Annotated in this window: 50 protein-coding genes, 1 tRNA gene, 1 pseudogene and 1 riboswitch (1 of these 53 cut by a window edge); of the genes and pseudogenes, 23 read left to right on the plus strand and 29 right to left on the minus strand. The window is 71.3% G+C overall.

Annotation, left to right across the window (positions count from 1 at the left end; all coding sequences use genetic code 11):
- The 13 genes from OG538_RS10980 to OG538_RS11040 all read right to left on the minus strand — a co-directional run.
- Positions 1-222, minus strand: the 5' end (the start) of a protein-coding gene (locus tag OG538_RS10980; protein ID WP_406092518.1) for a protein-tyrosine-phosphatase. It extends 420 nt beyond the left edge of the window; only the first 222 of its 642 coding nucleotides appear in the window; its start codon is at positions 220-222; its stop codon lies beyond the left edge, outside the window.
- Complete coding sequence (locus OG538_RS10985) at positions 219-866, minus strand: L-threonylcarbamoyladenylate synthase (protein WP_266782896.1); 648 nt, start codon at positions 864-866, stop codon at positions 219-221. Before OG538_RS10985 ends, OG538_RS10980 begins: the two co-directional genes overlap by 4 nt.
- Positions 867-930: 64 nt before the next feature.
- The gene (gene prmC, locus OG538_RS10990; protein WP_148020732.1) at positions 931-1776 is read right to left on the minus strand and encodes a peptide chain release factor N(5)-glutamine methyltransferase; all 846 of its coding nucleotides are present in this window, start codon (positions 1774-1776) and stop codon (positions 931-933) included.
- 50 nt (positions 1777-1826) lie between these two features.
- Positions 1827-2903 carry a peptide chain release factor 1 gene (gene prfA / locus OG538_RS10995; RefSeq protein WP_406092521.1) on the minus strand — a complete coding sequence of 359 codons (1077 nt, stop codon included), beginning with the start codon at positions 2901-2903 and terminating at the stop codon, positions 1827-1829.
- Between the two features lie 150 nt (positions 2904-3053).
- Positions 3054-3278 (minus strand): 50S ribosomal protein L31, encoded by a 225-nt coding sequence (gene rpmE / locus OG538_RS11000; RefSeq protein ID WP_136328765.1) that lies wholly within the window; start codon positions 3276-3278, stop codon positions 3054-3056.
- Between the two features lie 164 nt (positions 3279-3442).
- On the minus strand, positions 3443-4543 hold the full coding sequence (locus tag OG538_RS11005) for an LCP family protein (protein ID WP_406092523.1): 1101 nt from the start codon (positions 4541-4543) through the stop codon (positions 3443-3445).
- A gap of 356 nt (positions 4544-4899) precedes the next feature.
- Entirely contained in the window at positions 4900-6969 is a 2070-nt protein-coding gene (gene rho, locus OG538_RS11010) for a transcription termination factor Rho (protein ID WP_406092524.1), read from the minus strand.
- 387 nt (positions 6970-7356) lie between these two features.
- Positions 7357-8274: a homoserine kinase gene (gene thrB, locus OG538_RS11015; RefSeq protein WP_406092526.1), complete on the minus strand. Its 918-nt coding sequence runs from the start codon at positions 8272-8274 to the stop codon at positions 7357-7359.
- 450 nt (positions 8275-8724) lie between these two features.
- Positions 8725-9795, minus strand: coding sequence for a threonine synthase (gene thrC / locus OG538_RS11020; RefSeq protein ID WP_406092528.1), 1071 nt, complete (start codon positions 9793-9795; stop codon positions 8725-8727).
- A 6-nt stretch (positions 9796-9801) separates the two neighbouring features.
- Positions 9802-11133 (minus strand): homoserine dehydrogenase, encoded by a 1332-nt coding sequence (locus OG538_RS11025; protein ID WP_406092530.1) that lies wholly within the window; start codon positions 11131-11133, stop codon positions 9802-9804.
- 125 nt (positions 11134-11258) lie between these two features.
- Positions 11259-12650, minus strand: a complete 1392-nt coding sequence (lysA, locus tag OG538_RS11030; protein WP_406092532.1) for a diaminopimelate decarboxylase — start codon at positions 12648-12650, stop codon at positions 11259-11261.
- Positions 12651-12676: 26 nt separating this feature from the next.
- Complete coding sequence (gene nrtL / locus OG538_RS11035) at positions 12677-13768, minus strand: ArgS-related anticodon-binding protein NrtL (RefSeq protein ID WP_406092533.1); 1092 nt, start codon at positions 13766-13768, stop codon at positions 12677-12679.
- 55 nt (positions 13769-13823) lie between these two features.
- Complete coding sequence (locus tag OG538_RS11040) at positions 13824-14237, minus strand: response regulator (protein ID WP_406092535.1); 414 nt, start codon at positions 14235-14237, stop codon at positions 13824-13826.
- Positions 14238-14464: 227 nt separating this feature from the next.
- On the opposite strand from OG538_RS11040, the gene OG538_RS11045 reads away from it, so the two are divergent.
- A tRNA-Arg gene (locus OG538_RS11045) sits at positions 14465-14536 on the plus strand.
- A gap of 338 nt (positions 14537-14874) precedes the next feature.
- On the opposite strand, the gene glyA is transcribed toward OG538_RS11045, so the two are convergent.
- From glyA to OG538_RS11075, 6 genes and pseudogenes are all read right to left on the minus strand, one after another.
- Entirely contained in the window at positions 14875-16170 is a 1296-nt protein-coding gene (gene glyA / locus OG538_RS11050; protein ID WP_406092537.1) for a serine hydroxymethyltransferase, read from the minus strand.
- Positions 16171-16207: 37 nt separating this feature from the next.
- Positions 16208-16331, minus strand: a riboswitch (ZMP/ZTP riboswitch).
- A 78-nt stretch (positions 16332-16409) separates the two neighbouring features.
- A complete protein-coding gene (locus OG538_RS11055) occupies positions 16410-17156 on the minus strand; it encodes a hypothetical protein (RefSeq protein ID WP_406100453.1) in 747 nt (248 codons plus the stop codon).
- 35 nt (positions 17157-17191) lie between these two features.
- Positions 17192-17404 (minus strand): annotated as a pseudogene (locus OG538_RS11060) (trypco2 family protein); the annotation flags it as partial.
- Between the two features lie 145 nt (positions 17405-17549).
- A complete protein-coding gene (locus OG538_RS11065) occupies positions 17550-18230 on the minus strand; it encodes a RibD family protein (RefSeq protein ID WP_406092539.1) in 681 nt (226 codons plus the stop codon).
- A gap of 11 nt (positions 18231-18241) precedes the next feature.
- Positions 18242-18640, minus strand: a complete 399-nt coding sequence (locus tag OG538_RS11070) for a 6-pyruvoyl trahydropterin synthase family protein (protein ID WP_406092540.1) — start codon at positions 18638-18640, stop codon at positions 18242-18244.
- Between the two features lie 88 nt (positions 18641-18728).
- Positions 18729-19688 (minus strand): zinc-binding alcohol dehydrogenase, encoded by a 960-nt coding sequence (locus OG538_RS11075; RefSeq protein WP_406100063.1) that lies wholly within the window; start codon positions 19686-19688, stop codon positions 18729-18731.
- Between the two features lie 441 nt (positions 19689-20129).
- Between OG538_RS11075 and OG538_RS11080 the strand changes: the two genes are divergently transcribed.
- From OG538_RS11080 to OG538_RS11130, 11 genes are all read left to right on the plus strand, one after another.
- Positions 20130-22040: a protease pro-enzyme activation domain-containing protein gene (locus OG538_RS11080; RefSeq protein WP_406100065.1), complete on the plus strand. Its 1911-nt coding sequence runs from the start codon at positions 20130-20132 to the stop codon at positions 22038-22040.
- A 208-nt stretch (positions 22041-22248) separates the two neighbouring features.
- Positions 22249-22731, plus strand: a complete 483-nt coding sequence (locus tag OG538_RS11085) for a DUF5959 family protein (RefSeq protein ID WP_406092542.1) — start codon at positions 22249-22251, stop codon at positions 22729-22731.
- A 207-nt stretch (positions 22732-22938) separates the two neighbouring features.
- Complete coding sequence (locus OG538_RS11090; RefSeq protein WP_406092544.1) at positions 22939-23943, plus strand: Ku protein; 1005 nt, start codon at positions 22939-22941, stop codon at positions 23941-23943.
- 74 nt (positions 23944-24017) lie between these two features.
- Complete coding sequence (gene ligD, locus OG538_RS11095; protein WP_406092546.1) at positions 24018-24914, plus strand: non-homologous end-joining DNA ligase; 897 nt, start codon at positions 24018-24020, stop codon at positions 24912-24914.
- Positions 24915-25059: 145 nt separating this feature from the next.
- Positions 25060-27186: a HEAT repeat domain-containing protein gene (locus OG538_RS11100; protein WP_406092548.1), complete on the plus strand. Its 2127-nt coding sequence runs from the start codon at positions 25060-25062 to the stop codon at positions 27184-27186.
- Positions 27183-27518, plus strand: coding sequence for a zinc-ribbon domain-containing protein (locus OG538_RS11105; RefSeq protein ID WP_406092550.1), 336 nt, complete (start codon positions 27183-27185; stop codon positions 27516-27518). The genes OG538_RS11100 and OG538_RS11105 overlap by 4 nt, the downstream gene beginning before the upstream one ends.
- Positions 27519-27690: 172 nt before the next feature.
- Entirely contained in the window at positions 27691-28494 is an 804-nt protein-coding gene (locus tag OG538_RS11110) for a hypothetical protein (protein ID WP_406092552.1), read from the plus strand.
- Complete coding sequence (locus tag OG538_RS11115; protein WP_406092554.1) at positions 28491-29834, plus strand: ATP-binding protein; 1344 nt, start codon at positions 28491-28493, stop codon at positions 29832-29834. The genes OG538_RS11110 and OG538_RS11115 overlap by 4 nt, the downstream gene beginning before the upstream one ends.
- A gap of 92 nt (positions 29835-29926) precedes the next feature.
- Positions 29927-31306 carry an FtsW/RodA/SpoVE family cell cycle protein gene (locus tag OG538_RS11120; RefSeq protein ID WP_406092556.1) on the plus strand — a complete coding sequence of 460 codons (1380 nt, stop codon included), beginning with the start codon at positions 29927-29929 and terminating at the stop codon, positions 31304-31306.
- Positions 31307-31340: 34 nt separating this feature from the next.
- On the plus strand, positions 31341-32798 hold the full coding sequence (locus OG538_RS11125; RefSeq protein ID WP_406092558.1) for a peptidoglycan D,D-transpeptidase FtsI family protein: 1458 nt from the start codon (positions 31341-31343) through the stop codon (positions 32796-32798).
- Positions 32799-32928: 130 nt separating this feature from the next.
- Positions 32929-33966, plus strand: coding sequence for an amidase family protein (locus tag OG538_RS11130; protein WP_406100067.1), 1038 nt, complete (start codon positions 32929-32931; stop codon positions 33964-33966).
- A 28-nt stretch (positions 33967-33994) separates the two neighbouring features.
- Here the strand turns inward: OG538_RS11130 and OG538_RS11135 are convergent, their stop codons facing one another.
- Together OG538_RS11135 and OG538_RS11140 are read right to left on the minus strand one after the other, a co-directional pair.
- Positions 33995-34858 (minus strand): hypothetical protein, encoded by an 864-nt coding sequence (locus tag OG538_RS11135; protein ID WP_406092560.1) that lies wholly within the window; start codon positions 34856-34858, stop codon positions 33995-33997.
- A gap of 61 nt (positions 34859-34919) precedes the next feature.
- A complete protein-coding gene (locus tag OG538_RS11140) occupies positions 34920-35810 on the minus strand; it encodes an ADP-ribosylglycohydrolase family protein (RefSeq protein WP_406092561.1) in 891 nt (296 codons plus the stop codon).
- Positions 35811-35896: 86 nt separating this feature from the next.
- Between OG538_RS11140 and OG538_RS11145 the strand changes: the two genes are divergently transcribed.
- Genes OG538_RS11145 through OG538_RS11155 form a run of 3 tightly spaced genes read left to right on the plus strand, consistent with a single transcriptional unit; the run spans position 35897 to position 37380 of the window.
- A complete protein-coding gene (locus OG538_RS11145) occupies positions 35897-36433 on the plus strand; it encodes a GNAT family N-acetyltransferase (RefSeq protein WP_406092563.1) in 537 nt (178 codons plus the stop codon).
- Between the two features lie 12 nt (positions 36434-36445).
- Entirely contained in the window at positions 36446-36847 is a 402-nt protein-coding gene (locus tag OG538_RS11150) for a VOC family protein (RefSeq protein WP_406092565.1), read from the plus strand.
- A 32-nt stretch (positions 36848-36879) separates the two neighbouring features.
- Positions 36880-37380 carry a DUF664 domain-containing protein gene (locus OG538_RS11155; RefSeq protein WP_406100069.1) on the plus strand — a complete coding sequence of 167 codons (501 nt, stop codon included), beginning with the start codon at positions 36880-36882 and terminating at the stop codon, positions 37378-37380.
- Positions 37381-37498: 118 nt separating this feature from the next.
- Here OG538_RS11155 and OG538_RS11160 read toward each other — a convergent pair whose 3' ends face one another.
- Positions 37499-38617, minus strand: a complete 1119-nt coding sequence (locus OG538_RS11160) for a ferritin-like domain-containing protein (RefSeq protein ID WP_406092567.1) — start codon at positions 38615-38617, stop codon at positions 37499-37501.
- A 179-nt stretch (positions 38618-38796) separates the two neighbouring features.
- Between OG538_RS11160 and OG538_RS11165 the strand changes: the two genes are divergently transcribed.
- The 5 genes from OG538_RS11165 to OG538_RS11185 all read left to right on the plus strand — a co-directional run bounded on the left by OG538_RS11165 (position 38797) and on the right by OG538_RS11185 (position 44954).
- A complete protein-coding gene (locus OG538_RS11165) occupies positions 38797-39732 on the plus strand; it encodes a diiron oxygenase (RefSeq protein ID WP_406092569.1) in 936 nt (311 codons plus the stop codon).
- Positions 39733-39967: 235 nt separating this feature from the next.
- Positions 39968-40720 (plus strand): TetR/AcrR family transcriptional regulator, encoded by a 753-nt coding sequence (locus tag OG538_RS11170; RefSeq protein ID WP_406092571.1) that lies wholly within the window; start codon positions 39968-39970, stop codon positions 40718-40720.
- Between the two features lie 17 nt (positions 40721-40737).
- On the plus strand, positions 40738-41004 hold the full coding sequence (locus tag OG538_RS11175; RefSeq protein ID WP_406092573.1) for a hypothetical protein: 267 nt from the start codon (positions 40738-40740) through the stop codon (positions 41002-41004).
- An 85-nt stretch (positions 41005-41089) separates the two neighbouring features.
- Entirely contained in the window at positions 41090-43618 is a 2529-nt protein-coding gene (locus tag OG538_RS11180; protein ID WP_406092575.1) for a PQQ-binding-like beta-propeller repeat protein, read from the plus strand.
- A gap of 154 nt (positions 43619-43772) precedes the next feature.
- A complete protein-coding gene (locus tag OG538_RS11185) occupies positions 43773-44954 on the plus strand; it encodes a C40 family peptidase (protein ID WP_406092576.1) in 1182 nt (393 codons plus the stop codon).
- Between the two features lie 90 nt (positions 44955-45044).
- Here OG538_RS11185 and OG538_RS11190 read toward each other — a convergent pair whose 3' ends face one another.
- The 5 genes from OG538_RS11190 to OG538_RS11210 are packed head-to-tail and all read right to left on the minus strand — an operon-like array spanning position 45045 to position 50819.
- A complete protein-coding gene (locus tag OG538_RS11190) occupies positions 45045-46286 on the minus strand; it encodes a styrene monooxygenase/indole monooxygenase family protein (RefSeq protein WP_406092578.1) in 1242 nt (413 codons plus the stop codon).
- 22 nt (positions 46287-46308) lie between these two features.
- Positions 46309-46959: a GTP-binding protein gene (locus OG538_RS11195; protein WP_406092580.1), complete on the minus strand. Its 651-nt coding sequence runs from the start codon at positions 46957-46959 to the stop codon at positions 46309-46311.
- A complete protein-coding gene (locus tag OG538_RS11200; protein WP_328896329.1) occupies positions 46940-47356 on the minus strand; it encodes a DUF742 domain-containing protein in 417 nt (138 codons plus the stop codon). Before OG538_RS11200 ends, OG538_RS11195 begins: the two co-directional genes overlap by 20 nt.
- Positions 47353-47832: a roadblock/LC7 domain-containing protein gene (locus tag OG538_RS11205; protein WP_406092582.1), complete on the minus strand. Its 480-nt coding sequence runs from the start codon at positions 47830-47832 to the stop codon at positions 47353-47355. The genes OG538_RS11200 and OG538_RS11205 overlap by 4 nt, the downstream gene beginning before the upstream one ends.
- Positions 47829-50819 (minus strand): nitrate- and nitrite sensing domain-containing protein, encoded by a 2991-nt coding sequence (locus OG538_RS11210; protein WP_406092584.1) that lies wholly within the window; start codon positions 50817-50819, stop codon positions 47829-47831. Before OG538_RS11210 ends, OG538_RS11205 begins: the two co-directional genes overlap by 4 nt.
- A 364-nt stretch (positions 50820-51183) precedes the next feature.
- On the opposite strand from OG538_RS11210, the gene OG538_RS11215 reads away from it, so the two are divergent.
- Complete coding sequence (locus tag OG538_RS11215; RefSeq protein ID WP_406092586.1) at positions 51184-51969, plus strand: hypothetical protein; 786 nt, start codon at positions 51184-51186, stop codon at positions 51967-51969.
- 25 nt (positions 51970-51994) lie between these two features.
- Here OG538_RS11215 and OG538_RS11220 read toward each other — a convergent pair whose 3' ends face one another.
- Positions 51995-52492, minus strand: coding sequence for a MarR family winged helix-turn-helix transcriptional regulator (locus OG538_RS11220; RefSeq protein ID WP_406092587.1), 498 nt, complete (start codon positions 52490-52492; stop codon positions 51995-51997).
- A gap of 225 nt (positions 52493-52717) precedes the next feature.
- Between OG538_RS11220 and OG538_RS11225 the strand changes: the two genes are divergently transcribed.
- Both OG538_RS11225 and OG538_RS11230 read left to right on the plus strand, forming a co-directional pair.
- Positions 52718-53563, plus strand: coding sequence for a lysozyme (locus tag OG538_RS11225; protein ID WP_406092589.1), 846 nt, complete (start codon positions 52718-52720; stop codon positions 53561-53563).
- A gap of 281 nt (positions 53564-53844) precedes the next feature.
- Positions 53845-54525: a polysaccharide deacetylase family protein gene (locus OG538_RS11230; protein WP_406100071.1), complete on the plus strand. Its 681-nt coding sequence runs from the start codon at positions 53845-53847 to the stop codon at positions 54523-54525.
- 102 nt (positions 54526-54627) lie between these two features.
- Here the strand turns inward: OG538_RS11230 and lon are convergent, their stop codons facing one another.
- Positions 54628-57048: an endopeptidase La gene (gene lon, locus OG538_RS11235; protein ID WP_406092591.1), complete on the minus strand. Its 2421-nt coding sequence runs from the start codon at positions 57046-57048 to the stop codon at positions 54628-54630.
- Positions 57049-57134: the final 86 nt, after the last annotated feature.

Consider the following 57134-nt stretch of genomic DNA (forward strand, 5'->3'; position numbering starts at 1 on the left):
GACCACCTCCGCGTTGGCCTCCATCGGGGCTCCCTCGTGCCCCCAGGTGCCCGCGCTCTCCACGATCAGCCCGCCCAGGAGCGGGTCGCCCAGACGGTCCACGAGGGCATGCCGCGTCAGCCGCTCGGTGATCGGTGAGCGGCAGACGTTGCCGGTGCTGACGTGGAGGATGCGGAAGGTGTCGGTCTGCCCCGCTATGCCACGCCCCTCAGGGGCGGTCAATTGGCCACCTCGAGGTCGGGTACCACCTTGCGCAGCTCCTCCGCGGAGAGCGCACCGGCGCGCAGCAGGACCGGCACCTTGCCGGTGACGTCGACGATCGAGGACGGCACGATGCCCGGGGTCGGACCGCCGTCCAGGTACACGGACACGGAGTCGCCGAGCATCTCCTGGGCGGCGTCGCAGTCCTCGGGCGAGGGGTGACCGGTGAGGTTGGCGCTGGAGACGGCCATCGGGCCGACCTCCGTGAGGAGCTCGATGGCGACCGGGTGCAGCGGCATCCGGATGGCGACCGTGCCGCGGGTGTCACCGAGGTCCCACTGGAGCGACGGCTGGTGCTTGGCGACCAGCGTCAGCGCGCCCGGCCAGAACGCGTCGACGAGCTCCCACGCCTGCTCCGAGAAGTCGGTGACCAGGCCGTGCAGGGTGTTCGGCGAACCGATGAGGACGGGGGTCGGCATGTTGCGGCCACGGCCCTTGGCGGCCAGCAGGTCGACGACGCCCTCGGAACTGAAGGCGTCCGCACCGATCCCGTACACGGTGTCGGTGGGCAGCACGACCAGTTCGCCGCGGCGGACGGCGGACGCGGCCTCGCGCAGACCCGTCGTGCGATCCGTGGCGTCGTTGCAGTCGTATCGCCGTGCCATCAGCCGGCCTCCTCAAGCATGTACGGGTAGGGCTGGAACGGGTCGTGCCTGTGGTTGCCGCCGGTCACGGCATGGCCTTGCGGGCCGTGGCGAACCGGGGACGCCTGTTCAGGTCGGGGTGGTCGGCCGCGTCGGCCCAGCCCCGCTCCTCGGTGAAGATCCACGGCACCTGGCCGCCCTGGGTGTCGGCGTGCTCGATGACGACGAGGCCGCCGGGACGCAGCAGACGGTGGGCGGTGCGCTCGATGCCGCGGATGGTGTCGAGGCCGTCCTCGCCCGAGAAGAGAGCCATCTCGGGGTCGTGGTCACGGGCCTCGGGGGCCACGTACTCCCATTCGGTGAGCGGGATGTACGGCGGGTTGGAGATGACCAGGTCGACCTGGCCGTCGAGCTCGGGAAGGGCCGTCAGGGCGTCTCCGCGGTGCACGGTGACCCTGGACTCCTCGGCGTTCTTCCTGGTCCATTTGAGGGCGTCCTCGGACAGCTCCACGGCGTGCACGCGCGAGCGCGGCACCTCCTGGGCCATGGCGAGGGCGATGGCGCCCGATCCGGTGCACAGGTCGACGATCAGCGGCTCGACGACGTCCATCGCACGGACGGCGTCTATCGCCCAGCCGACGACCGACTCGGTCTCCGGCCTGGGCACGAAGACGCCGGGGCCCACCTGGAGCTCCAGGTAGCGGAAGAAGGCACGGCCGGTGATGTGCTGGAGCGGTTCGCGGGCCTCGCGCCGGGCGATGGTCTCCCAGTAGCGGGCGTCGAAGTCGGCGTCCGGCACGTTGTGCAGCTCGCCCCGCTTGACGCCGTGCACGAACGCGGCGAGTTCCTCCGCGTCGAATCGCGGTGAAGGGACACCGGCGTCGGCCAGCCGCTGGGTGGCCTGGGCCACCTCGGCGAGCAGCAGGTTCATCGCGGTTCTCCGTACGGGTTACGAGCGGGGCGGGGCGGTGGGATCAGGGCCTACGCGGCGGCGAGCTTGGCTGCGGAGTCGGCGTCGACACAGGCCTGGATCACAGCGTCCAGGTCCCCGTCGAGCACCTGGTCCAAGTTGTACGCCTTGAAGCCGACGCGGTGGTCCGAGATCCGGTTTTCCGGGAAGTTGTACGTACGGATCTTCTCGGACCGGTCGACCGTCCGCACCTGGCTGCGCCGGACGTCCGACGCTTCCTGCTCTGCGGCTTCCTGGGCGGCGGCGAGAAGCCGTGAGCGCAGGATACGCATGGCCTGCTCCTTGTTCTGGAGCTGGCTCTTCTCGTTCTGGCAGGAGGCGACGACACCGGTGGGCAGGTGCGTGATGCGGACCGCGGAGTCCGTGGTGTTGACGGACTGGCCGCCGGGGCCGGAGGAGCGGTACACGTCGATCCGCAGGTCGTTGGCGTGGATCTCGACGTCGACCTCCTCGGCCTCGGGCGTGACGAGCACACCGGCGGCGGAGGTGTGGATGCGGCCCTGGGACTCGGTGGAGGGCACGCGCTGCACGCGGTGCACGCCGCCCTCGTACTTCATGCGTGCCCAGACGCCCTGGCCGGGTTCGGTGGCCCCGTTGCCGCCCTTGGTCTTCACGGCGACCTGGACGTCCTTGTAGCCGCCGAGCTCGGACTCGGTGGAGTCGATGATCTCGGTCTTCCAGCCGACGCGCTCGGCGTAACGCAGGTACATGCGCAGCAGGTCGCCGGCGAACAGGGCGGACTCGTCGCCGCCCGCGCCCGCCTTGATCTCCAGGAGCACGTCCTTGTCGTCGCTGGGGTCACGGGGCACGAGCAGGAGGCGGAGCTTCTCGGTGAGCTCCTCGCGCTCCTTCTCCAGATCCTTGACCTCGGCGGCGAAGTCGGGGTCGGTGGCGGCGAACTCGCGGGCGGTCTCGATGTCGTCGCCGGTCTGCTTCCAGGAGCGGTACGTGGCGACGATCGGAGTCAGCTCGGCGTAGCGCTTGTTGAGCTTGCGCGCGTTGGCCTGGTCGGCGTGGACCGACGGGTCTGCGAGCTTCTTCTCGAGATCGGACTGTTCGCCGATCAGTTCCTCGACCGCCTCGAACATCTTCGGGCTCCTGGTTTCTTCGATCGTCGTGCCGGCCGGCCGGCGGGTGCCTGCCGGGCGGGATACGGGGATGCCGTCGTCCCGGCCGGAAAAAAACGCCGGTCCCGGCGCCCCCGGGAAGAGGGCGCCAAGGACCGGCGCAGTGGCTCGCTACTTGCTGGCGGAGCCGGCGGCCTTGCCGAAGCGGGCCTCGAAGCGGGCCACGCGGCCACCGGTGTCGAGGATCTTCTGCTTGCCCGTGTAGAACGGGTGGCACTCGGAGCAGACGTCGGCACGGATGGCGCCGCTGTCCAGGGTCGACCGGGTGGTGAACGACGCGCCACAGGTGCAGCTGACCTGCGTCTCGACGTACTGGGGGTGAATGTCGCGCTTCAAGGGTGTCTCCTAGGTTCGGGAGGGCGCCGGGTCGTACGCACGGATTGCGCGTCCGTGAACCGGGGCCGACGTACCAGTCTGCCAGGACTGGCCGTATCTCCCAAAACGGGGGTTGGCCGCCCGCTATTCCCGGGGCGCTCGCTCCAGGGCCATCCGGCCCGTGATCACTGAACGATCCGCCCCGCGTCGCCCTTGTCCCCCGCCGACTTCTCGGTGGCGGATGCGGGGATCGGCCGGTCGTCGCGGAGCGCGGTCCACACCTGCCGTCCCGCTTCCTCCAGCGGGACCACGCGGTTCGGGTCGGCCGGGTCGTACTGGACGGGCAGGGTCACCATGTGGACTTCGTTCGAGCCGAGCCCCTTGAGGCCGCTCGCGAAGCCCGCGAGCTTCTTGACCGAGCCCAGGTCGGAGTCGGTGGTGATGGCCTTGGTCGCGGTGTCCGCGATGCCGTACAGCTTGGTGCCGTTGAGGATGCCCACGCTCTTGGCCTGTTCCATCAGCGCCTTGATGAAGGCCTGCTGAAGCTGGATGCGGCCGAGGTCGCTGCCGTCGCCGACGCTCTTGCGGGTACGGACGAGACCGAGCGACTCCTCACCGTTCAGGGTGTGGGTTCCGGGTTCGAGGTTCAGATGACTCTTGGAGTCGTGGATCGCCTGCCCGGTGGTGATCTCGACTCCGCCGAGCTTGTCGACCAGCTTCTTGAAACCGGTGAAGTCGACCTCGATGTAGTGGTCCATGCGGATACCGGACATCGACTCGACGGTCTTGACCGCGCAGGCCGGTCCGCCGACCTCGTACGCCGTGTTGAACATCGCGCGCTGCTGCCCCGCGACGGGCTGTCCGCTCTCGTCGCCCGTGCACTCGGGCCGGGTGACGAGGGTGTCGCGCGGGATGGAGACGACACTGGCCGTCTTGTGGCCCTTGTTGACGTGTACGACCATCGCGGTGTCCGAACGGGCGCCGCCCTGGTCCTCGCCGTACTGCGAGTTCGCACCGGAGCGGGAGTCGGAACCGAGCACGAGGATGTCCTCGGAGCCGTTGTCGACGTTGTCGGGACGGTCCTTGCCGAGGGCGTTGTTGATGTCGACGGCCTTGAGATTGCCGTTGAGGTGGAAGTACGCGTAGCCGAGCCCGGATCCGCCGAGGACGACGATGCCGGCCAGACCCCACACGGCCATGACGGTGGCCCTGCGGCGGCGGGACGGCTTCCTCCGGCGTTTGCCGGTGGCCCGTATTCGGTTGCTGCTCCCGCTCTGCTCGCTCATCCGTCTCCTCGTTCCTCGGCTGCTCCCGGCTACCCCCTGCAATGGTGTGCGGGCCCTGTATGCCGCTTTGTCGTCGTTGGTGTCGCTCGTGGTGTTGCTCTTGGTTACGACGCGGCGGCGACAAGAAGGGTTGCACAGGGCCCTGTGGCCTCCGGGTAAGGCCGGGGCCGCTCCGAGGAACGTGGGAACAGCCGGCGGCCCGGCGCTCACCTGCGGTTTCTTGCCCGGTACAGGCAGCGGTTCGGCGCTGTGCGGCGGAGCCGCCGTGTGGCGAAGGTCTCGGGCCGGAAACGGCACAGGGCCGCCCCGGCACCGAAGTGCGGGGGGCGGCCCTGTGCAGTGCCGGCGGGCGCGAACTAGTCGTTGTTGCCCGGTGCCGGCGTCGTCTTCTGGATCTGGAGCAGGAACTCCGCGTTGGACTGGGTCTTCTTCATCCGGTCCAGGAGGAGCTCGATCGCCTGCTGCTGGTCCAGCGCGTGGAGCACCCGGCGCAGCTTCCAGGTAATCGCCAACTCGTCGCTGCCGAGCAGGATTTCTTCCTTACGGGTGCTGGACGCGTCGACGTCCACCGCCGGGAAGATGCGCTTGTCGGAGAGCTTGCGGTCGAGCTTGAGCTCCATGTTGCCGGTGCCCTTGAACTCCTCGAAGATCACCTCGTCCATGCGCGAGCCGGTCTCGACGAGCGCGGTGGCCAGGATGGTCAGCGAACCGCCGTCCTCGATGTTGCGCGCCGCACCGAAGAATCGCTTCGGCGGGTACAGCGCGGTCGAGTCGACACCACCGGACAGGATGCGTCCGGAGGCCGGGGCGGCGAGGTTGTACGCGCGTCCCAGACGGGTGATCGAGTCCAGCAGGACGACGACGTCGTGACCCAGCTCGACGAGACGCTTGGCGCGCTCGATGGCCAGCTCGGCGACGGTGGTGTGGTCCTCGGCGGGACGGTCGAAGGTCGAGGAGATGACCTCGCCCTTCACCGACCGCTGCATGTCGGTGACCTCTTCCGGACGCTCGTCGACCAGGACGACCATCAGGTGGCACTCGGGGCTGTTGACCGTGATCGCGTTGGCGATCGCCTGGAGGATCATGGTCTTACCGGTCTTCGGCGGGGCCACGATCAGGCCTCGCTGGCCCTTGCCGATGGGGGCGACCAGGTCGATGATCCGCGTCGTCAGGACGTTGGAGTCGGTCTCCAGGCGGAGCCGGTCCTGCGGGTAGAGCGGCGTCAGCTTCTGGAACTCGGGGCGGCCACGGCCGGTCTCCGGCGCCATGCCGTTGACCGAGTCGAGGCGGACCAGCGCGTTGAACTTCTCGCGGCGCTCGCCGTCCTTGGGCTGGCGCACGGCACCGGTGACGTGGTCACCCTTGCGCAGGCCGTTCTTGCGGACCTGGGCGAGCGAGACGTACACGTCGTTCGGGCCCGGCAGGTAACCGGAGGTCCGGATGAACGCGTAGTTGTCGAGGATGTCCAGGATGCCCGCGACCGGGATCAGGACGTCGTCGTCGGTGACCGGCGGCGCGTCGCTCGCGAAGTCGTCGCGGCCGCGACGGCCCCGGCGGTCGCGGTAGCGGCCCCGGCGGCCACGACGGCCGCCCTCGTCGTCGAAGCCGTCGTCCTGCGGTCCGCCGCCGCCCTGCTGGCCCTGGCCCTGGCCGCCCTGGCCCTGGCCGCCTTGACCGCCACCCTGGCGCCGGCTCTGACCACTCTGGCCGCCACCCTGGCCGCCGCCCTGGTCGTCGCCCTTGCCGCGACGGTCGCGCTGACGCTCACGGCGCTCGCCGCGTTCGCCCCGCTCACCGCGCTGGCCGCGGTCCTGGCGGTCGCCACGACGGCCCTCGGCGTTGTCCGCCGCGGCTTCGGCCTTGGACTCGGAGCGGTCCTCGGCGGGTGCCTCGTGCTTCGGCTCGTCCTGCGTGCGGTCCTTGGCCTGAGCCTTGGTGTCCGTCTTGGTGTCCGGGCTGCCCGCCTGCGCCGTCGCACGGCGCCGACGACGCTCGCCCGTGGGCTGGTCGTCGCTGGCCGGCTGGCCGGGGATGTCGATCTGCTGCTGGGCCGCGGCCTTCTCGGCGGGTGCGGCGGCCGGGGTCTCGTCCCCGGCGCCGGTGCGCGCCTTGGAGGTGGCCCGGCGCTTCGGCTTGGTCTCCGCCTCTTCGGCGGGGGCCGCGGCGGCCTTGGCCTTGGGCGCGGAGGAGCCGCCGGCCTGGGTCTCCTTGATGACCTCGATCAGCTGGCTCTTGCGCATCCGCGCAGTGCCCTTGATACCGAGGCCGGACGCGACCTGCTGCAGCTCGGCCAGGACCATGCCGTCAAGGCCGGTGCCGGAGCGGCGGCGCCGTGCGGTGGTGCCAGTGGCAGCACCTTCGGCGGGCGCGGCGCTGTCGACGCTCTTGTCGGCAGTCACGCCCATCAGATCGGTGGTGTCGCTCACGAAGGGTCCTTCCCTGGAGCGGACGTCGGCCTTCTGGCTCGGCGACCGGTTGTGCTGTCCGACTGCGGTCTTCGGTGCGGACCGTGCCGGGGCGGTGGTCCGCCGGATAGGTACGGCGGAGAGGTGAACGTGTGCATGGGCCCGGCGCGAGCATCCCCCTGCTCGGCCCACTCCTGGACAAGCGAGGGGTGTCGTGCCGGTTCCGGAGCGTGCTCGAAACTGCTCAGGCAGGCTGCTCAGGCAGTTGGGGAGGCTCCCGGAAGAAATGGTGGTCCCGGAAAGGGACACGAAGCAACGCGCCACATAGACGTCGATTGCAGACTTGAGGTTAACACTACCGGCACCAACAAACATTCCCCCTCTCACTCACCGGCAATCACTTCTCGGCTACGGGGCGAGCGGCAGCACGCTCGCACCCTGGGCGTCGAGAGCGAGCCGGTTGGCCGCCCATCCCTCGCCCGCCAGCCGTGCGACCTTGTCGGCCGCACCGTCCTCGGCCAGCGCGAGCACCGTCGGGCCGGCGCCGGAGATGACCGCGGGAACGCCGTCGGCGCGCAGCCGGTTCACGAGTTCCACGCTCTGCGGCATCGCCGGTGCGCGGTACTCCTGGTGGAGCCGGTCCTCGGTGGCCGTGAGCAGCAGCTCGGGGCGCTTGGTCAGGGCCTCGACGAGGAGCGCGGCGCGGCCGGCGTTGAAGGCGGCGTCGACGTGCGGGACGGTCCGCGGCAGCAGTCCGCGGGCGGTCTCGGTGAGCACCGGCTTGCCGGGAACGAAAACCACCGGAACGATGGAATCCGCGGGATCCATCCTGATGGCGCGGGCGGATCCGCCGTCCATCCAGGCGAGCGTGAATCCGCCAAGCAGGCAGGCCGCGACGTTGTCCGGGTGGCCCTCGATCTCGGTGGCGAGCTCCAGCAGGGCTGCGTCGTCGAGCCGGGCGTCACCGCCGGTCGTGACGGCGCGGGCTGCGACGATGCCGGCGCAGATGGCGGCGGAGGAGGAGCCGAGGCCGCGGCCGTGCGGGATGCGGTTGGCGCACACGATCTCCAGGCCGCGGGGCTGTCCGCCGAGCAGGTCGAAGGCCGTGCGCAGCGATCGTACGAGCAGGTGCTTCTCGTCGCGGGGCAGCGTGTCCGCGCCCTCGCCGGCGATGTCGATGTGCAGTCCGGAGTCGGCGACCCGGACGACTACGTCGTCGTACAGGCCCAGCGACAGGCCGAAGGCGTCGAAACCCGGGCCCAGGTTGGCGCTGGTTGCGGGGACGCGCACCCGGACGGCGGCGGCTCGGAAGGCGGGACCGGCCATCGCTCTGACGACTCTCCTTGTGAGGCGGCGGGGAATTCGAGGAGCTGCGGGATACTTCGGGGCTCTTCGCGGCTCTTCGGGTTCTGCTCTGTGCGGCTCTTCGGGTTCTGCTCGGGGATTTCGCGGTCTGCGGTTCTACGGGGCTCTTCGCGGCCAGTGCGGCGGCAGGTGGGGCCTGCCCCCGGGAACAGCCGACGGCCGCAACGGCCCGAGCACCCCGGCATACGCGGCGGGGCGGTTTGGGTTGGGTACAGCTTATCGAAGGAAGGTTCTGTCGCGACATAGGGCGCACAGGAGGCGCACGATGCGTGTCGCACGCCTCGGATGCGCTCTCCACCCCGAAAAGAGGCGTTCGAGCCGTCTCGCTGACGAACCGTCGCCCCGGCCGTCCCCGGGGCCCGTACGGGCCCCGGGGCGGGAAGCGGTGACGTGACCGCCGTGCGGCGGGTGTTACACGAGGCCCAGCTTCTCGGCGGCGGTGACCGCGTCGACCGGGACGGTGACCGGCTGGGGTGCGCCGGCGACGGCCCAGTCCGGGTCCTTGAGTCCGTTGCCGGTGACCGTGCAGACGATCTTCTGGCCGGGGTCGACCTTGCCCTCTTCGGCGGCCTTGAGCAGACCGGCGACCGAGGCGGCCGACGCGGGCTCCACGAAGACGCCCTCCTGGGAGGCCAACAGCCGGTACGCCGCGAGGATCTGACGGTCCGTGACCTCGTCGATGAAGCCGCCCGACTCGTCCCGTGCGGCGAGCGCGTACTGCCAGGAGGCCGGGTTGCCGATCCGGATCGCGGTGGCGATGGTCGACGGGTCCTTGACGATCTCGCCGCGCACGATGGGCGCGGAACCGGAGGCCTGGAAGCCCCACATCCGCGGCTTGTGCGTGGACAGACCGTCCCCGGCGTACTCCGTGTACCCCTTCCAGTACGCGGTGATGTTGCCCGCGTTGCCGACCGGGAGGACGTGGATGTCCGGGGCGTCGCCGAGCGCGTCGACGATCTCGAAGGCTGCGGTCTTCTGGCCCTCGATGCGGACCGGGTTGACCGAATTGACCAGCGCCACGGGGTAGTTGTCCGAGAGCGAGCGGGCCAGCGTCAGGCAGTCGTCGAAGTTGCCGTCGACCTGGAGGATCTTGGCGCCGTGGACGAGCGCCTGGCCCATCTTGCCGAGCGCGATCTTTCCCTGCGGCACGAGGACGGCGCAGACCATTCCGGCCCGCACCGCGTACGCGGCAGCGGACGCGGAGGTGTTGCCGGTGGAGGCGCAGATGACGGCCTGCGCACCCTCCTCCTTGGCCCGGGTGATGGCCATGGTCATGCCGCGGTCCTTGAAGGACCCGGTGGGGTTGGCGCCCTCGACCTTGAGGTGCACCTCGCAGCCCGTGCGCTCGGAGAGGACCTGAGCGGGAACGAGCGGCGTGCCGCCCTCACGGAGCGTGACGACGGACGTCGTGCTCGTGACCGGGAGACGGTCCCGGTACTCCTCGATGATGCCGCGCCACTGGTGGGTGCCCTTGGTGGTCATGGGTCCTTACTCCCCTTCAACACGCATGATGCTGGCGACACCGCGCACGGTGTCGAGCTTGCGCAGCGCCTCGACGGTCCCGGAGAGGGCGGCGTCGGGCGCGCGGTGGGTGACGACGACGAGCGAAGCCTCGCCGCCGTCCTGTTCGATGCCGGCGTCGTCGCCGCTGCTCGAATTCCGGCTCTGCTGGCGGACCGTATCGATCGATACGCCCTGTTCGGCGAAGACCGTCGCGACCTGGGCGAGTACGCCAGGCTTGTCGGCCACGTCGAGACTGATGTGGTAGCGCGTGACGACGTCGCCCATGGGGCTCACCGGCAGACGCGTGTACGCGGACTCTCCGGGGCCGGGGGCCTCGTTGAGTTTGTTGCGGCAGACCGCGACGAGGTCGCCGAGGACCGCGGAGGCGGTCGGTGCGCCACCGGCACCGGGGCCGTAGAACATCAGCTGTCCGGCCGCCTCGGCCTCGACGAACACCGCGTTGTACGCCTCGCGGACGGAGGCCAGCGGATGGCTGAGCGGGATCATCGCGGGGTGCACCCGGGCCGTGACCGACTGCCCGTCGGCGGCGCGCTCGCAGATCGCGAGGAGCTTGACGGTGCAGCCCATGCGACGGGCCGAGGCGATGTCGGCGGCCGTGACCTCGGTGATGCCCTCACGGTGCACGTCACCGATCTTCACCCGGGTGTGGAAGGCGATTCCGGCGAGGATCGCGGCCTTGGCCGCGGCGTCGAAGCCCTCGACGTCGGCGGTCGGGTCGGCCTCGGCGTACCCGAGGGCGGTGGCCTCGTCGAGTGCCTCGGAGTAGCCCGCGCCGCTCGTGTCCATCTTGTCGAGGATGAAGTTCGTGGTGCCGTTGACGATGCCCAGGACCCGGTTGACCTTGTCACCGGCGAGGGACTCGCGCAGCGGCCGTACGAGCGGGATGGCGCCGGCCACGGCGGCCTCGTAGTAGAGGTCCCGGCCGTGCTGCTCGGCGGCGGCGTGCAGAGCGGCGCCGTCCTCGGCGAGCAGCGCCTTGTTGGCGGAGACGACGCTCGCGCCGTGCTCGAAGGCGGTGGTGATGAGGGTCCGGGCGGGCTCGATGCCCCCGATGACCTCGATGACGACGTCGATGTCGCCCCGTTTGACCAGGGCGGTCGCGTCGGTGGTGATCAGCGCGGGGTCGATGCCGGCGCGGACCTTGGAGGGCCGGCGCACGGCGACACCGGCGAGCTCCACCGGTGCGCCGATGCGCGCGGCGAGGTCGTCGGCGTGCGTCGTCATGATGCGGGCCACCTCTGAGCCGACGACTCCACAGCCCAGCAGCGCCACCTTCAGCGGACGCGTACGCATCATCCGACCTCGTTTCCTTTACATCTGATGTGTGAACCAGTCTCACTCACCGGACGGGGGTTTCCGCCACCCGTCCGGATCCTGAGATGTTTACCGGGGTCCCGGGGTGTCCCCCAGGAAATAAGGCATCAGCCGACGTCGAGACGCAGAAGATCTTCCTCCGTCTCGCGCCGGACGATGACCCGCGCCTGTCCGTCGCGCACGGCGACGACGGGCGGACGCAGGGCGTGGTTGTAGTTGCTGGCCATGGAGCGGCAGTACGCACCGGTGGCGGGCACCGCGATCAGGTCACCGGGGGCCAGGTCGGACGGCAGGAACGCGTCCTTGACCACGATGTCGCCGCTCTCGCAGTGCTTGCCGACGACGCGGACGAGCATCGGCTCGGCGTCCGAGGTGCGCGAGACGAGGGCGACGCTGTACTCGGCGTCGTACAGCGCGGTGCGGATGTTGTCCGACATGCCGCCGTCGACGCTGACGTACGTACGCAGCCCCTCCAGGGGCTTGATGGTGCCGACCTCGTACAGAGTGAAGGCCGTGGGCCCCACGATGGCCCGGCCGGGCTCGACGGAGATGCGGGGGGTGGAGAGACCGGCGGCCTCGCACTCCCGGGTCACGATGTCGCCGAGCGCCTTGGCGATCTCGTGCGGTTCACGAGGGTCGTCCTCGGAGGTGTACGCGATGCCGAGGCCACCACCGAGGTCGATCTCGGGCAGTTCCACGCCGTGCTCGTCGCGCACCTCGGCCAGCAGCTGCACCACGCGCCGGGCGGAGACCTCGAAGCCGGCCATGTCGAAGATCTGCGAGCCGATGTGGGAGTGGATGCCGATGAGTTCGAGACCGTCGAGGGTGAGCGCCCGCCGGACGGCCTCGGCGGCCTGCCCGTCGGCCAGCGCGATGCCGAACTTCTGGTCCTCGTGCGCGGTGGCGATGAACTCGTGGGTGTGTGCCTCGACGCCCACGGTCACCCGGATCTGCACGGGCTGGCGCCGGCCGAGCCGCTGCGCGATGTGGGCGACCCGGACGATCTCCTGGAAGGAGTCGAGCACGATCCGGCCGACGCCGGCGGAGACGGCCCGCTCGATCTCGTCGACGGTCTTGTTGTTGCCGTGGAAGGCGATGCGCTCGGCGGGCATCCCGGCGTCCAGTGCGCAGGTCAGCTCGCCGCCGGAGCAGACGTCGAGGTTGAGTCCCTCCTCCCGGAGCCAGCGCACGACGGCACGGGAGAGGAACGCCTTGCCTGCGTAGAAGACGTCGGCGCCCGGTCCGAACGCGTCGGACCAGGCGCGGCAGCGGGCCCGGAAGTCGGACTCGTCGAGGAAGTAGGCCGGGGTGCCGAACTCCTCGGCCAGCCGGGCGACTTCGATCCCGCCGACGGTGAGAGCACCGTGTTCGTCGCGGGTGACCGTACGGGCCCAGACCTTCTCGTCGAGGACGTTGAGGTCCTCGGCGGGGGCGGTGTAGTGGCCCTCCGACATGACGTCGGCGTGACGGGGCCCGGCGGGGTGTGCGGATCGGCTCATCGTGTTGCTCTGCTCTCTCGGGTCTCTCAGAGGTGTAGGGGCGCGCTGATACCGAGCAGGGACAGGCCACCGGCGAGCACCGTCCCGGCGGCCTCGGCAAGGGCGAGCCGGCAACGGTGGGCGGCCGAGGGTTTCTCGTCCCCGACAGGAAGCGGTGAGGCGGCGTCGTGGAAGTCGAGGAAGGCGTGCGCGAGCGCTTCGAGGTGCCGGGCGAGCCGGTCAGGCGCGCGGTGGTGCGCTGCGGCGGCGAGCACGGCGGGGTGGTCGGCAAGGAGTGCGAGGAGCGCGAGCGCCTCGGCGCCGGGCACGTCCTCGGTCCCGGCGGTGTCCTGGCCTGGGGTGACCGCGAAACCGAGGAGCGCCGCACCGCGGGTCAGCGCGTGGACGCGGGAGTGCGCGTAGCGGACCAGGAACAGGGCGTTGCCCTCGCCCTGGACGAGGAGGTCGTCCCCGAGGGGGGCGTGGTCGTGGCCCGCGGGCCGCAACAGCCCCCAGCGGGCCGCGTCGGACCCGAGCCGGCTGTACAGCTCCCCGGCGGTGGCGCCGGCGGGGACGGGCCGTATCTCCGTGGAGGGCGCGAGGGACGGTCCCTCGGCGCCGGCGGTGATCCCCAGCAGCGCCCACTCCGGGTCGGGCGCCCCGTCGCAGCCGACGCCTACGATCCCGCCCTGCGCCCGCACGAGCGCGCCGACCGCGTGCGCGGTGACGGCGGCCCGGATCTCGCGGGCGTGGTGGAACCGCAGCAGCTCCCCGGCGAACGCGTCGCCGTGCCCGTACCGCAGCCCCTGTTCGCGGACCTCGCGCACCAGGGCGCGATGTCCTGCCCCGTCGGCGGAGGCGTCGAGCGTGAAGTTCAGAAACCCGGGTCCGGTGATCTCGACCCGCCCGATGCCGGGTGCACCTGCCACCCGCTCCCGCAGGATCTCGGCCACGTGCCGCGGGGGCAGGGCCGCGGGTCCGGCCAGCTGCAGGGCGACGGCGCTGGCGTAGTCGCCGCAGCCCCCGGGCCGTGTCCTCTCCACTCGCACGCGCGCGGGCACGGGCGCGCGCAGGACGTGCTCATCCACTGCGCGCCGCACAGCGTGCAGCACGGTCGCGGAGAGATCGGCGGGGGTCACGGGACAAGCGTAGGGGAGGAAGGGGGGCCTTTCGCGAACGCGTTTCGCCATCCGGTCAGCCGGCGGCGCTCTCCGCCCGCCCCGCACTCTTTCTCCCGTCGAACACCGACGGCCGCCCGCGCTCCATCAACTGCCGCACGAGCCGCACCAACTCGCTCGGCTCGAAGGGCTTCGCCAGGAACGCGTCGACGCCTGCCGCGACCCCGTTGTCCACCTCGTACGGCGTACAGGAACTGACGATCGCCAGGGGCAGGTGTCCGGTCCGCGGGTCGGAGCGCAGTCGGGTGGCCGTCTGCAGACCGTCCAGCCGGGGCATGACCACATCGAGGGTGATCACGTCGGGCCTGACCTGATGCACCAGATCCAGACACTCGACACCGTCGGCCGCGGTCACGACCTCGAAGCCCTCCAGCTCGAGATTGACCCTGATCAACTGCCGGATGACCTTGTTGTCGTCGACAACAAGCACGCGGCCGCATGCCCCTGACACCCTTCGAGAGTAGGCGGGGCGGAGTGGCTGCGTCCGGGTTTTGCCCACTTCCGCCCCCGGACGGGTGGCGCGGGTGTGGCTGGATGTGTGTGCGAGCAGCCGGGGCGGGGCTGCCGCCACCCCGGCGACCACGCGGAAATACCTGTTCACGGGCACCGGGTGGAAGCTGGTAGTGTTTCACCCGTCGCAGAGCAACACAGCGATACGCCCCCGTAGCTCAGGGGATAGAGCATCGGCCTCCGGAGCCGGGTGCGCAGGTTCGAATCCTGCCGGGGGCACTTCGCAGGAAGTGCCGAAAAGACCTTCTGACCAGTGGAAACACTGAGCAGAGGGTCTTTTTCATATCCGCTTGAGGAACCGCGGCAGGGGCCGTCACCCTGACGTGCCGGACAGGCGCGAACCACCCCGGGCGGCACGCTCGTCCTCGACAGCGAAGGTCCTGCCACCGGCACTGCACGACCCCACGGCCGCGCCCCGGCTCACCCTCGCCCGCACCGGCGACCTGCGCGTGACCGACGTCCGTCGCCCACCGTCGGAAGCGACCCACCGGGTCGCGCCCCGGGCCCGGCAGGTGCGGCACCGGGGTGCCCCCGGCGCCGCGCCCGCATCCCACCGCTCAGGCCACCGGCAGCCCCGGCGCCGGATATCCGTCCATCAGCTCCTTCACCTCGGCGCGGACCGCCGTGACGGTGGACTCGTCGCCGGTGCGGGCCGCGGTGACCACGCGGTCGATCCAGCCAGCGACCGTGGCCATCTCCGAGGCGGGGATGCCCCGTGAGGTCAGGGCCGGGGTGCCGATCCTGACGCCGGAGGGGTCGAAGGGCTTGCGGGTGTCGTAGGGGACGGCGTTGTAGTTGACGACGATGCCGGCGCGGTCCAGGGCCTTGGCCGCCGTCTTGCCGGGGACGTCCTTGCCCGTGAGGTCGATCAGGAGCAGGTGGTTGTCCGTGCCGCCGGAGACGAGGTCGAAGCCGCGCGCCGCCAGTTCCTCGCCGAGGGAGCGGGCGTTGGCCACCACGTCATGGGCGTAGGTGCGGAAGTCCGGCGTGGCGGCTTCGCGCAGGGCGACGCCGATGGCCGCGGTGGTCTGGTTGTGCGGGCCGCCCTGGAGGCCGGGGAAGACGGCTCGGTCCAGGGCGCGGGCGTGTTCGGCGCGGCTCAGCAGCATCGCGCCGCGCGGGCCGCGCAGGGTCTTGTGGGTGGTGGTGGAGACGACGTCCACGTGCGGGGCGGGCGAGGGGTGGGCGCCGCCCGCGATCAGGCCCGCGATGTGGGCGATGTCCGCGACCAGGACCGCGCCGACCTCGTGGGCGATCGATGCGAAGCCGGCGAAATCGATCTCACGCGGGACGGCCGTGCCGCCGCAGAAGATCACCTTGGGGCGCTCGGCGAGTGCCAGGTCGCGCACCTCGTCCAGGTCGACGCGGCCGGTGTCGCGCCGGACGCCGTACTGGACGCCGTTGAACCAGGTGCCGGTGGCGGAGACGCCCCAGCCGTGGGTGAGGTGGCCGCCCATGGGGAGCGACATACCGAGCACGGTGTCGCCGGGCTTGAGGAAGGCCAGGTAGACGGCGAGGTTGGCCGGTGAGCCGGAGTAGGGCTGCACATTGGCGTGGTCCATGTCGAAGAGCGCCTTGGCCCGTTCGACGGTGAGTGTCTCGACCTGGTCGATGATCTGCTGGCCCTCGTAGTACCGCTTGCCGGGGTAGCCCTCGGAGTACTTGTTCTGGAGCACGGTGCCGGACGCTTCGAGCACGGCCGCGGAGACGTAGTTCTCGCTGGGGATCAGGCGCAGGGTGTCGGCCTGGAGTTGTTCCTCGGCGGCCACCAGCGCGGCGAGTTCCGGATCGGCTGCCGCCAGGGCGGGGTGGCGGGGGTGCGAGGGTACGGATGCGGATGCGGTCACTGTCACGGGATCCTCCCGGGTCGGCCGCGTGCTGCGGCGTGGACCCGGATGCCCAGGCGGACGGCTCTCCGGAGATGACGCCCCGGGTGGGACCGGGGTGTGCTGCTCCCTCGTGGTCGATTCCACTGAACACCCCAGCAGGGTGCGCGCCAGTCGCAGCGATTCGCACCTTACCGGGCGGCAAGGTTTCGCGTCCTCCTCGTGCCGGATTCCGGGGAAGGGGCGTCATCGGCTGCCGGGCAGGTTCAGTCCGCCGGCCGGCCCGCACGGTCGGTGAGCCAGGTGGGAGCGATGACCTCGGCGTTCCCGTCCAGAGCGGTGGCCGCACGCATCAGTGCGGTTGCCGCGGCCGGCGGATCGGCGGGGAGCGCTCGGGCCGCCACGGCCAGGGAGAGGGCTGCCGTCTCCTCGGAGGCCCCGGCGATCCGGAGTGCCGTCGAGGCGCGGTCCGCCGTGGCAGCGGACTCCTGAAGCCTGCCGTCGCACCAGTACGCCCAGGCCAGATTGAGCAGGCAGACGCCCTCGGCTCGTGGGTTCTGCATCTGTGACGCCTCGTGGCATGCCTCTTCGAGTACGGGGACGGCTCGTGACACCTCGTCGAGGGCCAGGTGGGCGATGCCCTGCGCGTTCAGCGCGTAGGCGATCGCCTCCGGGGTTCCCGAGGCGCGGTAGGCCCGTACCGTCTCGGCACCCGAAGCGACGGTCTCCCGCCAGCGGCCCAGTACGAGCAGGGCGATGGTTCGCGCGTTGCCCGCCCGGGCAGCCGTGAGCGGGTCACCGCTCCGATTCGCAAGTGCGGCCAGCCGGTCGGCGACGTCCAGAGCACGCTCGCCCTCGCGGAGGTAGCTCTGGGTGAGGCTGAGGGAGAGCAGTGCATGCACTTCCCGCTCGAAGTCCCCGAGTTCACCCGCCAGTTCTGCTGCTCGGGCGAGCAGTCCGACGGTGGCCTGCGGGTTCCCGAGCTGTCGGTGCGCGTCCCCGAGGCCGAACAACGCGCTCTGCAGCGCGGCCCGGGGGTGAGCGTCATCCGCTGCGTGGCCATGCGCGCCATGTGCGCGGAAGCCTGTGCGTCGAGCACCCAGAAGCGCGCCTTGATCGCGGGGTCCATGCTCCGCTCGACCCCCACCGTGAGTTCGAGCTCCAGCTTCTCGGCCCGGAACCTGAGGCCGCTTCCCTCACCGTCCGCCATGGCCCGGCTCAGTTCTGTCCGTAACTGGGAGATCGGGTCCGCCAGTTCCACCGCACCGTCCGCCGGGGTCCCCCGTCCCGTCCATCACCGACCGGTCGCACGCTCCGCGAGCATACCCATCCGTGGTCAACTGCGTTTGTCCGTAACCGCCTTCCCGCCGGTCGGCGCCTTCCGAGGGGAAATGGGCCTCACCTCTTCAGGATCGGTCCTTCGGCGCGTACCGCAGGAGTACGACGTCGTCGATCGGTCGTGTCTCCAGGAGCCGCATCCGGGCCCTGGGGCCGGCGGGATACGGTGCGGGCCGCAGAAAGGCCGGGGCCGCGGCTTCTCCCACCAGCAGCGGTGCGACGACGAGGTGGAGTTCGTCGGCCAGGTCCTGCGCCAGGAGTTGCGTGTGAACCGTCCCGCCCCCCTCCACGAGGAGTCGTTCCACCCCCCGGCGGCCGAGTTCGTCGAGAAGGAGGGACCAGTCGATGGTGGGACCGGTGGTGACGATATCGGCGTGGTCGCCGAGGGTACGACGGGCGTGGTCCTGTGCGTCGTCGACGGTGAAGACGAGCCTCTCCCCTCCGCAGTGCCAGAAGGCGAGCCCCGGGTCCAGGTCGGCCGACCCGCTGACCGTGACTTTCACCGGATGCTCGGGCCTGCCGGAGGCGACGCGCAGAGCTCGCCTCTCCCTGTCGGCAACAAGCAGACGCGGGTTGTCCCTTCGCAGGGTGTTGGCGCCCACGAGAACGGCGTCCGCCGCGGCACGTTCGCCGTCGACACGGTCGAGATCCCCCCGGCCGGAGAGCACGAGCCGTTCGCTCGATGTGTCGTCCAGGCGGCCGTCCACGGAGACCGCCGCCGACAGCACTACGTACGGGTGCGCAGCCATGGCCCGGGTGGTCAGAGCGCCCGGTGGTAGTCGGCCCACGCGATGTGTGATTCATGAAGACGCACCGTGAGCCCGGTCAGCTCACGTGCAGCAGGGCCGAGAGCGCCTTCGTGTACGCGGACGGCCAGGCGGTCGGCGATGACCTTGGCCAGAAACTCCGTGGTGGTGTTGGTGCCGGAGAATTCGGGTTCGTCGTCGAGGTTCCGGTAGGAGAGCGCCTTGACGATGATGCCGACTTCCCTGGCCGCCAGGTTCATGTCGACGACGACGTTGTCGCCGTCCAGTCCGGGGCGGTGGAAGGTCGCATCGACCAGGTACGTCGCGCCGTGCAGGCGCTGCGCGGGACCGAAGGTCTCTCCGCGGAAACTGTGGGCGATCATGAGGTGATCGCGGACGGTGACGGTGAACATGAGCTCTCCGGATGGTCATGGTCGGCTGGGGTGGCAGTGCTCCACCGGACAGGCCGACGCGAAGGGCAACGGTTTGCCGGGAGGGTCATCAGCGGCGGCCGTAGAGGATGCGGTGGCAGAGTCCGGGGCGCCGACCTGCGACGATATCGGCCATGACGTCCGGGAGTTCATCGAAGTGGGACTCGTCGGTGATAAGCGCGTCGAAGGCGGCATCCTTCAGGAGACCAAGTGCCAGTTCGAGCCGGCCTGCGGTCGTCCGCCGTCCGCGCACTCCGGGCGCGAGGGCACCGACCTGGCTGCTCCGCAGCGTCAGGCGCCCGGAATGGAAGTGCTCCCCCAAGGGCAGGGTCACCGGCCGGTCCCCGTACCAGCTCAGGTCGACAACTGAGCCTTCGGGGGCGAGCAGTTCGAGTGAACGCCGCAGTCCGGACCCGGTCGCACTGGTGTGGAAGACAAGATCACAGTCTCCCGCCGCTTGTGCGGGAGAGGCGAAACCGACACCGAGCACGGCGGCTATGGCCGCGCGGTCAGGGGCGATGTCCACGAGCTGCACGGCGACCCCGGGGAACTTCGCCAGGAGGGCGGCCACACAGCAGCCGACCGTACCTGCCCCCACCACGGCGATACGGTCACCGATCCGCGGCGGCGCGTCCCACAGTGCGTTGAGCGCCGTTTCTACCGTTCCTGCCAGCACGGCGCGCTCCGGGGGCACTTCGTCGGGGACAGGCGTGAGCGACGCGGACCGGGCCCGGAAATGGGTCTGGTGCGGATACAGACTGAATACGGTCCGGCCCACCAGCTCTGCCGGACCGGCCTCCACCTTCCCGACATTGAGATACCCGTACTTGACGGGGCCGGGAAAGTCGCCCTCCTGAAAGGGTGCCCGCATCTTCTGGTACTGGCTTACGGGGACCCGGCCCTGGAACACGAGCGATTCCGTGCCCCGGCTGACCGCTGAGTACAAGGTCCGAACCAGACACTCATCACTGGCTGGCGGGCTGGCGGACAGGCGGGCGGGCGTGAGTATTTCACCCTTGCCCGGGGACATGACCCAGAAGGAGCGTACGAGGCTCGCCACGGTAATCCTCTGCTACGGGGACCCGGCCGCGGACTCCTCCGACACCGCCCGGCTCGGGCAACACCCCGGACCAAGCTGGTCATCGCGCGGAGACAGCGCCAACCCCTGTTATTCCAGGGGGCGTACGTGATCCTAGACGATCAGACTTTCGACACCCGTGATCAGCATGACCAGCCATGCAGGGAGGAAACGAACAAGGCGTCAAGCGCTCGGCAATTCGGCGTCAACCAGTCGGCAACCGGCCCCCTTGGCCGTTTCTTGGCCAATACATGCCCCCTACATGAGGCGTTCCTCGCCAGAGTGGCGCATTACATGTGCACATCATCCGGCGCATGCTCCACACGCGAGATCCACATCGCAGGGGGTTCTACCTTGAGAAACAGCCGCGCCCGACGACGCGCCGCGCTGAGCATGGCAGCGACACTGCCGCTGCTCGCCGGTGCGCTCGCCCTCGGGATACCCCACGCCAGCGCGGATACCGCACCGGGCGGCAGGGACGCGCTGCAGGGCACCAAGCCGGCCTGGGCCACCGCCACGGCCGACCGGGGGGCCACGGCCGACAGCGCGAAGGTCGCCGTGCGGGTCCATCTCGCCGGACGGGACGCGAAGGGGCTGGCCGCCTACGCGGCCGCCGTGTCCGACCCGAGTTCGCCGTCGTACGGGACGTACCTGAGCGCCGCGCAGGCGCAGGCGCGGTTCGGGGCGACCCAGGACCAGATCGGCCGGGTCAGCCGGTGGCTGGAATCCAGTGGGCTGACCGTCACCGGCGCCAACCAGCACTACGTCTCGGCCACCGGTGAAGTGGCGCGGACCGAGAAGGCGTTCGGTACCCAGCTGCGCAACTACAGCAAGGGCAGCCGTACATACCGGGCTCCGTCCACCACCGCCTCCGTGCCCGCCGCGCTGAGCGATGTCGTACTCGCCGTCTCGGGCCTGGACAACGCACCGCACAGGTCGAGTCATGACGAGGTGCTGCCGCCGCCGGACGCGGTGTTCCGCAACTCGGGGCCGTTCTCCTCGTACTTCGGGTCGAAGACCGCCTCCACCCTGCCCAGTGCGTACGGTGCCAAGGTGCCGTACGCCGTCAAGGGGTACACGGGCAAGCAGCTGCGCGCCGCCTACGGTGCCGGAAGCTACACCGGCAAGGGCGTGACGGTCGCGATCACCGACGCGTACGCCTCCCCCACCATCGCGGAGGACGCCGCCGAGTACGCGAAGCGCAACGGCGACGCACCCTACGGGCACGGGCAGTTCAGCCAGGTCCTGCCGGCCGACTACACGAAGACCGAGGAGTGCGGGGCCTCCGGCTGGTACGGCGAGGAGACCCTCGACGTCGAGGCCGTGCACGCCGTCGCGCCCGACGCGCACATCGTGTACGTGGGCGGCGCGTCCTGTTACGACAATGACCTGCTGGACTCGCTGAACAAGGTCGTGGACCACCGGCTCGCGGACATCGTCTCCAACTCGTGGGGCGACATCGAGGCCAACCAGACTCCCGACCTGGCGCTCGCCTACGACCAGGTGTTCAAGATGGGTGCGGTCGAGGGAATCGGCTTCTACTTCTCCTCCGGCGACGACGGCGACAACGTCGCGTCCACCGGCACCAAGCAGATCGACGTCCCGTCCAACTCCGCCTGGGTCACCTCCGTCGGCGGCACGTCACTGGCCGTCGGCAAGCACGACACGTACCAGTGGGAGACCGGCTGGGGCACCCTGAACGCCCCGCTGGCGGCGGACGGCAAGAGCTGGACGGGCTTCCCCGGCCCGTACACCTCGGGCGCGGGCGGCGGCACGAGCTCCACCGTGAAGCAGCCGTCCTACCAGCGCGGCATCGTGCCGGACTCGCTGGCCAGGGCGAACGGGAAGACCCGGATGCGTACGGCCCCGGACATCGCGGCCGTCGCCGACCCGAACACCGGTTTCCTGGTGGGCCAGACGCAGACGCTGCCCGACGGATCGCTGGGCTACGACGAGTACCGCATCGGCGGTACGTCACTGGCAGCGCCGGTCATCGCCGGTGTCCAGGCCCTGGCGCAGCAAGCACAGCGCGGGCGCCCGATCGGTTTCGCCAATCCTGCGATATACGCCCGCTACCACTCGAAGGCGTACCACGACGTGACGGACCACCCGCTGGGTGCCGACCGTGATCTCGCGGTCGCCCGGGTCGACTTCACCAACGGCTACGACGCGGCGGGCGGTCTGCGGACCTCCGTGCGCAGCCTGGGCAAGGACGCCTCGCTGTCGGCGGTGCGGGGATACGACGACGTGACGGGGGTCGGCACGCCGGCCTCCGGCTATGTGAGCTCGTACCGCAGGCGCTGAGTCTGCGGATCGGCACGGCACGGCAGGCACAGCACAGCACAGCACAGCACGGCCCAACGGCCGCCACGGGAGTCGGTCCCGTGGCGGCCGTTCGGTCGTTCCCGGCACAGAGGCTCGTTCGCGCGTGTCCCCCGTCCACGAGGGGCCGCACTCCTCGTCGCGGCGTCCGACGCCGACGCCGGACTCCCCGGACGGAAAGGAGTGGCGGATGCACTCCTCGCAGGACGACGATCACCCGGTCATCACCAACGGGGGGACAGCTATGGGCGACATCGCCGCGCGGGAGCTCATCTCCCTCGCCGATGACGAGGGGAACAGCGTCACCGTGAACGTTCTGGGGCTCGATCCCGGATGGTCCGCCGGGCTGGAGGCCGAAATCGTCGTCCGGACACCGTTCGTGTCCGGCCGTACCTACCTGGTGCTGTCGACCTCGAAGCTCGGAGGCTGGGCAGCCGCCCTGGACCGGCTCGAAGCCGGCGAGGACGTCATCTGGATGGAGTGGGACAGAGGGCCGTCCGTCTCCGTTCAGCTCAGCGGCGAGCGTGACTGCCCGGAGGTGGTCGTGGAGGACGAGTCACTGTCCATGGTCACCGTGCGGGTGCCGCTCGTACCGCCCGACGACTGGATCGCCGACCACCGGCGTCGGCTGCACCGGGTGAGGGACCACTGGGTTCCTTTGCTGTCGGAGTGAGGAGGCGAGGCGCCCTCCGGCTCGGCCTCCGTTTCCCTTCTGGCCCCCTGCTCCGGCGCCTGTTCCTGCCCCAGCTCCGTCTCCGTCTCCCGGCCGGGCGGGCGCAGGTCTGACCGGTGCCGCCGTCCGGCGCGGGAGCCGGCCGTCGCCGAGTGTCGCTGTGCCGGGCCTCGGCTTAGCCTGAGGACCCGAGGGAAGGAGCACGGCATGCGAGCGACCTGGAAGGGGGCCATATCGTTCGGGCTGGTAACGATTCCGGTCCAGCTCTTCACGGCCACGGAGGAGCACGACATCCCGCTTCGCCAGGTGCACGAGAAGGACGGCGCCAGGGTGCGGCAGCGGCGCGTCTGCGAAGCCGAGGACGCCGAGATCCCCTATCAGGAGATCACCAAGGGGTACGAGGCCCCGGACGGCAGCATGATCATGCTGTCCGACGAAGATCTCGCCGATCTCCCCCTTCCCAGTAAGAAGCTCATCGACGTGCTGGCCTTCGTCGACGCCGAGACCATCGACCCGATGATGTTCTCCAAGGCGTACTACGTCGGCATCTCCGACCGCGCGGCCGACAAGCCCTACGCCCTGCTCAAAGAGGCCCTCACCGAATCCGGGCAGATCGCCGTCACGAAGATCGCCATCCGGTCGAGGGAGTCACTCGCCGTCCTGCGCGTGCACGAGGACACCCTGGTCCTCCAGACCTGCCTGTGGCCGGACGAGGTCCGGCCCGCCGCCGGGGTCGCTCCCGAGGGGGACGTGAAGATCAGGCCCCAGGAACTGAAGATGGCCCGGTCCCTCATGGACATGCTGTCCCAGGACTTCGATCTCTCCTCGCTCCACGACGAGTACCAGGAAGCACTGCAACGGGTGATCGAGGCCAAGCTGCAGGGCGTGGAACCGCCGCACGGGGAAGAGGCCGCCCCCTCGGACGGCAAGGTCATCGACCTCATCGCGGCCCTGGAGAAGAGCGTCCGCGCGGCCAAGGAGTCACGCGGCGAGGACACCGGCGAGGAGACAGACGCCGAGGTCAGGGCACTGCCCACCCGAAAGGCCGCCAAGAAGGCAGCGCCGGCCGGAAAGACGGCGGCGAAGAAGACCACCGCCGCACCGAGGAAGTCCGGCGCGAAGAAGTCCGCCTCCGCCCGGAAGAGCACGGCCAAGAGCACCGCGAAGAAGTCCACGGCGAAGAAGTCGACCTCGAAGCGGGCGTCTGCCTGAGACCCCGGACCGCGGCCCCGCACCACGCCTGCCACATATCCGTACAGACCGGGAATTCATGTGATTCTTGGCGCATGACGCCGATCACAGTGGTGGAGGGGCGGCAGGTGTCGCTCAGCAATCTGGACAAGGTGCTGTATCCGGCCACCGGCACCACCAAGGGCGAGGTGCTGCACTACTACGCGGCCACGGCTGCCGAGGTGCTGCTGGCGCATCTGCGGGACCGTCCGCTGTCCTTCCTGCGTTATCCGGACGGGCCGGACGGGCAGCTGTTCTTCACCAAGAGCCCGCCTCCCGGCATGCCGTCCTGGGTCCACACCTCTCCGGTGCCGCACCACGAGAAGGAGGAGGCGAGGCAGGTCGTCGTCCAGGACCTCGCCTCGCTGATGTGGGCCGCCAATCTGGTGGTGGAGTTCCACACCCCGCAGTGGCGGGCCGATACGCCGGGACTGGCCGACCGGATGGTGTTCGACCTGGACCCGGGCGCGCCCGCGACCGTCGTGGAGTGCTGCACGGTCGCGCTCTGGCTGCGGGAGCGACTGGCCGCGGACGGGCTGGAGGCGTACGGGAAGACGTCCGGGTCCAAGGGGCTGCATCTGCTCGTACCGGTCGAGCCCACCGCCTCCGCGCGCGTGTCGGCGTACGCGAAGGCGCTCGCCGTCCAGGCGGAGAAGGAGCTTCCGGATCTGGTGGTGCACCGGATGAGACGGGCGCTGCGGCCGGGCAAGGTGTTCGTCGACTTCAGCCAGAACGCGGCCGCGAAGACGACCGCCACGCCTTACACCCTGCGCGCGCGGGCCGAACCGACCGTCTCCGCGCCGGTCACCTGGGCGGAGATCGAGGAGTGCCGCAGGCCCGGGGAGCTCGTCTTCCTGGCCGGTGACATGGCGGAACGGCTGGCGCGCCACGGCGATCTGCTCGCACCGCTCACCGAGCCGGACCACGGGCGGCCGATTCCGGACACTGCGTAGGGATCCATGGCCGGGACATACCGCATCGCCACAGGTGTTGTCATGTTCAAGGGCAAAACGTGGGATGGGGCGGGTGGATTGTCGGAGCGGTGGTGCACACTCTGCGCAGACACTGCTTCGTGGGAAACCGTGGGGAGGCGATGGCGTGTTCGCGGGGATCGACGAGGTCGACTGGGCCTCGATGGAGCATGCCTACGGGCCTGCCGACGACGTGCCGGCTCTGCTGCGGGGCCTGGCGTCCGCCGATCCGTCGGAGCGCGAGGCCGCGCTGGACGGCATGTACGGGGCGGTCCACCACCAGGGTGATGTCTACGCGTGCACGCTCGCCTGCATCCCCTTCCTCTTCGAGCTGGTGGTCGATCCGGCGGTTCCGGACCGCGGGGGCATCGTCGAGCTGCTGACCAGCATCGGCGGCATCGACCTCGACGAGGACGACATCGATGAGGACGAGGCCGAGGGGGCGGCGAACTACGCGATGGCGGCGGCGGCCGTCAGCGCGGGCGCCGGTGTCTTCTTCGCGCTGATGGCCGACGAGGACCCGGGAGTGCGGGTCTCCGCGCCGCTGGCGCTGGCCACCCTGCACGGCAGTCCCGCCCGGGTCCTGAGCCTGCTGCGCGAGCGGCTGCCGGTCGAAAGGGACGACGAGGTGCGGCTCGCCCTGGTCGAGGCCGCGGGGCGGGTCGCGCTGCGCCACGGTCCGCTGGCCGGCCGGATCGCCGACTGGCTGAGCCGGCTGGCCGCCGAGGCGAATCCGCCGGGGCTGCGGCTCGCTGCCCTGGCCCAGCTGGCGCGGTGCGCCCCCGAGGCGTTGCCGGGCGATGTAGTGCGGGTGGTGGCGGGTCTGCTGCGGCAGCTGCGCTCGGCCCCCGAGACGGTGGAGGCCGCGGAGACGGGGCCTCTCGGCCTCGGAGCACACGGCGACCCCGATCCCGCCGCCGCCGAGGCCGCGCCGGTGACCCTGCTGGGGCAGCTGCGGGCGCTGTCGGCCGAGGACAGGGCCGGGCGTACGGCGCCCTGGACGGCCGATCTGCTGCGCACGCTGCACGTCGGTCTTGACGACCGGGTCGCCGACCGGACAGCGCTGCTGACCGATCAGCTGTGCAGCCCCGACCCGGGGCAGCGCATCGACGCCGTCCGGATGAGCAGCGGACTGATCCGGGCCTGGCGGGGTTCCTACGGCGAGCTCGTCAGGCTCGTGGGCGACCAGCTCGTCTCGAACGAGCCGAAGCTGGCCGAGGCCGCCTCGCACGTGCTGGAGGAGCTCTTCGGTCTGGCCGCACCCGCCGCGGACGCGCTGGCGGCCCGGGTCGCGGCCGATCCGGGTGCCTGGGTGAAGGAGTGGGCGAGCGGGCCGCCGGGGCTCGGCAGCGCGGTGAAGGCACTGGCCCGGCTGGGGGACGCCCGCGCGGTGCCCGCGCTGGCTGCGGCGCTGGAGCGGCCCGAGGTGCCGCACGACGTGGGGTTCGCCATCGGGTTCCTGGGGCCTGCCGCCGCGCCGTTGGCCGGTCTGCTGCGCCGCCGGCTGAGCGAGGTCGGGCTGGACGAGGAGGCGTACGACCGGGCGAGTCCGCTGCTCGCCGGGCTGACCGCGCTCCGAGCGGGCGAAGCGGCGCCGGAGGTGCTGCGGATTCTGCGCGGGGCGCCGGAGTACCGGGGTGAGTGGTTGCGTACGGCGGCGCTGCGGGCGCTCGGCTCGTTCGGGCCCGCGGCGCACTGCGCGGTCCCGGAGCTGCGGGCGCTGATCCGCCGCCCCGGGACGGCGGGGGCCACGGAGGCGGCCGAGGCGCTCTGGTCAGTCGACGGGGACGCCGGGGCGGTGCTGCCGGTCCTGATCGAAGGGCTCCAGGCGGAGCACGCGCGTGAGCGGAGGGCGGCTGCGAGCGCGCTGGGCCGGCTCGGCCCCCTCGCGGCGGTGGCGGCGCCACGGCTGCGGGCGCTGCTGCTGCACGAGGAGCTGTGGCTGCGGGTGGACGCGGCGATCGCCCTGTGGGAGGTTTCGGGACGGGCCGAGGAATCTGTTCCGGTACTCCTCGCGGCCTGGGAGAAGAACCGTCATGTCAGGGTTCGGGTGGCCGAATGCCTGGCGCGGACGGGGGCTGCTGGTGCAGGGTCGGACGCGGCGCACGTGCTGCACGCCGAGCTCGCCTCCGTACGCCGTCACAACGCGATGGACGGCGGATACGGCAGCCACGACACATACGAGGACGAAAAGCTGCTGGCGCTCTGCCGCCGGGCGCTCCTGGGGAATACGGGGAAGGGACCCACGACATGATCATTTTCGGTACGCGAGGCTATCTCTACCAACTGGCGGTCCTCACGCTGGTCTGCGGCTGGTGCGGGAATCCGTCCGCGCACACCCTGCGCAAGCGGGTGACGAAGTTCACGCTGTTCTTCGTTCCGCTGTTCCCCTTCTCGACGAAGTACGCCACCCAGTGCACCTTCTGCGGCGGTGAGCAGAAGATCCCCAAGGAGCAGGCCGACCAGCTGCTGGCCCAGCACGTGGCCTCGCAGGACGGGAACCCCTTCGGCCAGTCCCCGCAGCAGCCGGGCTACGCTCCGGGCGCGCAGGGCCAGGGGCAGGGGCAGAACCCGTACCAGAACTGAAGTACCGGACCGGAGCGCCGGGGCCGGAGTAACAGAACCGGAACCGGAGCGCCGGAACCGATGCATCAGTACTAAATACATATAAGAGACTTCCTTCCGAATAGGGTCTACGGAGCCGGGGCCGTGCGCGCGCAGGCACGGTCCGGGCCGGCCGTCGGAATGGGAGGAAGACATGCGTCCGCAGCACCGGACGGGGCGCCGCTCGGCCGTCGCCGTCGCGGCCCTCACGGGCGCCGTACTGCTGGTCGGCTGCGGCACCGGCGGCGAGTTGCAGAGCGCCGGACGGGCACCGGCCGCCATCGGCCCCGCCCGCCTCTGGCCGCAGCTGCCGCCCGCCTCTGCCGCCCCGTACGACTACGGCGAGGGCGAGACCGCCCATATCCCCGGGATCACCGTCCCGGGCAGCGATGTGCGCCGACTGGACCCGGTGGCGGTGGTGCAGGCGGGGCTGAACGCCCGCCCGGACCGGTCCAGCGGCTCGGACGCGCTCCCGGCCGAGACCGTACGGCGGATCAACGCCTGCCGGACCACACCCGCCACCTGCCCGGTGCTGAAGCCGTACTACCGCGACCTGACGGGCGACGGCCGGGACGAGATGGTCCTCGGTATCCAACTGGTCGACCGTCAGCTCTCCGTACGCGTCTACATGCCGGAGCCGGGCGGGCTCACCCGGATCATGTCGACCTCCGACGCCGTGATCAGCGTGGAACTGGCGGGACGGGACCTGATCATGCGGGCCCCGTCGGCCATCACCGGGTACGAGTACCGGACGGCCTGGTCCTGGGACGACCAGCAGCGCGCCATGCTGCCCACGCAGGACGAGATCCTGCGGATGACCCCGCGGGCCGATCCGGGCCGGCGCCGCACCCCGAGCGCCCGGCCCTCCGCGCTGCCGTCCGCCGACGCGACCCTGACGCCCGGGACCGCCGCGCCCACCGAAGCTCCTTCGGCAGCCGTGACAGCGGAGCGCCGGTGAGAGGGCGGCGGCTCGGCGCGACCCGGGCCCGCCGTCCCCGGCGGGGGCTGCGGCTGCCCACCTGGACCGCGACGCTCACCTGGAAGTCCGCGGTGTTCATCACCGTCATGTGCTGCGTCCTGGCCGCCCTGCTGGGCGTGCTCGTGCACACCGCGGTCACCCGGCAGACGGTCGGCCACGCCCGGGAGAAGGCGCTGGCCCGGCTGGAGGACGCCACCGCCGCCTACGAGGCGGGCGAGGCGCTGCCGCCGCGTTCCGGGCTCGATCCGCCGGAACTGCCGGCTTCGTTGCGCGCCCTGGCGGTGGCCGGGAAGCGGGGCACGATGGTCGCCGACCACCGCGGCCGCCCCACCATGTGGGCCGCCGCCCCGGCCGACGGGCGGGCCCTGGCGACCCGGATCGACTACAGCCAGAGCGCCCGCACGATCAACGGTCTGGACGGGGCCATCGTCGGCTCCTCGCTGCTGGCGATCGGCGCCACGCTGCTCGTCGGAGCGTTCTCCGTCACCCGGGTCACCCGACGGCTGCACCAGACCGCGCAGGTGGCCCGCCGGATCGGCGCGGGCGATCTGGACGCCCGCGTCGACGACCCCCGCACGGCCGATCCCTCGCGCCGGCAGGACGAGGTCGCGATCGTCGCCGGAGCACTGGACACCATGGCCTCGGCGCTCCAGCGCAAACTCGTGGCCGAGCAGCGCTTCACCGCCGATGTGGCGCACGAGCTGCGCACCCCACTGACCGGCCTGTCGGCCGCCGCCGAACTGCTGCCGCCGGGCCGCCCGTCGGAGTTGGTGCAGGACCGGGTCCGGGCGATGCGCGCGCTGACCGAGGACCTGCTGGAGATCTCCCGGCTCGACGCCCGAACCGAACAGGTCGATCTGGACGTGCACGAACTGGCGCCGCTCGCCGAGCGGGTCGCGCGTGCCACGGGTCCCGGCACCGAGGTCCGTCTCGACCCGGACAGACCGCGGGTACGGGTCGAGACGGACAAGCGGCGACTGGAGCGGGTGCTCGGCAATCTGATCGGCAACGCGCACCGGCACGGCCGCCCGCCGGTGGTGCTGGCCGTCGACGGGCCGGTGGTGACCGTGCGCGATCACGGCGCGGGCTTCCCGGACTATCTGATCGCGGGCGGTCCGCAGCGTTTCCGCACGGAGGGCGGCGCCAAGGGGCATGGCCTCGGGCTGACCATCGCCGCCGGCCAGGCGGAGGTGATCGGCGCCGCGCTGGCCTTCGAGAACGCGCCGGAGGGCGGGGCGGTGGCCAGGCTGACGCTGCCGGAGTACGTGCGCCTGGACCACGACGACGAGGAGGAGCCGCACTCCCCCACGGTCGGCTGACGGCCGGACGGCACCGGACACACCTGGACCCCACGAACCCCCACAGCAGGACATAAGGGAAATAACACCCACCTCTTGCTACGTTGCGTGGCATGACCGCAACGACGGCGGACGCACCCCCGCCCGAGCTGCGCCTGCCCAAACGGCGCGGCGTAGAGCTCTCGCTCCTGATCGGGGCCGTCCTCATCTCCGTCTACGGCTACGCCGCCGTCGGTCTGGCCCACGACGACGCGGTCCCGCCCGACGTCGCGGGGTACGGCGGCGGGCTCGGGCTGCTCGCTCTCCTCGCCCACCTCGCCGTCCGTTTCCGCGCCCCGTACGCCGATCCGCTGCTGCTGCCCATCGCCGTCCTGCTCAACGGCGTGGGCCTCGTGCTGATCTACAGGCTCGACCTGGAGACACCCAGGGACCAGGCGGCGCCCACCCAGCTGGTCTGGTCGACACTGGGCATCGCGTTCTTCATCGCCGTGGTGGTGTTCCTGCGCGACCACCGGGTCCTCCAGCGCTACGCGTACCTCTCCGTCGCCGCCGCCCTCGTCCTGATGATCGTGCCGATCTTCTTCCCCGCGGTGAACGGGGCCAAGATCTGGATCAGGATCGGCGGATTCTCCTTCCAGCCGGGCGAGTTCGCCAAGATCCTGCTCGCCGTCTTCTTCGCCGCCTACCTCGCGGCGAACCACAACGCCCTCGCGTACACCGGCCGCAGGATCTGGAAGCTCCAGCTGCCCACCGGCAGGGTCCTCGGCCCGATCGTGGCGATCTGGCTGATCAGTGTCGGCGTCCTGGTCCTGGAGCGCGACCTGGGAACCTCGCTGCTGTTCTTCGGCCTGTTCGTGATCCTGCTGTACGTGGCGACGGGACGGACCGGCTGGATCGCCGTCGGGCTGCTGCTGGCCGCCGTCGGCGCGTTCGTGGTCGGCTCCTTCGAACCGCATGTGCACAGCCGGGTGCAGGACTGGCTCGACCCGTTCGCCTCCATCGACGCCGGCCGGGGCCCCGGGCAGCTCGCCCAGTCGCTGTTCGCCTTCGCCGCCGGCGGCATGCTGGGCGCCGGGCTGGGGCTCGGCCACTCCATCCTCATCGGCTTCGCCGCCAAGTCCGACTTCATCCTCGCGACGGCCGGCGAGGAGCTCGGCCTGACCGGGCTGACCGCGCTCTTCATGCTGTACGCGCTGCTGGTGGCGCGCGGCTACCGGGCCGGGCTCGCCCTTCGCGACGCGTTCGGGCGGCTGCTCGCGATCGGCCTCGCCTCGATCCTGGCGCTCCAGGTGTTCGTGATCGCGGGCGGGGTCATGGGGCTGATCCCGCTGACCGGGATGGCGATGCCGTTCCTCGCACAGGGAGGCTCGTCGGTGGTCACCAACTGGATCATCGTGGCGCTGCTGATCCGGGTCAGCGACGTGGCCCGCAGGCCCCACCCCGAGCAGGTGGAGACCGGAGTCGTCGCACCGGTCCCGGAGAGCGAGCTGTGAGCGTGCACCCGTCGACCGCCCGGGGGGCCCCATCATGATCCGCTACATCCGCCACGCCGCCGCGTTCTGTCTGCTGCTGCTCGTGGCACTCCTGGTGAACGCCGCCCGGGTCCAGGTGTTCGACGCCGACGAGCTCGACGACAACCCGGCCAACCGCCGTTCCACGATCGCCCGTTACGACGAGCCGCGCGGCAACATCCTGGTCGGCGGCCGGTCCGTCACCGGCTCGAAGGACACCGGCGAGCAGCTCGCCTACGAGCGCACCTACCGCAACGGCCCGCTGTACGCCCCGGTGACGGGGTACGCCTCGCAGACGTACGGGACCACCCTGATCGAGAACGCCGAGGACGCGATCCTCTCCGGCACCGATCCCATGCTTGCCCCGCTGCCCTTCTGGAACGAGATCACCCGCGCCCGGCAGCCGGGCGGCGATGTCGCCACCACGATCAAGGAGTCCGTGCAGCGCGCCGCCTACGAGGGGCTGGGCGGCCGCCGGGGCGCGGTGGCGGCCGTCGAGCCGACGACCGGAAAGATCCTGGCCCTGGTCTCGACCCCGTCCTACGACCCCGGGCGGCTCTCCGGCACCGGTTCGTCCGTCACCGACGCCTGGCGCGAGCTCAACTCGTCCACGAGCCAGCCGATGCTGAACCGGGCGATCCGGCAGACGTATCCGCCCGGCTCCACGTTCAAGATCGTGACGGCCGCGGCGGCGCTCGACGCCGAGGTCGTCACCGATCCGGACGCCGAGACCGACACCCCCTCCCCCTACGTCCTGCCGGGCACCTCGACCACGCTCCCCAACGAGGCCCGCGGCTGCGAGAAGGCGTCGCTGGCCGAGGCGATCCGGGTCTCCTGCAACACCGTGATGGCACACCTCGGGGTGGAGGTCGGGCTGGACGGCATGGTGGAGGCCGTCGGCCGGTTCGGCTTCAACGACACCGGGCTGAAGATCCCGTCCGGGGTGGCGAAGAGCAACTTCGACACCGAGATGAGCGACGACCAGCTGGCGTTGTCGTCGATCGGCCAGTTCGACACGACGGCGACCCCGCTCCAGATGGCGATGGTGGCCTCGGCCGTGGCCAACGGCGGCGACCTCATGTATCCGCACCTGGTGGACCGTACGACCACGCACAGCGGCTCCACCGTCCACACGACGGGGTCCCGCTCGTACCACCGGGCGATGAATCCGATGACGGCCATGCGGTTGCGGCAGATGATGATCGACGTGGTGCAGGACGGCACCGGCACCAACGCGGCCATCGACGGGGCGACGGTCGGCGGCAAGACCGGGACGGCCCAGCACGGCATCGACAACTCGGGTACGCCGTATGCCTGGTTCATCTCCTGGGCGCAGGCGGAGAACACCGGGCGGCCGGCGGTCGCCGTCGCCGTGGTGGTGGAGGACGCCGCCGCCGACCGGGCCGACATCAGCGGCGGGGGCAGCGCGGCACCGATCGCCCGTTCCGTGATGGAGGAGGCGCTGCAGGACTGAGCCGGTGGGAGGGGTCGCGGGGAGACCTCCCTGGAAGACTGAGCCGGTGACGGACTTCAGGGATGCCCCGGATCGCAAGGATCTTCCGGATCTCAGGGATGCCCCGGATCGCGGGGATGTCGCCGGGACGCTGGCCGCGATCGCGCGGGAGGACCCGCGCCTGTGCGCGTTCCTCGACGTGTGGCGCGAGGAAGCGCTCGCCCGGCTGCCGGCGGCAGGCCGACTCCCCCTCGCCGGGCTGCCGTTCGCGGTGAAGGGCCCCACCGGGATCCGTTCGTACGCCGCGCGGCGGCTGATCGCTGCCGGTGGCGTCCCGGTCGGCTCGACCTCCGTGCCGGGTCCCGGCACGCACTGGAAGACCTGGGGCCTGGGCACCCACGGCCGCACCGTCAACCCGTGGCGGCCGGACCGGACGCCGGGCGGCTCGTCGGCGGGCTCGGCGGTGGCGGTCGCGGCCGGCCTGGTGGCCCTGGCGACGGGCAGCGACGGGGCGGGGTCGGTGCGCATCCCGGCGGCCTGGTGCGGGGTGTTCGGGCTGAAGACGACCAACGGGCTGCTGCCCTCCCCCGACCGTTCCGGGCTCGCCTCCGCGGGGGTCCTGACCCGGACGGCCGCCCAGGCGCAGACCTATCTGCGCTGCGTCATGGACGGCTACGGACCGGCCACGGCCGAACTGCCCCTGACCGCCGCGTACAGCCCGGACCTGGGGTTCGCGGACGTCGACCCGGAGGTGGCGGCGGTGGTGCGGGGCGCGGTGGGGCGGCTGGTCGCGGCGGGTGTGGTGCGGCTCGTGGACGGCGGCTGCGCGCTGCTGGACCCGGGGGCGGCCTGGCAGGCCGTCCGGGCCGGAGACGTGCCGCCGCACCTCGGGGAGCTCCGGCGCGAGAACGACCACAGACTGGACACCTTCTTCGCGGGCACGCCGCTGCTCCTCACGCCCGTCACCCCCAACCGCCCGCACGGCCACGACGGTCCGGGCGAACTCTTCTCCACCTCACTGACCTGGGCGTTCAACCTGAGCGGGCATCCAGCCGCGAGTGTGCCCGCCGGATTCACCCCGGACGGCTGCCCGGTCGGGCTCCAGCTCGTGGCGCGGCGCGGCGCGGACGCCCAACTGCTCGCCACGGCCTGCGCGGTGGAGAAGGCTCTGGGTTCCGTGCGGCCGTGACGAGCGGAGCCCCGGAGTCCGCGGCGGGTCAGCCGGCTTCGGTCGCGGCTATCGGCTTGCGCGACTCGGCCCTGACCTTGGCGGTTTCCAGGGCGGCCTTTTCGAGGTCGACCTTCTCCGGGGCCTGCAGCGCGGTCTCGGCGGTGACGACGGCGACGAAGGAGGCGGTGTTGGCGTCACCCCAGGCGCACATCGGGAGGGTGCTGCTGACGGCGCCCTCCTTCGACCGCACGACCTGGCAGGACACCGTGATTCCGTATCCCTCGGGTGTGAACTCCCTGGCGGGTACGGCGATGGTCATGCCCTCGTTCTGCGTCGCCCCCTCCAGGATCTTGTCCCGGGTGAGCGCGGGCCCCTTGATGCGGCCCCACATGCCGGAGATGACGAGGGTGCCGCCGCTCTTCGAGGTGTACTGGGTGACGACGGCCTTCGCGTCGCGGATGCTCGGGTCGTAGGTCTGCTCGACCTCCTTCCCGTCGGTCGACGAGGTGTCCTTGAGCAGGGTGTACTCGCCGTCCAGCAGCTTCTCCGGCACGGTCAGCCGGTATTCCGCCTTCGGGAAGCCCCCGAGCGGCGAGAGCCCTCCGCCGTCCGCCTCGTCCACCAGCCGCGAGACACCGAACGCGATGCCGCCGGCCACCACCAGGGCGCCGACGACGATGCCGACGATCAGCCCGGTCCGGTTCCTCCTCGGCGGCGGCATCCCCGGAAACCCGGGCGCACCGGGCCCCGGACCGCCCCACGGCTGGGGCGCCTGCGGATACCCGTAGGGCGGCTGCTGCCCCGCCACCGGCTGCTGGGCGTACGGGTTCTGCTGGGGCTGCGGCGGGCCGTACGGGCCCTGCTGCGCTCCGTACGGGCCCTGCGGGGGCTGGGGCGGGGGCGTGGTCATGGCGCCCAAGTTACGTCATGGGGGAACATCGTTTCGATCCCCCGCACTTGCCGGCCCCGCATCAGTTCAGGGGTTCGCGGCGTCGCAGCCACTCGGCCGGCACCCGTTCGACGCCGGTGGCGGCGCCGACGATCCCACCGGTGATGGCGCACGTGGTGTCGACGTCCCCGAGTCCCTCGGCGGTGGCCCAGAGCGCCGCCTCCAGGTCGGCGGGGTGCCGGGCCGCGGTCCACAGGGCGAAGGGAACGGTGTCGTCGGAGCGGATGCGCTGCCCGTTGCCGAGCAGGTCGGCGGCCTTCCACGGCTCGGTGCCGAACGGTACGTCCACGGCCCGGAGCAGGCCGTCCCGCACCGCCCCCGCGGGCGTCAGCCCGGCGACCCGGGACAGCGTGAACTCGCCCCGTACCGCCAGCGCCGCCGCCACCGCGACGGCCACCGCCCCCGCGATCCCCTGCGGGTGGGCGTGGGTGACCTCCGCCTGGAGCGCGGCCTGTGCGGCCACGAAGCCGATGTCCCGGTGGAATCGCGCGCCGAGCGGGGCGACGCGCATCGCGGCGCCGTTGCCGAGGCTGCCGCCCTCGAAGAGCTCGGGGGCCAGCACCCGCCAGTCGGCCGGCGACGTCAGCAGTTCGGGCAGCAGGATGTGCATGCCGTGGCCGTACCCGCGCGCCGGATCCGCCTCGAAGGCGAGCGCGAAGTACAGCGCGAGCCGGTCCTGTTCGACGTGCCCGTGGTCGTCGAGCACCCGGTGCAGCGCACGGGCCAGGGCGGTGTCGTCGGTCCAGTGCCAGACGGGCTCCTGCGGGGTGCGGCGCGTCCTGATCTCTTCGTACGCCTGCCGGGGCTGCCGGAACAGGGGGAACCACCGCTCGCCGAAGGCGTCCCCGAGGGCGAGGCCTTCGAGGCTGCGACGGGCGGCGGCGAGGTCCGGGGCTGCGGCGGTGGAGGACATGGCCCCATCCTCCCGCCGCGCGCCCCGGGCCGTACACGGGATTTCGGCCCCGACGGACCGGTGGGGGCGGATGGGACCATTGGATCGTGAACGATCAACGTGGCCTCACCGTCGTACGGCCTGCGGCGCACACCCTCTCCACCGTGGGCGGTCTGTCCGCCCTGCTCGCCGGCTATCACCAGCAGACCGAGGCGGAGAAGGGCCGGCCCGTCACGGGGCCCGCCGGGCTGCCCGACCGGTACCGGGCGGAGGTCGAGGATCCGGACAGCGCGTTCGCGGACGCCGTCGTGCTCGTCGCGCAGGACGGCGGCACCGCCGCGGGCTGCGTCGTGGTCACCGCCCCCGTGGCCGGGCACGTGGAGATCAAGCGGCTGTGGACGGATCCCGGTCTCCGCGGCAGGGGCGTCGCCTCCGCCCTGCTCGACGCCGCGCTCGCGCACGCCGCGCGGAGCGGGGTGCACACCGTGCGGCTGTCGGTGTGGCAGTGGCGCACCGGAGCCCTCTCGCTCTACGAACGGTTCGGCTTCGCCGTCACCGCGCCGTGGGACGAGCGTGCGGGACTGATCTGCATGGAGCGGGCGGTGGAGGTCCCGAACCCCTGTACAGAGCAGGCCGGTTCGTAGATCGTTGCTGCCGTGACAGAGACGAACGGCACGAGAAACTGGCCGGGCAGCATCAGCGCGCTCACCCTGTTCACCGAGGAACTGGCGGAGACCAAACGGTTCTACCGGGAGGTCTTCGGACTGCCGGTGACGTACGAGGACGACAACTCGGCCGTGTTCACCTTCGGCAACACCGTGGTCAACCTGCTGCGGGCCACCGCCGCACACGGCCTGATCGAACCGGCGGACGTCGCCGGCCCGGCGACCGGTGCCCGGATGCAGCTCACGCTCCCCGTCGACGACGTGGACGCGATGTGCGCGGTGCTGGCCGATCGCGGTGTGACCCTGCTCAACGGGCCGGTGGACCGGCCCTGGGGCATCCGTACCGCCAGCTTCCGCGACCCGGGCGGCCACATCCGGGAGATCGCACGATGACCGCGGACGAAGCCGGGCGGGGGCCCGCGGCCATGGCTCCCGGCGCCGAGATCCGCGCCCTGTTGTCGTCCCTGGAGGGTCAGCGCCGCCATGTCCTCGGCATCCTCGAAGGGCTCGACGCCGAGGCGTTGCGGATGCCCGTGCTGCCGTCGGGGTGGACGTGTCTGGGGCTCGTCCAGCATCTGGCTCTCGATGTCGAACGGTTCTGGTTCCGTGCGGTGTTCACGGGTGACGCGGCCGTGATCGCGGCCCTGGACGGGGCCGGTGACGCCTGGCAGGTGGCCCCCGGCTCCACCGCCGCCGAGGTGCTCGACCGGTACCGCGCGGAGACGGGCCTCGCGGACGCCGTCATCACCGCGGCCGCGGCGGACGCCCCCTTGGCATGGTGGCCCCGGGCGCAGTTCGGCGAGCCGCACCTGCACACGCTGCGGGACGTCCTGCTGCACGTCATCACCGAGACCGCGTGCCACGCCGGTCATCTCGACGCGGCACGCGAACTCCTCGACGGCCGGCGGTGGCTGGTCCTGACCTGAGGGCGCGCAGCGAAGCAACTCGTCGTCGAACGCCGTGCATGAGCTGCGGCGTCGAGCGCGGGAGCGCGCGCCTTGTCGTTCTGCGAGCCCTCAGTGCCTGTGTCCGCAGCGCCCCGGCTCAGGCCGAGGACCGCGCCGCGCCGCCCTCCGCTATCGCCTCCGCGACCTCCGCCACCCGGGCCTGCTCCTCCGCCGCGAAGCGCTCCCGGTCCAGCTGCTCGGCTATCTCCTCGTCCTGGGCCATCAGCAGGTCCAGGTTCGAGTCGCCGAGCTCGAAGACGCCCATGTCGACGTACGCCTTCTGAAGGCGTTCGCCCCACAGTCCGATGTCCTTGACGCACGGGACGATGCGGCTGAACAGCAGCTTGCGGAAGAGCTGGAGGAACTCCGAGTGCTCGGAGAGGTCCTTCGCCTCCTGTTTGCCGATGCCGAAGTTCTCCAGCACCTCGACCCCGCTGAGCCGGTCGCGCATCAGGTAGCAGCCCTCGATGACGAACTCCTCGCGTTCGCGCAGTTCGGCGTCACTCAGCTCCTTGTAGTAGTCCCGCAGCGCCATCCGGCCGAAGGCGACGTGGCGGGCCTCGTCCTGCATGACGTACGCGAGGATCTGCTTGGGCAGCGGCTGCGTCGTGGTGTCACGGATCATTCCGAACGCGGCCAGGGCCAGCCCCTCGATGAGGACCTGCATGCCGAGGTAGGGCATGTCCCAGCGCGAGTCGCGCAGGGTGTCGCCGAGCAGGCCCTGGAGGTTGTCGTTGATCGGGTACAGCATCCCGACCTTCTCGTGCAGGAACCGGCCGTAGATCTCCGCGTGCCGGGCCTCGTCCATGGTCTGGGTCGCGGAGTAGAACTTGGCGTCCAGGTCGGGGACGGACTCCACGATCCGGGCGGCGCAGACCATGGCGCCCTGCTCGCCGTGGAGGAACTGGCTGAACTGCCAGGAGGTGTAGTGCTTGCGCAGCTCGCCCCGGTCCTTCTCGGTCATCTTCGCCCAGTGCGGGGTGCCGTACAGGGTGAGGGCCTCGTCGGGAGTGCCGAGCGGGTCGGCGGGGTCGACCTCGATGCTCCAGTCGATGCGCTTGTTGCCGTCCCACTGCTTGTCCTTGCCCTTCTGGTAGAGGGCGAGGAGTCGCTCGCGGCCGTCGTCGTAGTCCCAGCTGAACCGGGCGGCGCCCGAGGCGGGCACCGCCCACAGCGGCTGCTCGGGGGCGGTGGTGTAGAGGTCGTGTGTCGACACGGACGGCTCCTTCGCCTCTCAGGGCTTCGGTAAGTCACCTGACGTCTGGCTCAGTTGGCAGGTTCACACGTTGGTAGACGCCGGGTCAACAAGTCGTGCGCAAGGGATTGACGGCCTTGCTGACAGGTAGTCTCATAGTCGGTGACCGTCGGTAACCCATGGGAGAGGTGCGTCCAGCCATGACGACCGTGACCGAACGCGATGTGCAGTCGCTCCGCGACGCACTCGGCCCGCTCCGCGACCGCGAGCAGATCGCCGAACGGCTCCTGGAGGCCTCCGCCAAGCACTCCTTCGACCCGGACAAGGAGCTCGACTGGGACGCGGCGGCCGAGGACGGCAAGTGGTTCTGGCCGCCCGAGCTGATCTCCCTCTACGACACCCCGATGTGGAAGAGGATGTCGCTGGAGCAGCAGCAGGACCTGGCCCGGCACGAGGCCGCCTCGCTCGCCTCGCTCGGGATCTGGTTCGAGATCATCCTCATGCAGCTGCTGGTCCGCCACATCTACGACAAGCCCGTGGTCAGCAACCACGTCCGCTACGCGCTCACCGAGATAGCCGACGAGTGCCGGCACTCGATGATGTTCGGCCGGATGATCACCTGGGGCGGGGCACCCTGCTACCCCGTGCCCCGCAGGTACCACAACCTCGCCCGGGTCCTGAAGACCGTCTCCACCACCCCCGGTTCGTTCGCCGCGACGCTGCTCGGCGAGGAGATCCTCGACTGGATGCAGCGTCTGACCTTCCCCGACGAGCGCGTCCAGACCCTGGTGCGCGGAGTGACCCGCATCCATGTCGTCGAGGAGGCACGGCACGTCCGGTACGCCCGCGAGGAGCTGCGCCGCCAGATGGTGACCGCCCCGCGCTGGGAGCGCGAGCTCACGCGGGTGAGCTGCGGGGAGGCGGCCCGCGTGTTCTCCGTCTGCTTCGTCAACCCCCAGGTGTACGAGAACGTGGGCCTGGACCGGCACGAGGCCGTGGCCCAGGTGAAGGCCAGCGGTCACCGGGCGGAGGTCATGCAGTCGGGTGCCAGGCGGCTGACGGACTTCTTCGACGACATCGGGGTCCTCAACGGAGTAGGGCGCAGGCTGTGGAAGAACTCCGGCCTGCTCGCCTGACCGGGCGCGATCCGCATGCCGGGCCCCCGCGAGCCCGGCACGAACCGGACGAGAGGCCCTACGGGCTGTCCAGCAATTCCTGGTGGATCAGCGCGCGGCGTCGGCTGCGGTGCACCGCAAGGCGGAGAGGCGCCCGCATACTGGATGTATGCGGGCGTTTCGACAACGCGGCGAGGCGCCGTAACTGTCGTCGTGCGCCCACCGGGAATTGCGGGACAGCCCGTAGGCTGCCTGTATGACCCCTGCCGCAGCCGCGCCGCCCAGCCGTGCGTACCGAAGGCTCAGCGTCGAGGAGCGCCGTACCCAGCTCCTCGGTGCGGCGCTCACCCTCTTCGCGCACCGGGCCCCCGACGAGGTCTCGCTCGACGAGGTCGCGACGGTGGCCGGGGTGTCGCGCCCGCTGGTCTACCGCTACTTCCCGGGCGGGCGTCAGCAGTTGTACGAGGCGGCACTCAGGTCCGCCGCGGAGCAGCTCAAACTGTGCTTCGCCGAACCGGCCGTGGGACCGCCCACGGAACGGGTGACGCGCGTCCTCGACCGCTACCTCGCCTTCGTCGACGAGCACGACGCCGGCTTCAGCGCCCTGCTGCGTGGCGGCAGCGTCGCCGAGACGTCCCGTACGAGCACGATCGTCGACGAGGTACGCCGGGCGGCGGCCGAGCAGATCCTCCTCCACCTGGGCCGGGGCGAGGGCAGCGAACCCGCACCGCGGCTGCGGATGATGGTGCGCACCTGGATCGCCGCGGTCGAGGCGGCGTCCCTGATCTGGCTGGACGAGGGCAAGGAGCCGGCCGCGTCCGAGCTGCGCGACTGGCTCGTCGACCAGTTCATCGGACTCCTCGCCGTCACCGCGTCCACGGACCCCGAGACGGCGTCGGCGGTGGCCGAGCTGCTGCCCCTGGAGACCGTGTCGGGCCCGGCCGGCCGGCTGGCGGACCGTCTGGCGCCACTGATCGGGGCGGCGGCGCATCTGCTGCCGCCGGACTGATCGGTCAGACTGGAGCGGTGAGAAGCGAGAACGTCCCCTTCACCGGCGGCCCGCTGGACGGGCGGGCCCTGCCCGTCCTCGTCGGCGCGACCGGCCACCCACCGAAGTGGTACGAGGTCCCGGTCCCGGCCGCCGACGACGGGCCGGCCACCGTGCACGCGTACCGGAGGGTCCCGGCCGGATACACCAGGCGACTGGGGATCCAGCGGGGCTGGATGTACGAGTACGCCCCCGAGGGCCGTGAACGCCACCGCCCCAAGTGGCCCTGGTCGAAGCCGGGGTGACCCACCCCCGCCGACGGCGTCCCCCGGGAGCGGACCCTCTAAGATCGACGGTCTGGTCCGAAGGACGGCAACAAGGGGGTGCGCCATGGAGGCGCTGCGTCAGGACGATCCACGCCGCTTCGGCCCGTACACCGTGCTGGCACGGTTCCGTGAGACGGCCGCCGCGGTCCAGTACCTCGCGCACGGCTCGGCTCCGGACGACCTCGTCGTGATCACCGCGGCCCGGCCGGAACTGGCCGCGCTGCCCGCGTTCCGGCGTCGCTTCCACGCGGAGGCCCGCACCGCCGACCGGCTGGCCGGCGGGTGGGTGCAGGCGCGGCTGGGCACCCCCGACGGCGGGCCCGAGGACGACGACCTGCTGTGGACGGCCTCGGCGTACGTGCCCGCACTGACCCTCGCCGAGGCGGTCGATCTCGCGGGACCGCTCCCCGAGCGTGCCGTGCGGATACTGGGCGCGGGCATCGCCGAAACGCTCTCCCGGGTGCACGCGACGGGAGCCGTGCTGCAGGGTCTCGCCCCCCGGACCGTGCTGCTGGCCGAGGACGGGCCACGACTCACCGCGTTCGGGCCGCTGGGCGCGGCGGCCGACGCCGAGGCCCGGTCGGGCGGCCAGCTCTCCGTGCGGCTCGGCTACCTGACTCCGGAGCAGGTCGCCGGCCAGGAGGCCGGGCCCGCCTCCGACCTCTTCGTGCTGGGCCTGCTGCTCGCGTACGCGGCGACGGGCAGCACCCCTCTGGCGGACGGCCCGGCCGCCGAGGCCGCCGACCGGATCGCGCACAGCGACCCCCGGCTCGACGCGGTGCCGGACGAACTGCGTGAGCTGATCGCCCGCTGCCTGGCGAAGGACCCGGCCGACCGCCCCAGCGCCGGCGCGGTGGCGGCGGAGCTGGCACTGGAGGGCGCGGCAGGACTGGCCAAGGGCGGCTGGCTGCCGGAGGCGCTGGCCGCCGCCGTGGCCGAACAGGACGCCCGAGTACGGAATCCGCAGCCGCCCGTCGCCGACGCGGTGGTGGACACCCCGGAGATCAGGGATGCCACGCCGCCCCCCGCCGCGCAGATTCCCGGCCCCCCGCCCCACCGCGACACCCGGACCGCACAGCTGGGGATCATCGACCACCAGGCCCTCCGGCCCGACCGGGTGACCACGCAGCTCTCCCTGCCGCCCGGGCTGCCCGGGCAACCGGCCGCCCTCCCCGCCGCACCTCTGGCACCCCACCCCCAGGCGCTGCCCGCCCCGGGGCCTGTGGCACCCCTGCCGTCCGCCGCGCTCCCGGCCGCTGTGAAGTCCCCCGCCACCGACCGCCGGACCCTGCTCATCGGGGCCGCCGCCGGGGCCGCCGGCCTCCTGGTCGGCGGTGGCGGGGTGCTCGCGCTCGGCTCCGGTGACGACGCCGAGGCCACGGCCGACGCCAAGCCCGCACCGAGTCCCAGCCGCCCGGTCGTCGCAGGGCTGCCTCCGCAGCCACGCTGGATCTACACCAACCCGGCGGCCGAGCCGTCACCCCTCACCGCCGCCCTCTGGAACGAACGATTGCTGGTACTGACCGGCGAGACCCACGCCTCCGCCGTCGATCTGCGCACCGGGCACCGGATCTGGGAGAGCCCGGACGCCGCCAAGGGCCAGGCAGCGCTGCCGGCCGGCAAGGAGTTCGTGTTCGTCGCCGGCCCGTCCGAGTTCCTGTGGCTGGCCGCGAAGGACGGCCGGGTGGCCCACCGGGTGGCGTACGCCGACGGGTTCGAGGACGCGCCGAACCTTTCGGTGCGCACCCTCGTCGGATCGTCCGGCCCGAACCTCTGGTTCACCGGCTCGCACCAGGTCACCGTGAAGGCCCCCAAGCCCAAGAAGGGCAAGAAGCCCGGCAAGGACAAGCAGGTCGTCACGTCCTATCTGTTCGGTTACGACATCGAGCAGCGCAAGGAGCTGTGGCGGACACCCGTGCCCACCGGCCGGGGCCCGATCGCGCCCGTGTACCGGCTGATCGCGATCCGTCCGGACGCCGTCGTCGTGCGGCAGGACCGGCTGTCGCTCACCCCGGCCGAGGTGAAGGCGGCCAAGGGCAAGGCCTTCTTCCGCAGCTTCGACCGGCAGACCGGAAAGCTCCAGTGGACCAAGGCCTTCGGCACGGTCGCTCCCGACGCGGCGGCCATGGGTGACGCGGACGGCGTGCTGTACGCGGCAGTCGGCGACGACCTCCGCGCCTTCGAGACGCCCGGTGGCCGGCCGAAGTGGACGCTGAACGGCACGCCCGCCTCCGTCTTCGGGACCTCGGTCGCGGCCGGCGCGCTGCTGCACACCACCAACCGCAACCAGGAGGTGGGGGTGGTCGACCGGAAGACCGGGCGGCTGCGCTGGCGGCGCTCCACGGAGGCGGTGGTCACCGGATCGGCTCCCGCGGTCACGGTCAGCGGCTCGGGCGGCACGTTGCTGGCGGCGGGCGCCGGGCAGGTCACCGCGTTCGCGGCGGCCGACGGACGGCGGCTCTGGAAGTTCCAGGACATCGGGGCCCAGGACCCCGAGGGGGCGAAGGTCACCGCTTCCTATCAGGTGCTGGCCTTCGGGAAGACCGCGCTCGTCCGGCGCGACCGCGTCGTCTACGCGTTCCCGGTGGCCTGACCGGACGCGGACCCGGCCCACCGCCTTCCGGGGGAATCGGGCCAGCGCCGCGCCGGAGGTCCTTGCATCACCTGACGGCGAGTGAGCGTATGGAGGAATTGCGCTCACTCATGGGGTAGTCGCACGATTCACCCCGTTTTCCGGAGGTGGTGTCGTGTCGCGCAAAGTCCTGCGCTCCCTCGGCACGGCGGCTCTGGCCGCCGTCGCGGTGACCTCACCGGCCGCGGCCGCAGCACCCTCGCCCGCCCCCTCTCCGCGCACCGAAGGCCCCGCCGTCCCGGCCGCCGTCCCTGAAGCGGCGGCGGGCAGCGTCGCCGGACTCCTGAACGAACTCCAGCGGCTGTACCAGCGGACCGAGGAGGCCACCGAGACCTACAACGGGACGGCGGCCGAACTGAAGAAGCGGACCGCGGAGGCGAAGAAGCTCGACTCCGCACTCGTCACCGCCCGGCTCTCGCTGTCCCGGAGCCGCGACGCCGCCGGGCGCCTGGCCCGTGAGCAGTACCAGGGCCGTTCCGACCTCTCCGCGTATCTGCGGCTGTTGCTGATGCGCGATCCCGAGTACGCCCTGGACCAGGGGCAGGTCGTCCAGCGGCTGGCCGCCGGGCGGGTGGCGACCATGAAGCGGCTGGGCGGCGCCGAGAGGCGCGCCGCGGAGCTGGCCAAGCAGTCCCGCAAGGTCCTGGACAGGCAACAGGTCCTGGCCGCACGGCAGAAGAAGGACCGAGACACCGTCCAGGCGCGGCTCAAGCAGGTCGAGGGACTGCTCGCCACGCTCTCCCCGGAACAGCTCGCCGAGGTCTCCCGCCTCGAACAGGACGGTACGGACAAGGCGCAGGACGCACTGGTCGCCTCGGGTGCGCTGTCCTCGGCCCGGCCTGCGACAGCGGAGGGCAGTGAAGCGGTCCGGTACGCGATCGAGCAGATCGGCAAGCCGTACGTGTGGGGCGCGGAGGGGCCGGGCTCGTTCGACTGCTCCGGACTCACCTCGCAGGCCTGGGCGAGCGCCGGCCGCACCATTCCCCGCACCTCGCAGGAGCAGTGGCGGCAGCTGCGGAAGGTGCCGGTGAAGGCCCTGCGGCCGGGCGATCTGGTGGTCTACTTCCCGAAGGCGACGCACGTGGCGCTGTACATCGGCAACGGCCTGGTGGTGCAGGCGCCGCGGCCGGGCTCACGGGTCAAGGTCTCCCCCGTCGCGTCGAATCCGCTGCTGGGCGCCGTGCGGCCGGATCCGGAGGGCGCTCCGTTGACCACGTACGGGCCGCCGGAGCTCCCGGAGGGGGCCTCCGAGGGGTCCGACGAGGGATACGGCGAGGACGCGGCGCCCGGGGAGTAGCGCTCGTACCGAACGCAACCGCCGGGCCTGGCCCGCCGGACATGCCGACGGCGCCCGGCCCGGCCGGTGCGTTCAAGGGGTGCCGGGCTCTCAGGCGGCCGGACCCGCGACGGAGGCCAGGTAGGCGTTCGTCTTCTCCGGCTCGAAGAAGAAGTTGTCGAAGTCCGCCGGGTCGTTGAACCCGTTGGCGAAGCGGTCGGCGACCGGCTGGAGCTGACCGGCGGCGCCGATCAGGTTCAGCACGTGCTCCGGCGGGACGCCGAGCATCGCGTTCGTCCACTTCGTGACGTGCTGGGCGGTCTCCCAGTAGCGGTCGAACGTGGCCTGCATCCAGTCCGCGTCGAACGCGCGGTCGCCGTGCTCGATGATCGAGTCCAGATAGGCGTTGGCACACTTGGAGGCCGAGTTGGAGCCCTGTCCGGTGATCGGGTCGTTGGCGACGACGACATCCGCCACACCGAGCACCAGGCCGCCGCCGGGGAGCCGGCCGATCGGCTTGCGGACGGTCGGGGCATAACGGCCCGCCAGGGTGCCGTTGGCATCGGTCAGTTCGACCTTGGTGGCGCGTGCGTACTCCCACGGGGTGAACTTCTCCATGAGCTCCAGCGTCTTGGCGAGGTGCTCCGAGGGGTCCTTGATGCCCTGGAAGGCGTCGAGCGGCCCGCCCGGGATGCCCTCCCAGAACAGGATGTCGGCACGGCCCGACGTGGTCAGGGTCGGCATCACGAAGAGCTCACCGACGCCGGGGACCAGGTTGCAGCGGACCGCGTCGAACTCCGGGTGCTCGGGTCGCGGGCCCATGCCGTGGACGTACGCGACGGCCAGGGCACGCTGTGGGGCGTCGAACGGCGAACGGGACGCGTCGCGGCCGAACATGGAGACCAGCTCGCCCTTGCCGGCGGAGACCATCACCAGGTCGTAGGTACGGGAGAAGTAGTCCAGGTCGGACACGGCCGCGCCGTGAATGACGAGCTGCCCGCCGCGCTGGGCGAAGGTGTCCATCCAGCCGGCCATCTTCACGCGCTGGTCCACGGACTGGGCGAAGCCGTCCAGCTTGCCGACCCAGTCGATGGCGCGCGAGGAGTCCGGGGCCGCGACGGAGACGCCGAGGCCCTCGATGCGCGGGGCCTGGGACTCCCAGAAGTTGAGCTGGTAGTCCCGCTCGTGCTGGAGCGCGGTGTGGAACATGCACTGCGTCGACATGACCCGGCCGGAGCGGATCTCGTCGGCCGTGCGGTTGGACATGAGGGTGACTTCGTAACCTCGGGACTGCAGTCCGAGGGCGAGCTGGAGCCCGGACTGGCCGGCTCCGACTATGAGTATCTTCCGCATCGCGGTTCTCCGTTGTGTGTAGCTATGCCGGGGTGACGTCGAGGGCATGGCCCACGAGGGCCAGGAGCGACTCGACGACGGTGATCCTGTTACGCGCGTCCATGATCACAACAGGCACGTGCGGAGGGACGGTCAGGGCCTCCCGGACATCCTCGGCCTCGAATCCGGGTGTGCCCTCGAAGTGGTTGACGGCCACGATGTAGGGCAGTCCGCAGCTCTCGAAGTAGTCGAGGGCGGGGAAGCAGTCGGCGAGCCGGCGGGTGTCGGCCATCACGACCGCACCGATCGCACCGCGCACGAGGTCGTCCCACATGAACCAGAAGCGCTGCTGGCCCGGTGTGCCGAAGACGTACAGCACGAGGTCGTCGTCGAGCGTCAGCCGGCCGAAGTCCATGGCGACGGTCGTGGTGACCTTGTCGGGCGTCGCGCTGAGGTCGTCGGTCTCCTCACTGGCCTGGGTCATCATCGCTTCGGTCTTCAGCGGGGTGATCTCGGAGACCGAGCCCACGAAGGTGGTCTTGCCCACGCCGAAGCCGCCCGCGACCACTATCTTCGTGGCGATCGGGGCCCTGGTCCGGTCGAGCTGCCAGGCCTGCAACGATTCCTCGGCCTGGTCCTTCGGCCCCGGCTGGCGCGGGGCGAACAGCGGCGACTCAGAGACGACGGAGTCCATTGAGCACCCTTTCGAGCAGTGCGCGGTCGGGCTGGCCGGTGCCGTGACCGGTTCCGTACACGCGGATCTTTCCCTGGTCGGCCAAGTCGCTGAGCAGCACCCTGACCACGCCGAGCGGCATCTTCAGCAGCGCCGAGATCTCCGCGACGGTACGCATCCGCCGGCAGATCTCGACGATGGCCTGGAGCTCCGGCATGACGCGCGAGGCCAGGTTGCCGTTCGTCAGTTCGCGGCGCTCGTCGGGGGCGTCGAGCGCGGCGACGAACGTCTCGACGAGCAGGACGTGACCGAAGCGGGTACGGCCGCCGGTGAGCGAGTACGGGCGCACCCGCGCGGGGCGCTTGTCGGCCCCGCGCACGGGGAGCCTTCGGGCGGGTTCAGCAGCAGCGTGGGTCACTGGGCGCTCTCCATCGATTTGCGCAGCTCACTGCGGAGTTCGGGGGTGAGTACGTGTCCGGCACGGCCGACGAAGAGCGCCATGTGGTAGGCGATGACGCTCATGTCGCAGTCGGGTGTGGCGTGCACACCGAGCAGCGACCCGTCGCTGATCGACATGACGAAGACGCTGCCTTCGTCCATGGCCACCATGGTCTGCTTGACGCCACCGCCGTCCATCAGCTTCGCGGCGCCGATGGTGAGGCTGCCGATGCCGGAGACGATCGTCGCCAGATCGGCGCTGGAGCCCCGGGGGCCGTCCTGCCTGCCTGTGCCCCGGGCGACCTGATGGCCGGGGTCGGAGGAGAGCAGCATGAGTCCGTCGGACGAGACGACGGTGACCGAGTGGACCCCTGGCACCTCCTCCACCAGATTGCTCAGCAACCAGTGAAGATTCCGGGCTTCGGTGCTCAGCCCGAATGTGCTGGGCGCAGTCAACTGCGTGCCTCCTCGACTGTGTCCCCCGTGTCTCCGGGTCGGCCATCGGTACGGCCTGCCGGCTCGGTGTGCTGGGTACGTGTGGCGCCGGTGGCCGGCGCGGTGGCCTCGGCGATCTCCGCCTCGACGTCCCTGCGGCCGTTCTTCGCACCCTGGTGGAAGCCGCCGAGCCGACGGCGCAGGGCGTCCTTGTCCACGCTGCCCGTGCGCTCGGGTGCGGGGGCCGACGCCGGCCTGACGACCTTGGGGGTGCGCTTGGGCAGCCCCTTGTCGGTGATCCGCGGGGCCTGCTGCTCCGGCTCGGGCTCCGGGCGGCGCGGCCCGGGCAGGGCGTCGGCCACGGGTGGCGTGACGGGCGCGGGGGCGGGCGTGAGCGGCGCCGGCTGGCCGCCCTCGTCGGCGGTGCGCTCGTGGCGGTCGGGACCGATGGCGTACGGACCGGCGGCGGCCGAGGGCTCGGGGCCGTCACCGAAGGCGGGGGCGTGCGTGAACTCGGGTACGTCATCGAATTCGGGCACCCGCGGGAGCCGTACCTGCATCGTGGTCTCGGCCTCGGTCTCCGCGGGCCCCACGGGCTCGGGGTCCGGGGAGACCACGGAGGGCTGCGCCGCCTGGGGGCCCCCCGGCTCGGGCGCGACCGGAGGGGCGTGGTCGGGGACGGCCCGGATGAGGTCCTCGGCCGGGGCGCCGGGCTCCGGGGCGGGCGCGGGGACGGCGGTGGTGCCGGTCTCGGCGATCGTCTGTTCGGCGGCTGCGATCAGCGGGTCGCCGGGCAGGGCGAGGGTGCGGCCCGGCAGTGCGTTGGAGTTGGCCTCGGCCACCGAACCGGGGAGGTTCAGCGCGGGCGCGTCGCCGGGAGCGCTGACCGGCGGCGGGGTCGCGGCCGGGGGTGCCTTCGGGAGCAGCGCCTGGGGCAGCACGACGACCGCGGTCACCCCGCTGCCCTTCTGCTCGCGCAGCTGGACCCGCACGCCGTGGCGTGCGGCCAGCAGCGAGGTCACCTGGAGGCCGAGACCGGCCCCGTCGGCGCTCTGCTCCCCCGCCTCGAAGAGCGCCGGGTCGCCGAGACGGGTGTTGAGCTCGCCCATCCGTACGGACGACATGCCGATGCCCTCGTCCTGCACGGAGAGCATCACCTCACCGGTCTCCAGCAGCCAGCCGGAGAGCTGGACGTGGGAGTCGGGAGGGGAGAAGGAGGTGGCGTTCTCCAGGAGTTCGGCGACGAGGTGGCTGAGGTCGTCGGCGGCGAATCCGGCGATCTGGGCGTGCGGCGGCAGGGACTGGATGGTGACCCGCTCGTACCGCTCGATCTCGCTGACCGCGGCGCGCAGCACGTCGACCAGCGGGATCGGTCCGGAGTGGCTGTGTCCGTGCTCGGCGCCCGCGAGGACCAGCATGTTCTCGCTGTGGCGGCGCATGACGGTGGCCATGTGGTCCAGCTTGAACAGCGTGCCGAGCCGCTCCGGGTCCTGCTCGCGCTCCTCGAGGGACTCGATGACACCGAGCTGGCGTTCGACGAGGCCGAGGGTGCGCAGGGACAGGTTGACGAAGGTGTGGTGGACGGTGTTCTTCAGCTTCTCCAGCTGCGCCGCCAGGTCCGCTGTGTGGACCTGGAGTTCGGCGCGCTGCAGGGTGAGGGCTTCGCGGCCGGCGATCAGTTCGCCGCGCTCGCCCTCCAGCTTCTCGAACCGTCCGTTGAACTCGTGGAGCAGTCCGTGCAGCCGGCCGTGCAGTGCGTTGATGGACCGGACGACCTGGGCGAACTCGTCGTTGCGGCCGGTGTAGCGGACAGGTTCGGCCGTCTCGGGCTCCGCGGCGAGGCGGCCCGCGCCGATCCGCAGGACGGCGAGCGGCTGGGTCAGGGTGCGGGCCACGGCGGTGGAGACGCCGACGGCGATGAGCAGGCAGCCGCCGAGCAGCGCGATCCGCAGTTCGAGCGCGGTGACCTCGTCGTCGCGCAGCTGCCCCAGCCGCTGCACCTGGGCGGTGCCGAGGGCGGACTCGACGCCCCGCATCCGGTCGATCCGGGCGGAGAGCGCGGCCTGGAGCTTCTTCCCGCTGACCTTCTGGTCGGCCGAGGAGAGCTCGGGGCGGTCGGTGAGCGCGGCGAGGTACTTCTCGGCGCTGTTGACCTCGGGGCCGGTGACGGTGGTGGCCAGCTTGTCGCGGGCGGTGGCACCGGCGGCCTGGTCGAAGTCGGCGAGGGCGGAGAGCTCGCCGACCCGGGACTGCTGGGCGGCGCCGCTCAGCGCGTCCCGGGTGCGGTCCTCCTCGGTCTCGCCCTCGTCCTGCGTCTGGACGGGCAGGCCGGTGAACGGGTCGATCTGCGGGGCGGCCGGCTCCTCGCGCGGGACGGCGAGGGCGGCGAGCAGCAGCCCGCGGGTGGCGGAGGCCTGTTCGGTGGCCCGGCCGAGCGCGAGAGGGGCGCGGACCGCCTCCGCGGCGCGCGGCGGGGTGCTGTCCGCGAGTTCGTCGGAGAGGTCATGAAGCTTGGAGATGACCTCGGTGTACGCCCGGTGGGCCTCCAGCGCCGTGCCCTTGCCGCTGATGGCGTCGCGGCGCAGCGAGGGGATGGTGGAGAGGTCGCGGCGCAGGACGGCGGAGGCCGCGTCCCGGATCTCGTTCACCTGTTGGTCGACACGGGCGCTGCGGCTTCCCGCGGCACCGGTCGCCCCGGGCTTGCCCTCCCGGCCTGCGGCGATGAAGGCGGTGACCTCGTCGCGCTCGTCGGCGAGGGAGTGCGCGAGCGCGATGGCCTGCTGGTTCAGCTCTGCGAGGGTGACCAGCCGCTGCGACTCGGTCAGGTCGGACGAGGCGCTCAGGACCGCCGGCGCCCCCGCGGCCACGACGGTGATCCCGACGACCGCGACGCCTGCGACGAGCCGGCTGCGGACGCGCACGGTGCGCCCGCTCTCAGCCGGCGCCGAAGACGCCACCTCGGAACCGCTGTGCTTGCTGCCCTTGCTCCGAGGCCGCTTCTTCTGCACCGGTGCTCGCAATCTCGACTCGTCCGCCCTTGAAGCAGAGGTGACGCTCGGTCACGTGAACGAGCGCCCCGACCCCTGGTACGGCTTCCGACCATTCCAGTGCTTTTGAGAGGGGGGCGCGCATCAACCGCTCCGCCACTCGAACGAGTGAACCGCACTCTGGAGTTGGCGAACAAGTCTCCCCCCGGGCCCCCGACAGCACACCTGGACGCCCGGCTGGATCTTCGGCGCAGGCTTTGGCAGGATGCCCGCCCGCACACCTCCCGGAGTGATTCGTTCCGCCTCAAGGGGCCGCCTGACCTGCTGGTACGGGCCAATCCCCGGCCCGTGCAGGCTCCGTGAAGGCATCGTGCAGACTTGCCGTATGCGCATCGAACTCGCCACCGCCGCCGGACTCGCCGGGCGCCCGAACGAGGACTGGGCGGCCACTGTCCTGCCCGCCTCCGGCCAGGGTGGGGGGCTCGTCCTGCTCGACGGGGTGACCCCGCCCCGGGGTGACGACGGTTGTGCGCATTCGGTCCCGTGGTTCACGGCGCGGTTGGGTGGCGCCCTGGTCGAACTGTCGGGTTCGCGGCGGGATATGACCCTGCGCGAGATCCTCGCGGAGTCCATCCGGCGCACCGCCGACAGCCACCGATCCCGATGTGACCTTTCTCACGCGCGCACGCCGCAGGCGACTGTCGTCATGGCGCGTTGGGACGAGGCGGAGGTCGAGTACCTCGTCCTGTCCGACTCGGTACTGCTGTTCGAGTCACCGGGCGGCGTTGTCCGCGCCCTGGTGGACGACAGGCTCGACCGGCTGCCACCGGGCTCGCTCGCCTCCGAGGCGATCACCGACACGCAGGTACGGAACAAGGAGGGCGGCTTCTTCACCGCCGCCGCCGACCCGGCCGTGGCGGCCCGGGCTGTCACCGGGCGGGTCCCTCGCGCCGAGGTGCGGGCGGTCGCCGCACTGACCGACGGGGCGAGCCGCTGGACGGAGATGTTCGGCGAGGGTGACTGGAGGGCCTGCCTCGGGGTGCTTCACCAGGAGGGCCCCCAGGGGCTGATCGACCGGGTCCGGGCCCTGGAGGACGCGGACACGGACCGCGTGTACCTGCGGCGCGGCAAGCACCACGACGACGCGACGGCGCTCTACGCGCAGTTGTGAACCGCCCGGCGGCCGGCGCCCCGCCTCACCCCTCGGCGCGGGCGTTCAGCTGGTGCAGCAGCCGGGCGAGCTCCGCCACCTCGGCACGGTCCCAGTCCGCGAGCTTGCGCACGTAGCGGTCCCGGCGGGCGTCCCGGACGCTGCGGAAGCGGGCGAGGCCCTCGTCCGTGAGGTGGACGAGGAAGGCCCGCCCGTCCGCGGGGTCGGGTTCGCGCGCCACCAGTCCGAGGACCTCCAGGGCGCGTAGTTGACGGCTCATGGTGGCCTTGCCGACACCGAAGTACGAGGCGAGGTCGGTGGCCCGCTGACGGCCGGCCGACTCCAGGCGTACGAAGAGACCGTAGGCCGCCGCCTCCAGCTCGGGGTGCACCTCGCGCGCCATTTCGCCGGAGTTGGCCCGGGCGCGGCGCAGGAAGACGGCCAACTCCAGCTCCAGAGCGAGGAACTCGTGGTCCACACCATTTCCTCCGGTTGCGCCGGGTTCACTCCCGCTTTCGCTCCCGTGCACGTCAACACCCCTCATGCGCTTTCCCGCCACTGAAAGTTTCTTTCACCGCCGCTCATCGCCGCAGCTCCGCCAGTATTTCGCAGGAGTAGACCAACGGCACCGCCCAGGCCCTCTTCCGCCACCCGGGTCTACGTGCGTAGCGTCATGCATGGCATGTCCACACCATGACATGCCGCCAGGGGTGCGCCTGCCGCGCCCCGGGTCAGCAGGTCCCCCCACCGAGGCCTCGGAGGCACGCACATGCCCGTGCACAGATCCGGCTCCAAGACAGTCCGTCGCTCGCGCTTCGCCGCGGCGGGAACTCTGCTCGCAGCTCTCTCCCTCCTCGTCGCGCTGCCCGGCGCCGCCGGCGCGGCCACCACCGCCGGCGACCCCACCAAACCGGCCCGGGGCACGGCCACGATGGGCATGGGCGTCATCGCCCATGACGGCCAGGGCGGCCTGCCCACCACCCGCGCGGTCCAGACCGAAGGCGTGGACGTGAGCGGCCACCAGAACGCCGTGGCCTGGTCGACGCTCTGGAACAGCGGCGTCAAGTGGGCCTACGTCAAGGCCTCGGAAGGCACGTACTACACCAACGAGGACTTCGCCCAGCAGTACAACGGCTCGTACAACGTCGGGATGATCCGCGGTTCGTACCACTTCGCGACCCCGGACACGACGAGCGGCGCCACCCAGGCCAATTACTTCGTCGACCACGGCGGCGGCTGGTCCAGGGACGGCAAGACGCTGCCCGGCGTGCTCGACATCGAGTGGAACCCGTACGGCGCCCAGTGCTACGGGAAGACCGCGGCCGGGATGGTCTCCTGGATCCGTGACTTCGTGAACACCTACAAGGCGCGCACCGGGCGCGACGCGGTCATCTACACCGCGACCAGCTGGTGGCAGTCCTGCACGGGCGACAACGCGAGCTTCGGCGCCACCAACCCGCTCTGGGTGGCCCGCTACAACACCACGGTCGGCACGCTCCCGGCCGGCTGGGGCTACTACACGATCTGGCAGTACACCTCGTCCGGCCCGACAGTGGGTGACCACAACCACTTCAACGGCGCCCTCGACCGCGTACAGGCGATGGCGAACGGCTGACCTGCCGCCGCCCCTTCCCCCCCAGAGCCCGGTGACGCACCCCGTCGCCGGGCTCTGCCCTGTTCAGCGGCTCCGACCAGGTACGGAGACGCTCACCCACCCTCACGTCACCCCTATACACCGCGTGTATACGTCCTGTGTATAGTCCTTGCAGTCCGCACGTAAGCGCGGCGTGAACAACGAGGGAGTGACCTGCCTTGCCCAGTAGGACGAAGTCGATCGGTACGGGGTTGGCCGTCGCTCTAGTGACGGCGCTCACGCTGACGCTGAGCGGCTGCTCGATGGAGACCACGGCGCCCGGATCCGCCCGCGGCGACGCGGGCTCGGACGCCAAGGGGTCGTTCGGCCCGGTGGACTGCCGCAAGGCGAAGTGCATAGCCCTCACCTTCGACGCGGGGCCGGCCGAGGACACCCCCCATCTGCTGGACATCCTCAAGAAGGAGAAGGTCCACGCGACCTTCTTCCTGCTGGGGAAGAACCACGTGAAGAAGCACCCCGAGACCGTGCGCCGGATCGAGGCCGAAGGCCACGAGGTGGCCAACCACACCTGGTCGCACGAGATCCTGACGGACAAGAAGCCCGCCGAGATACGCGCCGAGCTGGAGAAGACGCAGGACGCGATCGCGGCGATCACCGGCAAGAAGCCGCGGCTGATGCGTCCGCCGCAGGGCCGCACCGACGACACGGTCTCCGAGATCAGCAAGGACCTCGGGCTCTCGCAGATCCTGTGGAGCGCCACCGCCAAGGACTACTCGACGACCGACTCGGCGCTGATCAAGAAGCGGATACTCGACCAGGCGAGCAAGGACGGCATCATCCTGCTGCACGACATCTACAAGGGCTCGGTGCCCGCGGTGCCCGGCATCATCGAGGAGCTGAAGAGGCGGGGCTACACCTTCGTCACCGTCCCGCAGCTGATGGCGCCGGCCGAGCCGGTCCCGGGGACCATCTACCGCCCCTGACCGGACCCATCGCCCACGCGGAACGGCCCGCCTCCCCGCGGGGGGTGACGGGCCGTCCGTACCGGTCGTGTCCGTAGTGCCACGTCCGTCACGCCGTGACAGCTACGCCGCGGCCGGGATCCTCCGCTCCGCCTGGGCCGTGGCCGGGGCCAGGGCGATCTCCAGGACCTGGCGGACGTCGGTGACCGGGTGCACGTCCAGGGTGTCCAGCACCTCGGCCGGGACGTCGTCCAGGTCGGCCTCGTTCCGCTTCGGGATCACCACCGTGGTGATCCCCGCCCGGTGCGCGGCGAGCAGCTTCTGCTTCAGGCCGCCGATCGGCAGGACCCGCCCGGTCAGCGACACCTCACCGGTCATCGCCACGTCCGTGCGGACCAGCCGTCCGGAGAGCAGCGAGGCCAGCGCCGTCGTCATCGTGATGCCCGCGCTCGGGCCGTCCTTCGGCACGGCGCCGGCCGGGAAGTGGATGTGCGCACCGCGGTCCTTCAGGTCCGCGACCGGCAGTTCCAGCTCCGCACCGTGCGAGCGCAGGAAGCTCAGCGCGATCTGCGCGGACTCCTTCATCACGTCGCCGAGCTGACCGGTCAGGGTCAGTCCGGACGCCCCGGTCTCCGGGTCGGCGAGCGACGCCTCCACGAAGAGCACGTCACCGCCCGCCCCGGTCACCGCTAGCCCGGTGGCCACGCCCGGCACCGCGGTGCGGCGCTCGGCCGGGTCCTGGGCGGACTCGGGGACGTGGTGCGGCCGGCCGATGAGTCCACGCAGATCTTCGTCGGTCACCGTGAAGGGCAGCTCACGGTCACCCAGTTCGTGCTGGGCCGCGACCTTGCGGAGCAGCCGCGCGACGGCCCGCTCCAGATTCCGGACCCCCGCCTCCCGCGTGTACTCACCGGCCAGCTTGCGCAGCGCCGACTCGTCGAGGGTGACCTCGGCCTTCTCCAGACCGGCCCGCTCCAGCTGGCGCGGGAGCAGGTGGTCGCGGGCGATGACGACCTTCTCGTCCTCGGTGTAGCCGTCGAGCCTGACCAGTTCCATCCGGTCGAGCAGCGCCTCCGGGATGGATTCCAGGACGTTGGCGGTAGCGAGGAAGACGACGTCGCTGAGGTCGAGTTCGACCTCCAGGTAGTGGTCGCGGAAGGTGTGGTTCTGCGCCGGGTCGAGCACTTCGAGGAGCGCCGCGGCGGGGTCGCCCCGGAAGTCGGAGCCGACCTTGTCGATCTCGTCGAGCAGGACGACCGGGTTCATGGAACCGGCCTCCTTGATGGCACGGACGATACGGCCGGGGAGCGCGCCCACGTACGTACGCCGGTGGCCGCGGATCTCCGCCTCGTCCCGGACGCCGCCGAGTGCGACACGGACGAACTTGCGGCCCATGGCGTGCGCGACGGACTCGCCGAGCGACGTCTTGCCGACTCCGGGCGGCCCGACCAGGGCCAGCACGGCACCGCCGCGCCGGCCTCCGACGACGCCCAGCCCGCGGTCGGCGCGGCGCTTGCGCACCGCGAGGTACTCGGTGATGCGCTCCTTCACGTCCTGCAGTCCCGCGTGTTCGGCGTCGAGGATCTCCTGGGCGCCCTTGATGTCATACGCGTCCTCGGTCCGCTCGGTCCACGGCAGTTCGAGGACGGTGTCCAGCCAGGTCCTGATCCAGGAGCCCTCGGGGCTCTGGTCGGAGGAGCGCTCCAGCTTGTCGACCTCCTTGAGCGCGGCCTCGCGGACGTGCCCGGGAAGATCGGCGGCCTCGACGCGTGCCCGGTAGTCGTCGGACTCGTCCTCCGGGTCACCGTTGAGTTCGGAGAGCTCCTTGCGCACGGCGTCGAGCTGGCGCCGCAGCAGGAATTCGCGCTGCTGCTTGTCGACACCCTCCTGGACGTCCTTGGCGATGGACTCGGCGACGTCCTGCTCGGCGAGGTGTTCGCCCAGCCACTGGATGGCGAGCTTCAGCCGGGCGACCGCGTCGGCGGTCTCCAGCAGCTGCACCTTCTGAGCGGTGGTGAGGAACGGTGAGTACCCGGAGTTGTCGGCGAGGGCGGAAACGTCCTCGATCTGCTGGACCCGGTCCACGACCTGCCAGGCGCCGCGCTTCTTCAGCCAGCTGGTCGCGAGGGCCTTGTACTCCTTGACCAGCTCGGCGACGGCCCCGGGGAGGGGTTCGGGGACGGGGACGTCGACCCGGGTTCCCTCCACCCACAGCGCGGCGCCCGGGCCACTGGTCCCGGCCCCGATCCGCACACGGCCACGCCCGCGGATGAGTGCGCCGGGGTCACCGTCCGAAAGCCTTCCGACCTGCTCGACGGTCCCGATGACACCGATCCCGGTGTAGGTCCCCTCGATGCGCGGAACGAGCAGCACCTCGGGCTTGCCGCCACCCTCTCGGGCGGCTGCCTGCGCGGCTTCCACCGCGGCACGTACATCACTGTCGGACAGGTCCAGAGGCACCACCATTCCGGGCAGCACGACCTCGTCGTCGAGCGGCAGCACAGGCAGGGTGAGCGGTGTGACCGCATTGGACTCAGTAGCCATGATCTCCCCTTCGGCAGTCAAGTTGAGCTATGCAGACTCAATGCTCCTGAGCCGCCCAATGTTCCCGGGGCGGTGTTCGCTGTGAG

The organism is Streptomyces sp. NBC_01013, from assembly GCF_045162765.1.
Taxonomy (GTDB): Bacteria; Actinomycetota; Actinomycetes; order Streptomycetales; family Streptomycetaceae; genus Streptomyces.

Excerpts from the sequence above, each read along its gene's own strand:
- OG538_RS10985 (WP_266782896.1), bottom strand. The coding sequence starts at position 866 with ATGGCACGGCGATACGACTGCAACGACGCCACGGATCGCACGACGGGT.
- prmC (WP_148020732.1), bottom strand. The coding sequence starts at position 1,776 with ATGAACCTGCTGCTCGCCGAGGTGGCCCAGGCCACCCAGCGGCTGGCC.
- prfA (WP_406092521.1), bottom strand. The coding sequence starts at position 2,903 with ATGTTCGAGGCGGTCGAGGAACTGATCGGCGAACAGTCCGATCTCGAG.
- OG538_RS11005 (WP_406092523.1), bottom strand. The coding sequence starts at position 4,543 with ATGAGCGAGCAGAGCGGGAGCAGCAACCGAATACGGGCCACCGGCAAA.
- thrB (WP_406092526.1), bottom strand. The coding sequence starts at position 8,274 with ATGGCCGGTCCCGCCTTCCGAGCCGCCGCCGTCCGGGTGCGCGTCCCC.
- thrC (WP_406092528.1), bottom strand. The coding sequence starts at position 9,795 with ATGACCACCAAGGGCACCCACCAGTGGCGCGGCATCATCGAGGAGTAC.
- OG538_RS11025 (WP_406092530.1), bottom strand. The coding sequence starts at position 11,133 with ATGATGCGTACGCGTCCGCTGAAGGTGGCGCTGCTGGGCTGTGGAGTC.
- lysA (WP_406092532.1), bottom strand. The coding sequence starts at position 12,650 with ATGAGCCGATCCGCACACCCCGCCGGGCCCCGTCACGCCGACGTCATG.
- OG538_RS11065 (WP_406092539.1), bottom strand. The coding sequence starts at position 18,230 with ATGGCTGCGCACCCGTACGTAGTGCTGTCGGCGGCGGTCTCCGTGGAC.
- OG538_RS11070 (WP_406092540.1), bottom strand. The coding sequence starts at position 18,640 with ATGTTCACCGTCACCGTCCGCGATCACCTCATGATCGCCCACAGTTTC.
- OG538_RS11075 (WP_406100063.1), bottom strand. The coding sequence starts at position 19,688 with ATGTCCCCGGGCAAGGGTGAAATACTCACGCCCGCCCGCCTGTCCGCC.
- OG538_RS11080 (WP_406100065.1), top strand. The coding sequence starts at position 20,130 with ATGGCAGCGACACTGCCGCTGCTCGCCGGTGCGCTCGCCCTCGGGATA.
- OG538_RS11085 (WP_406092542.1), top strand. The coding sequence starts at position 22,249 with ATGCACTCCTCGCAGGACGACGATCACCCGGTCATCACCAACGGGGGG.
- OG538_RS11090 (WP_406092544.1), top strand. The coding sequence starts at position 22,939 with ATGCGAGCGACCTGGAAGGGGGCCATATCGTTCGGGCTGGTAACGATT.
- ligD (WP_406092546.1), top strand. The coding sequence starts at position 24,018 with ATGACGCCGATCACAGTGGTGGAGGGGCGGCAGGTGTCGCTCAGCAAT.
- OG538_RS11105 (WP_406092550.1), top strand. The coding sequence starts at position 27,183 with ATGATCATTTTCGGTACGCGAGGCTATCTCTACCAACTGGCGGTCCTC.
- OG538_RS11110 (WP_406092552.1), top strand. The coding sequence starts at position 27,691 with ATGCGTCCGCAGCACCGGACGGGGCGCCGCTCGGCCGTCGCCGTCGCG.
- OG538_RS11120 (WP_406092556.1), top strand. The coding sequence starts at position 29,927 with ATGACCGCAACGACGGCGGACGCACCCCCGCCCGAGCTGCGCCTGCCC.
- OG538_RS11125 (WP_406092558.1), top strand. The coding sequence starts at position 31,341 with ATGATCCGCTACATCCGCCACGCCGCCGCGTTCTGTCTGCTGCTGCTC.
- OG538_RS11135 (WP_406092560.1), bottom strand. The coding sequence starts at position 34,858 with ATGACCACGCCCCCGCCCCAGCCCCCGCAGGGCCCGTACGGAGCGCAG.
- OG538_RS11140 (WP_406092561.1), bottom strand. The coding sequence starts at position 35,810 with ATGTCCTCCACCGCCGCAGCCCCGGACCTCGCCGCCGCCCGTCGCAGC.
- OG538_RS11155 (WP_406100069.1), top strand. The coding sequence starts at position 36,880 with ATGGCTCCCGGCGCCGAGATCCGCGCCCTGTTGTCGTCCCTGGAGGGT.
- OG538_RS11165 (WP_406092569.1), top strand. The coding sequence starts at position 38,797 with ATGACGACCGTGACCGAACGCGATGTGCAGTCGCTCCGCGACGCACTC.
- OG538_RS11170 (WP_406092571.1), top strand. The coding sequence starts at position 39,968 with ATGACCCCTGCCGCAGCCGCGCCGCCCAGCCGTGCGTACCGAAGGCTC.
- OG538_RS11180 (WP_406092575.1), top strand. The coding sequence starts at position 41,090 with ATGGAGGCGCTGCGTCAGGACGATCCACGCCGCTTCGGCCCGTACACC.
- OG538_RS11190 (WP_406092578.1), bottom strand. The coding sequence starts at position 46,286 with ATGCGGAAGATACTCATAGTCGGAGCCGGCCAGTCCGGGCTCCAGCTC.
- OG538_RS11195 (WP_406092580.1), bottom strand. The coding sequence starts at position 46,959 with ATGGACTCCGTCGTCTCTGAGTCGCCGCTGTTCGCCCCGCGCCAGCCG.
- OG538_RS11215 (WP_406092586.1), top strand. The coding sequence starts at position 51,184 with ATGCGCATCGAACTCGCCACCGCCGCCGGACTCGCCGGGCGCCCGAAC.
- OG538_RS11220 (WP_406092587.1), bottom strand. The coding sequence starts at position 52,492 with ATGAGGGGTGTTGACGTGCACGGGAGCGAAAGCGGGAGTGAACCCGGC.
- OG538_RS11225 (WP_406092589.1), top strand. The coding sequence starts at position 52,718 with ATGCCCGTGCACAGATCCGGCTCCAAGACAGTCCGTCGCTCGCGCTTC.
- OG538_RS11230 (WP_406100071.1), top strand. The coding sequence starts at position 53,845 with ATGGAGACCACGGCGCCCGGATCCGCCCGCGGCGACGCGGGCTCGGAC.
- lon (WP_406092591.1), bottom strand. The coding sequence starts at position 57,048 with ATGGCTACTGAGTCCAATGCGGTCACACCGCTCACCCTGCCTGTGCTG.